Source organism: Duganella sp. BJB1802 (genome assembly GCF_013369445.1).
Lineage (GTDB): Bacteria > Pseudomonadota > Gammaproteobacteria > Burkholderiales > Burkholderiaceae_D > Rugamonas > Rugamonas vulcania_A.
Genome location: NZ_JABWEF010000028.1, coordinates 1 through 54,881 on the forward strand (window position 1 = coordinate 1; position 54,881 = coordinate 54,881).

At 65.8% G+C, this 54,881-nt stretch carries 55 protein-coding genes and 1 tRNA gene (1 of these 56 running past the window's edge); 34 read left to right on the top strand and 22 right to left on the bottom strand.

Features of this window, described 5'->3' with window-relative positions:
• The coding region (locus HUX88_RS29705) for a methyl-accepting chemotaxis protein (RefSeq protein ID WP_176364083.1) at positions 1-1,342 on the top strand (1,342 nt) is incomplete at its 5' end.
• Positions 1,343-1,348: 6 nt separating this feature from the next.
• On the opposite strand, the gene HUX88_RS29710 is transcribed toward HUX88_RS29705, so the two are convergent.
• From HUX88_RS29710 to HUX88_RS29720, 3 genes are all read right to left on the bottom strand, one after another.
• Positions 1,349-2,038, bottom strand: coding sequence for a ribonuclease HI family protein (locus tag HUX88_RS29710; RefSeq protein WP_176364084.1), 690 nt, complete (start codon positions 2,036-2,038; stop codon positions 1,349-1,351).
• Positions 2,038-2,781: a YXWGXW repeat-containing protein gene (locus HUX88_RS33215; protein ID WP_117010554.1), complete on the bottom strand. Its 744-nt coding sequence runs from the start codon at positions 2,779-2,781 to the stop codon at positions 2,038-2,040. The genes HUX88_RS29710 and HUX88_RS33215 overlap by 1 nt, the downstream gene beginning before the upstream one ends.
• A 240-nt stretch (positions 2,782-3,021) precedes the next feature.
• Positions 3,022-3,276, bottom strand: coding sequence for a hypothetical protein (locus tag HUX88_RS29720; protein ID WP_176364085.1), 255 nt, complete (start codon positions 3,274-3,276; stop codon positions 3,022-3,024).
• Between the two features lie 212 nt (positions 3,277-3,488).
• On the opposite strand from HUX88_RS29720, the gene HUX88_RS29725 reads away from it, so the two are divergent.
• The 8 genes from HUX88_RS29725 (at position 3,489) to HUX88_RS29760 (ending at position 16,146) form a co-directional block, all read left to right on the top strand.
• Positions 3,489-6,857: a penicillin-binding transpeptidase domain-containing protein gene (locus HUX88_RS29725; RefSeq protein WP_176364086.1), complete on the top strand. Its 3,369-nt coding sequence runs from the start codon at positions 3,489-3,491 to the stop codon at positions 6,855-6,857.
• A gap of 100 nt (positions 6,858-6,957) precedes the next feature.
• Positions 6,958-8,286, top strand: coding sequence for a hypothetical protein (locus tag HUX88_RS29730; protein WP_176364087.1), 1,329 nt, complete (start codon positions 6,958-6,960; stop codon positions 8,284-8,286).
• Between the two features lie 11 nt (positions 8,287-8,297).
• A complete protein-coding gene (locus HUX88_RS29735) occupies positions 8,298-8,879 on the top strand; it encodes a hypothetical protein (protein ID WP_307720803.1) in 582 nt (193 codons plus the stop codon).
• Between the two features lie 3 nt (positions 8,880-8,882).
• Entirely contained in the window at positions 8,883-10,025 is a 1,143-nt protein-coding gene (locus tag HUX88_RS29740; RefSeq protein ID WP_117010141.1) for a hypothetical protein, read from the top strand.
• Positions 10,022-11,044: a hypothetical protein gene (locus HUX88_RS29745; RefSeq protein ID WP_176364088.1), complete on the top strand. Its 1,023-nt coding sequence runs from the start codon at positions 10,022-10,024 to the stop codon at positions 11,042-11,044. Before HUX88_RS29740 ends, HUX88_RS29745 begins: the two co-directional genes overlap by 4 nt.
• Before the next feature lie 100 nt (positions 11,045-11,144).
• Positions 11,145-13,406, top strand: a complete 2,262-nt coding sequence (locus HUX88_RS29750) for a hypothetical protein (protein ID WP_176364089.1) — start codon at positions 11,145-11,147, stop codon at positions 13,404-13,406.
• 34 nt (positions 13,407-13,440) lie between these two features.
• Positions 13,441-15,747 (top strand): SUMF1/EgtB/PvdO family nonheme iron enzyme, encoded by a 2,307-nt coding sequence (locus HUX88_RS29755; RefSeq protein WP_176364090.1) that lies wholly within the window; start codon positions 13,441-13,443, stop codon positions 15,745-15,747.
• A 54-nt stretch (positions 15,748-15,801) separates the two neighbouring features.
• On the top strand, positions 15,802-16,146 hold the full coding sequence (locus tag HUX88_RS29760; RefSeq protein ID WP_117010145.1) for a zinc ribbon domain-containing protein YjdM: 345 nt from the start codon (positions 15,802-15,804) through the stop codon (positions 16,144-16,146).
• Here HUX88_RS29760 and HUX88_RS29765 read toward each other — a convergent pair whose 3' ends face one another.
• Positions 16,147-17,031: a LysR substrate-binding domain-containing protein gene (locus HUX88_RS29765; protein WP_176364091.1), complete on the bottom strand. Its 885-nt coding sequence runs from the start codon at positions 17,029-17,031 to the stop codon at positions 16,147-16,149.
• A gap of 104 nt (positions 17,032-17,135) precedes the next feature.
• Between HUX88_RS29765 and HUX88_RS29770 the strand changes: the two genes are divergently transcribed.
• The 3 genes from HUX88_RS29770 (at position 17,136) to HUX88_RS29780 (ending at position 18,782) form a co-directional block, all read left to right on the top strand.
• Positions 17,136-17,423, top strand: coding sequence for a DUF1330 domain-containing protein (locus HUX88_RS29770; protein WP_176364092.1), 288 nt, complete (start codon positions 17,136-17,138; stop codon positions 17,421-17,423).
• 77 nt (positions 17,424-17,500) lie between these two features.
• Positions 17,501-17,899 carry an OsmC family protein gene (locus tag HUX88_RS29775; RefSeq protein WP_117010147.1) on the top strand — a complete coding sequence of 133 codons (399 nt, stop codon included), beginning with the start codon at positions 17,501-17,503 and terminating at the stop codon, positions 17,897-17,899.
• Positions 17,900-17,903: 4 nt separating this feature from the next.
• Entirely contained in the window at positions 17,904-18,782 is an 879-nt protein-coding gene (locus HUX88_RS29780) for a pirin family protein (RefSeq protein WP_176364093.1), read from the top strand.
• A 10-nt stretch (positions 18,783-18,792) separates the two neighbouring features.
• Here the strand turns inward: HUX88_RS29780 and HUX88_RS29785 are convergent, their stop codons facing one another.
• The 8 genes from HUX88_RS29785 to HUX88_RS29820 form a co-directional block, all read right to left on the bottom strand.
• On the bottom strand, positions 18,793-20,328 hold the full coding sequence (locus tag HUX88_RS29785) for an FHA domain-containing protein (protein ID WP_229219613.1): 1,536 nt from the start codon (positions 20,326-20,328) through the stop codon (positions 18,793-18,795).
• Positions 20,329-20,465: 137 nt separating this feature from the next.
• The gene (locus HUX88_RS29790; protein ID WP_176364094.1) at positions 20,466-21,476 is read right to left on the bottom strand and encodes a PP2C family serine/threonine-protein phosphatase; all 1,011 of its coding nucleotides are present in this window, start codon (positions 21,474-21,476) and stop codon (positions 20,466-20,468) included.
• An 83-nt stretch (positions 21,477-21,559) separates the two neighbouring features.
• On the bottom strand, positions 21,560-22,075 hold the full coding sequence (locus tag HUX88_RS29795) for an SH3 domain-containing protein (RefSeq protein WP_176364095.1): 516 nt from the start codon (positions 22,073-22,075) through the stop codon (positions 21,560-21,562).
• A 17-nt stretch (positions 22,076-22,092) separates the two neighbouring features.
• Positions 22,093-23,652 (bottom strand): hypothetical protein, encoded by a 1,560-nt coding sequence (locus HUX88_RS29800; RefSeq protein ID WP_176364096.1) that lies wholly within the window; start codon positions 23,650-23,652, stop codon positions 22,093-22,095.
• A 3-nt stretch (positions 23,653-23,655) separates the two neighbouring features.
• Complete coding sequence (locus HUX88_RS29805; protein ID WP_229219615.1) at positions 23,656-26,019, bottom strand: FtsW/RodA/SpoVE family cell cycle protein; 2,364 nt, start codon at positions 26,017-26,019, stop codon at positions 23,656-23,658.
• A 143-nt stretch (positions 26,020-26,162) separates the two neighbouring features.
• Entirely contained in the window at positions 26,163-27,200 is a 1,038-nt protein-coding gene (locus HUX88_RS29810) for a serine/threonine-protein kinase (RefSeq protein ID WP_176364098.1), read from the bottom strand.
• 116 nt (positions 27,201-27,316) lie between these two features.
• Positions 27,317-27,724, bottom strand: coding sequence for a glycine zipper 2TM domain-containing protein (locus HUX88_RS29815; RefSeq protein ID WP_229213167.1), 408 nt, complete (start codon positions 27,722-27,724; stop codon positions 27,317-27,319).
• 169 nt (positions 27,725-27,893) lie between these two features.
• Positions 27,894-28,424, bottom strand: a complete 531-nt coding sequence (locus tag HUX88_RS29820) for a GNAT family N-acetyltransferase (protein WP_117010156.1) — start codon at positions 28,422-28,424, stop codon at positions 27,894-27,896.
• 137 nt (positions 28,425-28,561) lie between these two features.
• On the opposite strand from HUX88_RS29820, the gene HUX88_RS29825 reads away from it, so the two are divergent.
• Complete coding sequence (locus tag HUX88_RS29825) at positions 28,562-30,004, top strand: M20/M25/M40 family metallo-hydrolase (RefSeq protein ID WP_117010157.1); 1,443 nt, start codon at positions 28,562-28,564, stop codon at positions 30,002-30,004.
• A gap of 79 nt (positions 30,005-30,083) precedes the next feature.
• Positions 30,084-30,323 carry a hypothetical protein gene (locus tag HUX88_RS29830; protein ID WP_117010158.1) on the top strand — a complete coding sequence of 80 codons (240 nt, stop codon included), beginning with the start codon at positions 30,084-30,086 and terminating at the stop codon, positions 30,321-30,323.
• Positions 30,324-30,331: 8 nt separating this feature from the next.
• Here HUX88_RS29830 and HUX88_RS29835 read toward each other — a convergent pair whose 3' ends face one another.
• The gene (locus HUX88_RS29835; protein WP_176364099.1) at positions 30,332-30,619 is read right to left on the bottom strand and encodes a hypothetical protein; all 288 of its coding nucleotides are present in this window, start codon (positions 30,617-30,619) and stop codon (positions 30,332-30,334) included.
• Between the two features lie 107 nt (positions 30,620-30,726).
• Between HUX88_RS29835 and HUX88_RS29840 the strand changes: the two genes are divergently transcribed.
• Entirely contained in the window at positions 30,727-31,986 is a 1,260-nt protein-coding gene (locus tag HUX88_RS29840; RefSeq protein WP_176364100.1) for a voltage-gated chloride channel family protein, read from the top strand.
• A gap of 3 nt (positions 31,987-31,989) precedes the next feature.
• Here the strand turns inward: HUX88_RS29840 and HUX88_RS29845 are convergent, their stop codons facing one another.
• Positions 31,990-33,609: a mechanosensitive ion channel family protein gene (locus HUX88_RS29845; RefSeq protein WP_117010161.1), complete on the bottom strand. Its 1,620-nt coding sequence runs from the start codon at positions 33,607-33,609 to the stop codon at positions 31,990-31,992.
• Between the two features lie 106 nt (positions 33,610-33,715).
• Between HUX88_RS29845 and HUX88_RS29850 the strand changes: the two genes are divergently transcribed.
• The 11 genes from HUX88_RS29850 to HUX88_RS29900 all read left to right on the top strand — a co-directional run bounded on the left by HUX88_RS29850 (position 33,716) and on the right by HUX88_RS29900 (position 39,935).
• Positions 33,716-33,800 (top strand) — tRNA-Leu (locus HUX88_RS29850).
• Between the two features lie 312 nt (positions 33,801-34,112).
• Complete coding sequence (locus HUX88_RS29855; RefSeq protein WP_176364101.1) at positions 34,113-34,757, top strand: YdeI family protein; 645 nt, start codon at positions 34,113-34,115, stop codon at positions 34,755-34,757.
• 453 nt (positions 34,758-35,210) lie between these two features.
• Positions 35,211-35,585 (top strand): YajD family HNH nuclease, encoded by a 375-nt coding sequence (locus HUX88_RS29860; RefSeq protein WP_176364102.1) that lies wholly within the window; start codon positions 35,211-35,213, stop codon positions 35,583-35,585.
• Positions 35,586-35,667: 82 nt separating this feature from the next.
• Positions 35,668-36,144 (top strand): GNAT family N-acetyltransferase, encoded by a 477-nt coding sequence (locus tag HUX88_RS29865; protein ID WP_176364103.1) that lies wholly within the window; start codon positions 35,668-35,670, stop codon positions 36,142-36,144.
• Positions 36,145-36,190: 46 nt separating this feature from the next.
• Positions 36,191-36,511, top strand: coding sequence for a hypothetical protein (locus HUX88_RS29870; protein WP_176364104.1), 321 nt, complete (start codon positions 36,191-36,193; stop codon positions 36,509-36,511).
• A 38-nt stretch (positions 36,512-36,549) separates the two neighbouring features.
• Positions 36,550-37,203, top strand: a complete 654-nt coding sequence (locus HUX88_RS29875; RefSeq protein WP_176364105.1) for a lysozyme inhibitor LprI family protein — start codon at positions 36,550-36,552, stop codon at positions 37,201-37,203.
• A gap of 59 nt (positions 37,204-37,262) precedes the next feature.
• Positions 37,263-37,685, top strand: coding sequence for a hypothetical protein (locus HUX88_RS29880; RefSeq protein WP_176364106.1), 423 nt, complete (start codon positions 37,263-37,265; stop codon positions 37,683-37,685).
• Between the two features lie 59 nt (positions 37,686-37,744).
• Positions 37,745-38,128 (top strand): Imm10 family immunity protein, encoded by a 384-nt coding sequence (locus HUX88_RS29885; RefSeq protein ID WP_176364107.1) that lies wholly within the window; start codon positions 37,745-37,747, stop codon positions 38,126-38,128.
• 42 nt (positions 38,129-38,170) lie between these two features.
• Complete coding sequence (locus HUX88_RS29890) at positions 38,171-38,821, top strand: hypothetical protein (protein ID WP_176364108.1); 651 nt, start codon at positions 38,171-38,173, stop codon at positions 38,819-38,821.
• Between the two features lie 509 nt (positions 38,822-39,330).
• The gene (locus HUX88_RS29895) at positions 39,331-39,750 is read left to right on the top strand and encodes a hypothetical protein (protein WP_176364109.1); all 420 of its coding nucleotides are present in this window, start codon (positions 39,331-39,333) and stop codon (positions 39,748-39,750) included.
• Positions 39,747-39,935, top strand: coding sequence for a helix-turn-helix transcriptional regulator (locus HUX88_RS29900; protein ID WP_117010167.1), 189 nt, complete (start codon positions 39,747-39,749; stop codon positions 39,933-39,935). The genes HUX88_RS29895 and HUX88_RS29900 overlap by 4 nt, the downstream gene beginning before the upstream one ends.
• Positions 39,936-39,956: 21 nt before the next feature.
• Here the strand turns inward: HUX88_RS29900 and HUX88_RS29905 are convergent, their stop codons facing one another.
• Positions 39,957-40,394: a universal stress protein gene (locus HUX88_RS29905; RefSeq protein ID WP_117010168.1), complete on the bottom strand. Its 438-nt coding sequence runs from the start codon at positions 40,392-40,394 to the stop codon at positions 39,957-39,959.
• Between the two features lie 226 nt (positions 40,395-40,620).
• On the opposite strand from HUX88_RS29905, the gene HUX88_RS29910 reads away from it, so the two are divergent.
• Together HUX88_RS29910 and HUX88_RS29915 are read left to right on the top strand one after the other, a co-directional pair.
• Positions 40,621-41,028 carry a carboxypeptidase regulatory-like domain-containing protein gene (locus tag HUX88_RS29910; RefSeq protein ID WP_147330395.1) on the top strand — a complete coding sequence of 136 codons (408 nt, stop codon included), beginning with the start codon at positions 40,621-40,623 and terminating at the stop codon, positions 41,026-41,028.
• A gap of 43 nt (positions 41,029-41,071) precedes the next feature.
• Positions 41,072-41,701, top strand: a complete 630-nt coding sequence (locus HUX88_RS29915) for a SagB/ThcOx family dehydrogenase (protein ID WP_176364110.1) — start codon at positions 41,072-41,074, stop codon at positions 41,699-41,701.
• A 10-nt stretch (positions 41,702-41,711) separates the two neighbouring features.
• Here the strand turns inward: HUX88_RS29915 and HUX88_RS29920 are convergent, their stop codons facing one another.
• Positions 41,712-42,944 (bottom strand): putative glycoside hydrolase, encoded by a 1,233-nt coding sequence (locus tag HUX88_RS29920; RefSeq protein ID WP_117010171.1) that lies wholly within the window; start codon positions 42,942-42,944, stop codon positions 41,712-41,714.
• Positions 42,945-42,965: 21 nt separating this feature from the next.
• Positions 42,966-43,766 carry a polysaccharide deacetylase family protein gene (locus tag HUX88_RS29925; RefSeq protein WP_176364111.1) on the bottom strand — a complete coding sequence of 267 codons (801 nt, stop codon included), beginning with the start codon at positions 43,764-43,766 and terminating at the stop codon, positions 42,966-42,968.
• Positions 43,767-44,052: 286 nt separating this feature from the next.
• On the opposite strand from HUX88_RS29925, the gene HUX88_RS29930 reads away from it, so the two are divergent.
• Positions 44,053-44,502, top strand: coding sequence for an Hsp20/alpha crystallin family protein (locus tag HUX88_RS29930; protein WP_175001376.1), 450 nt, complete (start codon positions 44,053-44,055; stop codon positions 44,500-44,502).
• 38 nt (positions 44,503-44,540) lie between these two features.
• Here the strand turns inward: HUX88_RS29930 and HUX88_RS29935 are convergent, their stop codons facing one another.
• The 3 genes from HUX88_RS29935 to HUX88_RS29945 are packed head-to-tail and all read right to left on the bottom strand — an operon-like array spanning position 44,541 to position 48,799.
• Positions 44,541-45,779: a DUF4010 domain-containing protein gene (locus HUX88_RS29935; protein ID WP_176364112.1), complete on the bottom strand. Its 1,239-nt coding sequence runs from the start codon at positions 45,777-45,779 to the stop codon at positions 44,541-44,543.
• Positions 45,780-45,788: 9 nt separating this feature from the next.
• Positions 45,789-48,383, bottom strand: coding sequence for a magnesium-translocating P-type ATPase (gene mgtA, locus HUX88_RS29940; RefSeq protein WP_176364113.1), 2,595 nt, complete (start codon positions 48,381-48,383; stop codon positions 45,789-45,791).
• Positions 48,384-48,415: 32 nt separating this feature from the next.
• A complete protein-coding gene (locus HUX88_RS29945) occupies positions 48,416-48,799 on the bottom strand; it encodes a TraR/DksA family transcriptional regulator (protein WP_176364114.1) in 384 nt (127 codons plus the stop codon).
• Between the two features lie 183 nt (positions 48,800-48,982).
• Between HUX88_RS29945 and HUX88_RS29950 the strand changes: the two genes are divergently transcribed.
• The 5 genes from HUX88_RS29950 to fnr all read left to right on the top strand — a co-directional run bounded on the left by HUX88_RS29950 (position 48,983) and on the right by fnr (position 53,965).
• The gene (locus HUX88_RS29950) at positions 48,983-50,491 is read left to right on the top strand and encodes a PAS domain S-box protein (RefSeq protein ID WP_229213540.1); all 1,509 of its coding nucleotides are present in this window, start codon (positions 48,983-48,985) and stop codon (positions 50,489-50,491) included.
• On the top strand, positions 50,488-50,901 hold the full coding sequence (locus tag HUX88_RS29955; protein ID WP_117010178.1) for a response regulator: 414 nt from the start codon (positions 50,488-50,490) through the stop codon (positions 50,899-50,901). The genes HUX88_RS29950 and HUX88_RS29955 overlap by 4 nt, the downstream gene beginning before the upstream one ends.
• Entirely contained in the window at positions 50,898-52,364 is a 1,467-nt protein-coding gene (locus HUX88_RS29960; protein WP_117010179.1) for a response regulator, read from the top strand. The genes HUX88_RS29955 and HUX88_RS29960 overlap by 4 nt, the downstream gene beginning before the upstream one ends.
• 11 nt (positions 52,365-52,375) lie before the next feature.
• A complete protein-coding gene (locus tag HUX88_RS29965) occupies positions 52,376-53,014 on the top strand; it encodes a response regulator transcription factor (RefSeq protein ID WP_117010180.1) in 639 nt (212 codons plus the stop codon).
• Positions 53,015-53,167: 153 nt separating this feature from the next.
• Positions 53,168-53,965 (top strand): fumarate/nitrate reduction transcriptional regulator Fnr, encoded by a 798-nt coding sequence (gene fnr / locus HUX88_RS29970; RefSeq protein WP_301547064.1) that lies wholly within the window; start codon positions 53,168-53,170, stop codon positions 53,963-53,965.
• An 8-nt stretch (positions 53,966-53,973) separates the two neighbouring features.
• Here the strand turns inward: fnr and HUX88_RS29975 are convergent, their stop codons facing one another.
• Entirely contained in the window at positions 53,974-54,366 is a 393-nt protein-coding gene (locus HUX88_RS29975; RefSeq protein WP_158568778.1) for a TraR/DksA family transcriptional regulator, read from the bottom strand.
• 39 nt (positions 54,367-54,405) lie between these two features.
• Positions 54,406-54,881, bottom strand: the 3' portion of a protein-coding gene (locus HUX88_RS29980; protein ID WP_176364115.1) for a universal stress protein. The gene runs 364 nt beyond the window's last position; the window shows 476 of its 840 coding nt (coding positions 365-840); its start codon lies off the right edge, out of view; the stop codon is at positions 54,406-54,408.

The window sequence follows — 54,881 nt, forward strand, 5'->3', positions numbered from 1 at the left end:
CTCGGCGGAGTACCAGAAGAAGGTGGAGGCCCTGATCGTCGATGCCGACGAGATGGAGCTGTTCAAGCGCATCGGCGAGCAGCGCAAGATCTATCTGTCGTCGCGCGACCAGTTGAACAAGCTGAAAAGCGCCGGCGATCCAGAAGGGGCCGAGAAAATCTTCACCACCGTGTTCGTTCCGGGCTCCACCAGCTATCTGGCTCTGATGCAGGAACTGCTGAAGATGCAGCGCGCGAAAATCGACGCCACCGCCGTCCGCATCGACGAAGTGGCCGACAGCAGCCGCAATCTGCTGTATGCGCTGGCCGTGCTGGTACTGGCCTTCGGCGTTGTCAGTTCGTGGTTGCTGACCACCGGTATCACCGTGCCGCTGCGGCAGGCGGTGACGGCGGCGCGCCGCGTCGCCGGCGGCGACCTGACCGGCCATATCGACGACAGCGCACGCGACGAAACCGGCCAGCTGCTGACCGCGTTGAAGGAGATGAACGCCAGCCTGCTGGGCATCGTCACCGAAGTGCGCAACGGTACCGACCATATCACCACCTCGTCGAGCGAGATCGCGGCGGGCAACCAGGACCTGTCGCGCCGCACCGAGCAGCAGGCGGGCGCGCTGGAGGAAACCGCGTCCTCGATGGAGGAGTTGACGTCGACCGTGAAGCACAACGCCGACAACGCGCGCCAAGCCAACCAGCTGGCGGCATCGGCCGCGCAGGTGGCGGTGAAGGGCGGGCAGGTGGTGTCGCAGGTGGTCGATACGATGGATTCGATCAACCAGTCGTCGCGCAAGATCGTGGACATCATCGCGGTCATCGACGGCATCGCGTTCCAGACCAATATCCTGGCGCTGAACGCGGCGGTGGAAGCCGCGCGAGCCGGCGAGCAGGGGCGCGGTTTCGCGGTCGTGGCGACCGAGGTGCGCAACCTGGCGCAGCGCAGCGCCTCGGCGGCCAAGGAGATCAAGGAATTGATCGGCGACTCGGTGGAGAAGGTCAACCAGGGCAGCAAGCTGGTGGCCGATGCCGGTTCGACGATGGACGAAATCGTCAGCAGCGTGCATCGCGTCAGCGACATCATCACCGAGATCACCGCAGCCAGCAACGAACAGAGTGCCGGCATCAACGAGGTGTATCAGGCCATCGGTGCGATGGATGGCGTGACGCAGCAGAATGCGGCGTTGGTGGAGCAGGCCGCCGCGGCGGCCGAATCGATGCAGCAGCAAGCGGCGGCGCTGGCGCAGGCCGTCAGTGTGTTCAAGGTCGAGGGATCGGCCTCGCGTTCGCGCGCCACGCCGGCGCGTGCAACGGCTGGCCGTTCGGCGCTGCGCCTGACCAGCACCGCCTGAAGCACGTCATTCCTGCGCAGGCGATCCCTCGATCGCCTGCTGCGACAGACGATCCGCGTCGCCGTTGCGGTGGCGCGGAACCCAGCGCAGGCTCACATCGCCCAGCGGCTCCAGCAACGCCATCACGCGCAGCCGATGCGCCTCCAGCCCTTTCGCACCACGGCCTGCGGCCACCGCCTGCGCACTCAGGTTCACATCGTTGACCACCACCTGGCTATCGCCATGCACCACCAAGCCGATGGCGCCGAGCCGCCCGGCAGCCTCCAGCAAAGCCGTCAACGCCAGGTATTCCGCCTCGCCGCTATTGCCGTGGCCCGCGCGGCGGCTGATCTCCACCCGCTCGCCACCCGGCCCGCATAACAGCGCGCCGATGCCGATCTGCCCCGGATTCGGATGCGCCGAACCGTCGAACCATCCACGCCAGCCGTCGGCGGCCGGCCGCATGCGCGCGGTACGCTGCTCCAGCAGCCGCGCCTTCTCCGCGATCCTTGCCGAACGCCGTTCTTGCTCGCGCTGACGCAATGCCTCGCGCCCGGCCAGCAGCACCGGCAGGCCTTGCGCGCCGGCCGCTTGCGTCAACACCTCATGCAGCGCCTGCGCCTCGCTCACGTTGGAACGCGCCGCCAGACGACGAGCGGCCACGCGCTCGCCCTTGTAGGCGGCCGTGGCCAATATTTCGAATTCAGTTTCGTTCATCAATCGCGCCGTGGATTGTCCGGATGGCGGTCGTAGCGGTTAGGCACGCCGTCGCCGTCGCGATCATGGTCATAGCGGTTAGGGATGCCGTCGTGGTCCTTGTCGCCACGGCCGTGGCCCCGGTTGTCGTGGCGGTCGTAGCGATTGGGGATGCCATCGTGATCGCGGTCGCCGTAAGGGCCGCGCTCCCAGCGCGCTTCCTCGCGCCACCAGTGGCCTTCGCGTTGAACCCAATGCGGCTGGGCGTACACGTAACCCGGCCGTTCAGCCACCCAGCTACCGCCTATCCATTCATGGCGATTGCCGCGCCAGTCCCAATATCCCGGCGCCCAGATGTAGCCGACGCGCGGGGCCGGCACGCGCTCATAACGTGGCGGCGGCGGGGCGACGGTCACATAGTCCACGCGGCCAGGGCCGGCGTCGACCGTCACCCAGCCGCCGGGACTCAGGCGCCAGTTGCCGCCGTCGCGTATCCATTCGGCGGGGCGATATTGCGCGCCGATGCGCTCCTGCTCCCAGCGGCCTGCCAGCCACACATGGCGATAGCCGTCCCAGTTCCAGTAGCCCGGCGCCCAGACGTAGCCACGGCGCGGAGCGGGAATGCTTTCGAAACGCGGCGGAGGCGGCGCATTGCCGATCACGATGCTGACGCCGACCTGCGCGGACGCGATGGCGGGAGCGAATGCTGCGGCGCTCATGGCGAGCATGGCGGCGGCGTAAATGGTGTGCGAGCGCTTGATCATGATGTTCTCCGTTTGCGCGTGTTGGTACAACGCTTGAAACGAACTATAGCAAGCGGCGTCTGGGATGACTCCCGAAGATGCAACTTTTTACATCTGACACAAACGCGGATGGTGTTATGTGCGATGGCGCACAGAGGACAGCGAGGCGGGGGCGGTGCGTGAAACGGAGCGAGGCGGGAAAAGGCTTCGCCTGTTACGCGGCATGTCGGAAGCGCGTACAGGCGAAGGGCTTACGGGCCTTCAAATTTTGCTCGCTGCGGTGGTGTCGGCGGCCAGCACGGATTTACCTTCGTCGATCAGCGATTGTTTTTTCTGTTCGGCGCTCAGGCGTTTTGCGCTGACGACGATCACTTGCATGTCCTTCGCGGCAGGCGCGGTGTAGCTGGCTTGCATCGGCGCTGGGGTAGCGGTGTTTTCGTCGAGGACGTAGTTGGCGGCGCAGGCCAGGCCCAGGGTCACGACAAACAGGGCTTCGAAGTTTTTCAGGACGTTCATTTTGCTTCCTTTCGGTGGTTAAAAGTGTGTTTCGATGTGCTCACTTTATGCAAAGGCCCGTCAAGCCGCCACGGGATTGCGACGAGCCGCGCTTTTGGAGGCCCAAAATGCAGATTGGCGCGATAAGGCGGCTGCGCGGCAGTGTTTTCCAGGTCCCTCCGCTAAGGCTGGGCAGATACCGTCCACCAGCCGTCCACTAGCGCGAGGGGCTTATGCCGCGATTCATCACCACCATCCTGCAAGCCTGGGCCGAGCGCCGCCGCGCACGCCGCCGGCAGGCCAATCTGCGTGCAGGCGCGCGCGGCGGCCGGTCGATGCGCCTGGTGCCATCGACGCGCGCCGGGAACCGGCCGGGGGCAGGCGGCACGCCAGCCAGTGCGGTTGGCGGTGCGGCTATCGCGGCGCAGACGCTCGGCCGGCAGCGAGCCATGTGGATCGCCATTGGGGGCGTTTGCGTGCTGGCGGGCGGCGGCATGCTGATCGCCGGCCACGCGCGCCACCTGGCCGCCGCCACGGTCAGCACACCGCAAGCGGTCAACAGCGTGCGTGCGGCCTACGCCTATCAATCCGTGTTGCCGGGCGCCGCCTTCACCGTACCGTCGCAGGCGGGGCTGAGCACCAGCATCCATGCCGGCGGCGCCTTGCTGGTGGCGTCGGGGATGCAAGCCGCGCCGGCGGTGCGCGTGGACTTGTGCAGCCAGATGCGCAGCCCCACCGACGCGCGGCTGCTGCCGCTGCGGCTCGGCTACCGTTTCGATGACGTCAAGCGCTGGGTCCAGCGCAACGAGGAGTCGGACGCCCGGATCTCGCTGCGCAACGTACTGCTGGTGGCCGATGGCGGTGCCGACGCCGTCCCCGAAATACAAATCGAAGGCACCGCCCGCGCGGACTTCGCCGATCCGCTGAGCGAGCCGCTGCAACTGAGCTGGCGCAGCGCGCAAGCCGGCGCGCGCTGGATCAGCGACGCCAGCTTCGGCCAGGTCGAGCAGGGCGCCAGCGGCCAGGTCGCGCTGCGCCAGCAGGGATGGCTGTTGTGGGGCGCCGCGTCGGCGCTGCGCATCGAACGACGCGCCAACGCAATGTGCCCGCAAGCCGGTGAACTGGTGGTGCAGATGTATCGCCTGGCGCCACCTGCCGCAGCCGGCATGCCAGCCGGCGCGCTGGTGGTCGCCTTCCCCGCGCGCGGCAGGGCGGTCGGCACCAATCTCGCGGCGGGATCGTATCAAGTGCCGGCCGCCGCGCCGGCCGCGCTGGAAGACCAGTCGCTGTTCAACGAGCTGCAGGAGCAGGGCCTGGTGCGCCTGACCGCCGCCGGCGCCATCGAACTGGCGCCGCGCGACCTGCCGCAGTGGCAGGCCGCGGGCGCCGCCGAACGCGCCGCCGAGTTGGACAACTGGAAGCAGGTCAAGCCCGGCGCCGCCACGCACAAACTCTTCAAACGCCTTTACTACCAGGCCGACGGCGCCTACGTCCGCCAGCAGATCGACATCTACAACAGCGAACGCCGCCTGCTGGCCTGGCGCGTGAAGGCGCCCGCGGGCCTTGCGCTGGACTGGAGCGCCAGCGCCGGGAGCGACGCCTCGTCCGGCAGCGTGCCGTCGATGGTCGCCACCACCAGCCAGATGCCGGTCGCCGCCTCGCGGCTGTTCGCCTCCCTGCCGCAAGGGTGGCAGCCATGGACCCGCGTGGCCCGCTGGCCGCAAGCGGCCGAAGGGCAGGGGAGCCGCCCCGTGGTGCGCCTCAGCCTCGCGCTGCCACGCGCCGCAGCCGGCGGGGAGATGATGCAGGTGCTGGTGGCCGGCCGTGTCACCGGCACCGTCGGCGCCAGCGCGCAATCGGCGCCGGCCTGCACCGGCCGCGCCTGCGCCAATGCTTCGGACGTCCAGCAACTCACGCTGACCCTGCAAGCGGGGGCGCACAGCGTGCAGCTCATCGCCCAGCCGCTGGACTTCAGCGCGCCGGAGGACCAGAAGTACCGCCACCTGCGCGTCGCCGGCGGCCGCCTGGTGTGGCAGGCGTTGTCGCCCGCCGCAGGCGAAGCCGCACCCGGCGCCCCCCGGCCTGCCGCGCCGTCGCCGGTGCAGCTGGAGGACCGCACCGGCACGCCGCTGTGGGCTGATGGCGCGCCGACGCAGCCCGCCATCGAAGCCGGCCTCGCGCCGTTGCTGGGTGTGAGCGGCGACCATGCGAACAGCGTGGCCGGCATGCTGGCACGCCTGCCGGTATCCGACGCCACCGTCTCGCGCGCATCCGGCGCGGCGGTCGGCGCGCGCTTGACGCTGGACCTGCCGCTGCAAGCCTTGAGCCAGCGCGTGCTGGACTGCATCGGCATGCATCGCGGCCGCTGGGATGGCAAGGCCTGCACCGGCGGCCAGCCCGCGCCGGAAGGCCGCCACGCCGGCTTGGTCATCCTCGACACCGAAACCGGCGACGTGCTGGCCGCCGCCGGCGCCGGCGCGGGCAACGTCGGCGCCGCCAACTGGGCCGAGGTGCGCGACTTCGACCGCACCAGCCCCGCACGCAGCCCACTGCGCCTGCCGGCCCTGCAGCACGACGGCGGAGCGCACCAGAGTCCAGGCTCCACGTTCAAGGTGGTCAGCGCGCTGGGACTGGAGTTGGCCGCACAGCGCGATCCGCAGATCGATGCCCTGTTGGGCGGCATGCCGCTGCCGGCCATCAACCGCCTGGCGCAGCAGCGCGGCTTCGGCTTCCAGACCGACGCCGCCAGCTATCCGCTCAATCCGCGCCTGGCCCACATCACCAACTACCACGAGCAAAGCCTGGACCGCCGTGCGCAGGAGGGCCGCCTGGGACTGGCGCAGGCGCTGACCTACAGCCTCAATACCTGGTTCGCCTGGTCCGGCGAATTGAGCGATCAAAGCCTGTTCGGCCGCGCCGACGGCGGCGCCCCGGACCTGCAGGCGCTGGACGCCGACGCGCTCGACGCGGTGCGCCCCATCGTCGCCGCCGCGCACCGGCTGGGCTTCGAGCAAACGCTGCGCCTGGACGGCGGCCTGCTGCCGGCCGATTTCAACTGGCGCAGCTGGGACGCGCTGCAGGCGACGCCGGCGCACATCGATCCTATCCACACGCGGCACGAGCTGCGGCAGATGTCGATCGGCCTGCGCATGCAGGTCACGCCGCTGCAAATGGCGCTGGCCGCGGCGGCGGTCGGGCAGGGCAAGGTGGTGGCGCCGCGCATGCTGCTCACGCTGGGCCGCACAGACAGCGTGGTGCCGGAGATGAAACCGGTCGGCATTCGCCTCGATCGCATCAGGGCCGGCATGAAGGGCGTGGTCGATGTGGGCACCGGCGCCGGCGCGTTCGGCGGCACGGCGCTGGCCGCAGTGCGGCGTGGCCTGTACGGCAAGACCGGCACCGCGCCCAGCGGCGACGACACGGCCACCGTCTGGTTCACCGGTTGGCTGGAGCCGGGCACCTTGCCCGGCCAGACGCACCGGCTGGCGATGGCGGCCTTTGCCAGCCACTCCGACGCCACCGGCGGCGAACACGCGGCGCCGGTGCTGGCGGCGGTGCTGTCCACGCTGGCGGCGCAGAACCGCGAACAGAAGGGGAAATAGGCTTGTAAACGGGATAATGAAATCGCCGCTTTTATGGCATGATTTTGAGGCGTCCGCCATAGCGCGCCCATTTTCGTTTTTCTATTATTGACAGGACTGTATGCGCTTGCCAGGAACCCGGTATCAGGAGCACGGCTGGGAACAAGTGCGCAAGTTGTTGGGACACTGTTCGTTGCAGGCGTTCCGGCGGCTTGAGATGCACCAGATAGTCGACGCGGGACAGCACGCCGCGCTGCTCGACTGCTACACCGACGCGGTGGCTGCGGCGCTGCGCGCGGGCGCGCGCTCGGCCCGCGCCGAGGCCGAAGGCAACAGCTACGGCGACAGCGTCTACGAACTGTCGCTTAGCCTGTTGTTCGAGTTGCAGGCGCAGCCCGCGTTCTGGCTGGCGTTCGCCGCCGCCGTCGCCGCCGAGCATGCGCGCAGCGGCGCCTTCTGGCTCGACGCCGCCGCCGAAGGCGTGATGCGCAAGAAGGTCAACGACATGTATGCCGGCCTGCGCGACAAGGTCGACGCCGACAACTATATCGTGACCACGGGCCGCGATTGCTCGCCCAACAAAATCTATACATACCGTATGCTCGATACCGCCTATCGCGAGATCGCCAGCCTGTTCGCGGACTGGTGCCAGCACGCGGAGCAGGTGGGCGCCATCCTCGGACGTGCGATCGAAGGCTGCCCGATCGAGACGCGGCAGATGAAGTCCATCGGCGGCTGCAAGGCGGAATGGATTATCCGCTGGAGCGAGTCGCAGGAGCGTTATGCCGGCTCGCCCGGGCCGCTGCACACCAAGTCCAAGCGTTTCGCCAGCCTGAAAAACAGTCCTGAAAAGATCGCGGCGATGCTGGCGGAAATCGGCGACTATGAGGAACTGTCCGCCAATATGGACCGTGCCGACGACTGGTCGGGCGACGCCGGCGAGGCGGCCCTGTGGCTGGAAGACTACTGGCGCGTGATCGGCGAGTCCGAACAGGGCGAGACGCAGGACGATGACCGCATCCTGCCCGAGCCGGCGGAGGACCGCGAAGCCGATCCTTCGGATGATGTGCCGGACGATTCGGCGAACGGCGCCGCTGGGCCGGAACCCGAGTTCAAGGCGCACGACCTGGCAGTGGAACAGTCGCTGGCCGGCGCGCTTTCCCTGCCCCCCCGCTATCTGGAATTGGCGCGGGCCGCGCAGGAAGCCGGCAGTTGGGCGTTGCGCATCCTGGGCAGCGAATCGCTGCCGATCCGGCTGGCCGTGTACCAAAAACTGCTGGGCGCAGCCGACGACACCTACCCGGAAGCTTGGCTGGACCCGGCCACCGGAGAGCTGCCAACCCTGCAACAGCTGGCGGCGCTGGACCAGATTTCGATGCCGACGCTGCGCAAGCGCCGCAACGAAGCGATCGACAAGCTGTACGCGGCCAACCCCGCGCCGGAGAAATGAAGGAGAACGAATTGAAATCCGCACAAGATGAGCAGGACGCACGGCTGCGCGAGCGCGCGCTGTTGGCCCGCGCCGTGCCGGGCGACCGCCTGATGCTGGCCGACGCCACGCTGTTGGCGGCGCTGGACGGCAGCCGCGTGCTGACGCCGAACGAGCGGCAAGCGCTGTCCGCATCGCCGTTGACGCTGCGGCGCTTTCGCCAACTGTCGCTGGAGCGGCAGGCGTCGGGGCGCTCGCCGCAGGCCGCCAACGATCCGGTGTGGAGCGGCAGCGGCGGCATGCTGCGCGCGGCCGCCAGCGCCGCCGCGTTGGAATCGCTGGTCACCGACGATGGTTGCTGGACGCTGCACTTCCTGCCGCAGGGCGAGGGCTGGCAGGTGATTCTCAGCCTGTCGGCCGAGGCGCCGTTCGCCGCCCGCCTGCTGCGCGAGCATGTGATGGTGCGCGTGATCGACGGTGGCGGGGCGATCGTCCTGCAGGGCCGGTTGGACTTGGACGGCGAATGCGAATGCGGCTGGCCCTTCGCCACCGCACCGGCGCGGCACTTCCAGATGTACGGCGCGGGCTTTGCCGTCGAACCGGTGACGCCTTAGACCATGGGCATATTTTCCCGGCGCCGCAAGCCAGCCATCGACATCGATGGACTGGGAGTCACGCTCGTCGCGCTTCGGCTCGATGCGGGCGACTCCGCGCCGGTTGGCAGCACGGTGGTGGTCTTCAACGCCGGCGGCCATGCGCGCCGCGCGCCCGCAGGGAAGGTGGCCTGCGAGCAGGGCGAGACGGTGCTGTGCTTTCATCCGGGTCCGTACACGGTGCATCTGGCGCCATTCGCCTCGGCGCCGGAGTGGGGGCTGCGGCTGCGGTTCGTGGTCGACGCGGCCAATCCGCGCGTGACGCAGCAGCGTTTCGACCTGTATTTGTACAGCGAGATGGCGGGGCGACTGGAATTGGAGACGCTGCGCGCGGCTGCGCAAGCGGCGCTGCAAACGGAGTTGGCGCAAGGCGCATTGGATCTGCCGCCATGCACGACGATGGACGAGTGGCACGCATTCCGCGCCGGCCTGAATCAACTGATGTACACGCGTTTCGGCTTGACCGTGGACGACTGCGTGCCGGTGGATCTCGGCGACCAGGTCGACTACGCCGAAGTGCTGAAAGCCCGCGCCGCAGTCGAAGCGGCTGTCGCGCCGCCGCCCGTGGAGAATTCCGGCGCCTCGTCCGCGCAAACGCCGCGTACCGCCGCGCCAGTGGCGCAGGCCTCGCAACAGGATGTCGCGTCCACGCTGTCCGCGCATGTGCAGCGCAACGCCACGGCTGCGACGCCAACCGCCCGGCAGGACGCCTTCGCCCTGCGGCGCCTCTTCATCGAACTCCCCAGCCTTGCCAGCGAACTGCGCGTGCTAGTCCTGCCGGACGGTCTGCAAAACTTCCAACAGCACCAAGCCTTGCTGCTGCGCCTCGGCATGGCCGCGCTGAACGTCAACACCATGCCGGCACTGGCCTGGGCCGCGCCCGACCAGCCGCTTGCGCCCGAAGAACAAGCCCGCCGCACCGTCCAAACCCTGCTGGCGGTCCAGGCGCTGGACGAAGCCTGGGCGCTGCTGGCCCGCTTCCAGCGCGCCGATCACGCGCAATGGCCTGCATTGCTGGAAGACGCGGACCGCATCTGCGCCAACCTGGAAACCGGCCTGGCCTTCCGCCGCGCCCCGCATGCGCCCCGCGCCGAGCCATCGCTATGAGCACACTGTCCGCCGCCACCGTGCCCACCAACGCCGAATGCCGCAGCATGCTGTCGGACGGCCGCGTGCTGACGATCACCGCCAGCCGCCGCCCGCGCGCCAACCGTGCCGACGTCAAATGCACCGTCGCCGGCGCCCCGGCCATCGCGGAGCGGATGCAGGAAGTGGTGCGCCTGGCCCGCCACACCGAAGTGCGTCTCGACAGCCGCGACCAGGTCGTCCTCAGCATGGACATCGCCCCCGGCGCGGCGGACCGCGACTGGGAATTGGCCGCCGTGCTGGCCGATCGCATGGTGCGCGGCGTGTATCAGCCGATGCACGCCGGTTGCGAACACGCGCAAGGATGGTCCGACGCGTGGCACCTTGGCCGCGTCCACGGCACCATCGGCGACGGCGCGGCAAGCACGTTGCACATCACCCACCTCGGCGCCCTGAGCGGACACGCCGATCCATCGTCGGGTGTGTCCACTGTGCGCGCATGGTTTCCGCTGCACAGCGGCGGCATCAACGACAGCCTCGCATGGGTGGAGGTCAGCGTCTTTGCAATCGAAAGCCCCAAGGACGGCCAGGCCGCGACAAGCGAGGAAGACACCATCGCCGCACCGGGCCTGGACCTGAGCGCCCAACAGGAAGTACGCCAGACCCTGGCCGGCGCCCGCCACTTCGACGCCAAGGGCCTGGGGCGTTGGCGCAGCGTGGTGCGCTTTGGCCAGCCGCGCTTCCAGGGCGGATCATACCAACTGGCGCTGGTGATGGCCGACCGGCTCGCGCGGGGCCGCGAGTTCGTGCCGCGTGGGCGCATCATTGCCACCGGCTGTTCCAGCGCCTGGCATGCCGGCCGCGTCGACACGGTCGAAGGCCGCCAGCCCAAGCTGGAATTAATATTAATGCAAGCATCCGCTGGCGACCGCATCCTACTGCCCAAGGCTTGGGAGCCCGAACTGCCGGCCGGGTTTGCGGCTGAGCTGCGCCAAAGAGGCGCCAGCCTGGCCTGTATCGAGCGGATCGGCATGATTTAGCGCATCGCGGTATCGTGCGCAAGAATGAAATCGGGCCTGCCCTGCTAAAATCGCCGCATGGCAGGGCGGCCCGGAAGATGAATCGAAGAAGGAGTCTGACATGTTCCAAATGTTTGGTTTTGGCGGCGTTAAATGCCCGCGCTGCGAGCACAAAAACGACGACCAGTCGGGCTACTGCAAGCATTGCGGCTTGACCCTGGGCGCCCCGCGCAACGAGCCGGTGCTGCGCGATAACCGCTGGATCCCTGGCGACGATGAACTGGCCGTGTACTTCGGTGTGAGCGCCTTGTCCGGCATCTTTACCAAAACGCTGCGCGTGCCGGCCACCTCGCGCGCCTACATCCTGCAGGCGGACAAAGCCACCGAGGTGCCGCAGGGCGAGTACGAGATCGAAGGCTTCTTCACCCGCCTGAATCACCTGCTGCGCAACCAGAACGCGGAAATCCTGATCACCCGCAGCGCCGCGCTGCCGGTGGAGTTTTCCTTCGCCGACCTGCAAACGGCGGAACATCTGAAGGTGTCGGCCCGCTTCACGGTCGCGATCCGCATCGAGAACGTGCCGGCCTTCGCCCAGCACTTCATGACCGTGCCGGGCACCGTCAGCACGCAGCACCTGCACGACCTGCTTGGCCCCTCGGTGCATCAGGTGGCGGCGGAATTCGTCGGCAGCCGTTCGATGCGCGACATGGCCCACAACGCCGACCTGCGCCTGCAACTGGACGAGCGCCTGCAGGCCGCGCTGAAGCTGCGCCTGGCCGCCTACGGCCTGGCCGTCGACCGCGTGGAGACCGCCGCGCTGCGCCACGACAAATTCGACCACAACCGCGAACGCATCGGCACCCTGTGGCTGGTGGCGGACGAGCGCCATGTGCAGCTGGAGCACACCAAACAGCTGGACCAGATCTACGACGAGGAGGAATGGCAGGCCATCTGGCGCGAAGAGCAGAAGATGCGCTCCGAGCTGCGCCGCGCCGAGTTGCGCCAGGACGCCGCCGTCGACAAGGCGGAGCTCACGTTCAAGGAGTCCGAGCGCATGCAGGCATTGCGCGCGCGCGAAGTGGACCTGTACAGCCGCGTGATGGAAGCGAAGACCCGCAAGGTCGCCGTCGACAAGGGTGCCGGCACCGTGTTGGCCGATCTGGAACATGAGCTTGCGAAGAACAAATCGCACCGCGCCGGCGAGCAGGCCGACTGGGAGCACGTGCGCCATCTGGCCCAGATCAAGATGCGTACCGAGCTCGAAGTGCTGCAGCAGACCGCCGCCGAACAGCGCCAGTTGGCGCAACAGCGCCTGTCGCACCAGCTGCGCCAGCAGGCCATCGAGAACCAGATGGCGCAGGCGCTGCTGATCGAGGACGAAGCGCATCGTCGCAACGAACTGACCGCGCTGCGCCAGCGCGAGAAGGCGGAAAAAGAACGCGAGCTGCAAATCGAGGCCGAGGGCCACAATGAGCGCATCCAGGGCATGACCCTGGCCGCCGCCGCGCGCCGGCGCGAGGCCGAGCGCGTGCAGGAGTGGGAAGACCAGCTGCAACTGGCCCGCCAGCGCGAACTGCTGCGCGGCGATGCCGTCAAGGACGCCGCCAACGCCGTACAAGTGGCGGAGATCAACCAGAAGATCGAGGAGCTGAAGCGCGCCGGCGCGCAGGCCGATTCCGTCGCCCAGTACGAAAAGCTGTTGCGCACCATCGAAGCCGACGGTGTGCACCAGCGCCAGAACCTGGCCGTGAACAAGCAGGCCATGCTCGACCAGCTGGAGGTCGAGGAGCAGCGCCAGATCCTCAAGCAGAAGGAACAGGAGGCCCAGTGGCAGCGGGACCTGAAAAAGCTGGAGCACGAGCGCGACGAGAAGTTCGCGCGGTGGAAGGGGGAGTACGATGTGCTGCTGGCGCAGCAGTCGCACGAACTGGCGCGCATCGAAACCATCGGACGCTTGAGCGATACCGGCAAGGTGGCCACGGCCGCCGCGCCGAACGCCGAGGCGCTGACGCAGATCATGAAGCTGCAGATCCAGGGCGGCATGACGGCCGAGCAGATACAGGCGCTGGCGCATGTGGTGGCGGCCGAACATGGCGTCACGCCGGCGGAAGCCGCTCAACTGGCGCACGCGCGGGTGCTGGAGGAGCGCGCGCACCGCGACGCCGAAATGGACAAGGACCGCCGTCACCAGCTCGACCTGTTGAACGTGCAGAACACCGCCAGTGCCAGCGCGCTGACCACGCAGAGCCAGTTGGGCATCGGCGTGGCGCAAGCTGGTGCTCCCACGCCGGCGCCGGTGCGCTACTGCGCCAATGGCCATCCGACGCGGGCCGGCCACCCGCTGGACAAATTCTGCGCCCAATGCGGCGTGCCTTTAGCTTGAACAGTTTGAAGCAGGAACGGTTACACTTCGCTTAATGATGCAAACAGCAAGAGACAAGATCCGCGAACTGCGGGCCTTACATGATGACGGTCTACTGAGCTTGCAGGAGTTCGACCGCCGCAAGAACGCCATCCTGGACGCGGAGTACGCGCCACCGGGAGGCGGTGTCACGGCCCCACCACCAGTGCGGCAGGGGACGGAGCTGGGGCTGATGTCCGGCCAGGAGATCGGCCCGCAGAACCGCCGCTACCGGCTGGAGCACCTGATCGGCATGGGCGGCATGGGGCAGGTGTGGCAGGCGACCGACCTGGCCACCCACGCGGAACTGGGCCACAGCGACATGGTGGCCTTGAAGATCCTGCCGCCGCAGCTGACACAAAGCGCCACCCACGCCAAGCTGCTGATCGAAGAAGCGACGCAGGCGCGCAAGCTGGCGCACGAAAATATCGTCCGCGTTTATGAATGGGCGCAGGACCCGGCCACCTCCAGCTATTTCATCATCATGGAATACCTGGAAGGCCAGGATCTCGACGCCTACCTGGCGGCGCAAGGCCCGCTGCCGCTGGACACCGTCTACCGCCTGCTGGCCCCGGTGGGCGACGCCTTGCAATACGCATGGGACAAGCACAAGCTGGTCCACCGCGACATCAAGCCCGGCAACGTGTTCCTGACCCAGCGTGGCGAGATCAAGCTGCTGGACTTCGGCATCGCTTCGCGCGCGCGCAGCGCCGGCAGCAGCCTCGGTTTGCAGACGCCCAATGCCGGCACGGTCGGCTATCGCGCGCCGGAGGCGGGCACGCATCAGCGCCAGCCCGCGCCCAAGCTGGATGTCTACGCCGTCGCCGTGATGATCTACCAGCTGCTGGAAGGCCGCATGCCGTTCGACGACATGCGCCCGGCCGACTTCCATCCATCGCCGCCGCAGGGGCTCAATCCCGCCCAGTGGAAGGTGCTGCAAAACGGCTTCGCCTACGCACAAGAGCGCCGCCCGGCATCGGTCAACGAACTGCTGGCGGAGCTGCACCGCGCCGCCGGCCCGAGCGAAGAGGAACTGGCCGCGCAGGCCAGGCTGGCGCAGGAGCGCGAGCAGCAGCGCAAGTCCGAACAAACCGCCCACGCCGATGCCAAGGCCGCGCAGGCGGAGCAGGCGCGCGCCGCCGAGGTGAAGCGCCAGGCGCAAGTGGCCGAGTTGGCGGCCCGCCGCCAGGCCGAGGCACAGGCGGCTGCGGCGGAAAAGGCAAAGCTGGACCAGCAGCGCCGCGCGTTGGAAATCAAACAGCGCGCCGAGGCGGAAGCCGCCGCGCAGGCGCGCAAGCAGGCCTTGCGCGAGCAGTTGCAGGCGCGCCGCGACGCCGACGCGAAGAAGGCCCGCGACGAGCGCGAGGAACAGCAACGCAAGGCCACGCAGCTGAAAGCGGAAGCGGCCTATCGCGCCGAGCAGGAACGCCATCGCAGGCAGCAGGCCGAACGCAACGCCGCCGAACTGGCCGCGCTGATGCCCACGCCGGGCAGCCCGGTCGCCGACGCCAACGGCGTGCTGCGCGACCGCTTCCTCGACGGCACCGGCGTCGGCCCCGACCTGGTGCTGATCCCGACCGGCCGGTTCCAGATGGGATCACACGAACATGAGCAGGCGGCGGCCATCAAGGCCGGCGCGCAGAAAAACTGGCTAGACCGCGAAACCCCGCAGCATTGGGTCGGCATCGAGCATTCGTTTGCGATGGGGCGCTCGCCCGTCACGGTCGGGCAATGGCGGCAGTTCGTGCGCGCCACCGGCTGGGAGTCGCAATCGGACACCGACTGGCGCGCGCCCGGCTTCGCGCAGACCGACGAGCATCCGGTGGTCGGCGTCAGCTGGGTCGATGCGCAGCAGTACCTGCGCTGGCTGTCGGAGAAGACCGGCCAGTTGTACCGCCTACCCAGCGAGGCGGAATGGGAATACGCCTGCCGCGCCGGCACCAAGACCGCCTTCAGCTTCGGCGACACCATCACCACCGAGCAGGCCAACTACGACGGCCACTACACCTACAACGGCAGTCCGCGCGGCGCCTATCTGCAGGGGACCAACAAGGCCGGCACCTTCCAGCCCAATCCCTGGGGCCTGTTCGACATGCACGGCAACGTGTGGGAGTGGACGCAGGATGTGGTGCACGATAACTACGCCGGCGCGCCGGTCGACGGCAGCGCGTGGGAGGAGGGCGGCGATCCGGTGCGGCGCATCCTGCGCGGCGGTTCGTGGCTCTACAACCCGCGCTACCTGCGGTCCGCGGTGCGCAACGGCTTCTCGGCGGTTCTGGCTAACGACATCGTCGGCTTCAGAGTGGCGCGAAAATTGGTCTAACTACGGTCAAGCGCTGGTATAATGCTGCCTTCTTCAAAACACCAGGACCGTACAATGAGCACCTTGCCACCATGCCCGAAATGTAATTCTGAATTCACCTACGAAGACGGCACCCAGCTGGTATGCCCGGAGTGCGCCCACGAGTGGAGCGCCACCGCTGCGGAAGCCGCTGAAGAAGGCGCCAAGGTGTATCGCGACTCCGTCGGTAACATCCTGCAGGACGGCGATACTGTGACCGTGATCAAGGATTTGAAATTGAAGGGCGGCGGCGGCACCGTCAAAGTGGGCACCAAGGTCAAAAATATTCGCCTGGTCGACAGCGACCACGATATCGACTGCAAGATCGACGGCTTCGGCGCCATGAGCCTGAAAACCGAGTTCGTTCGCAAAGTCGTGTAATCATCCCAGCCGCTCCAGCGCAAAGTCCACGAAGCTGCGGACCTTGGCGCTGGGACGCGCTTCCGGCCTGCGCAGGATGTGCATGGGCCGCGACGGCAGTTCCCACTTCGGCAGCAGCCGCACCAGTTTTCCCTCCGCCAGCGCAGGCTCCAGCAGCACGTCCGCCTGCATCGCCACGCCCATGTCCGCGATCGCGGCCGTCACCAGCGACATCCCCGTATTGCTGACGAACGAGCTGCGTACCGGCACCTCGATCTCCTGTTCTCCCTTGCGGAAGCGCCACGTCGCATGCGGACGCCAGTCCGAAAACATCAGACAGTCATGCTTTTCCAGGTCCGACGGATGGCGTGGCGTGCCGCGCCTTTTGAGGTAGTTCGGGCTGGCGCAGACCAGCACGCGGCCCGGCCGCAAAGGCCGCGCGATCAAGCCGCTGTCCGCCAGTGTGCCGGAGCGGATCACGACATCGACGCCTTCCTCGGCCATGTCGACCACACGGTTGGTCAGCATCAGGTCAATTTTCACTTGCGGATGCAGCGCCGCGTAGGCGCCGATGACGGGCATCAGCCGATGCTCGCCGTAGGTGGAGGGCGCGGAGATGCGCAGGCTGCCTTGCGGCTCCGCGCGCAGATGTTCGGCCACATGGTCGGCTGCCTCCACGCTGGCCAGCACATCGCGGCAGCGTTCCAGGTAGACCGCGCCGATTTCCGTCAACGATTGCTTGCGCGTGGTGCGCTCGATCAGGCGCGCGCCCAGTTCCTGCTCAAGCGCCTGCACATGCTTGCCGACCATGACCGGGGACATGTTCAGCGCCTGCGCGGCGGCGGCGAAGCTGCGCGCCGTGGCGGCGGCCACGAATACCTGCATGCTGCGGAGTTTGTCGCTCATTTTTATTCGAAAGTAATAGTTACGAGTCTGTGAAATTCTAGCTCATTTATGCTGCGATCACTTCGAATAATAATGGAGCCTCATTCAACAGCAAGGAGGTCATCATGGCAGCATACGCAATCGGCTATCTCACTTTACGCAACTCGGACTGGGTGGCCGAGTACAGCGCGCACATGCCGGCGCTGGCGAAAAAGCACGGCGGCAAGCCGCTGGCGAAAGAGGCGCCCGTGGTGCTCGAAGGTTCGCCGTTGATGTCGGAAACGCAGATCATCGTCGAATTCCCGTCGATGGAGCATGCGCAGGCCTGGTACGACGATCCGGCGCACGCGCCGCTGAAAAAGCTGCGCCAGGGCGGCGCCGATTTTTCGATGGTGCTGCTGAACGGCCTGTGACCCGTTTAGTAGAGGCGGAACCCTGTCAAACGGTGTAGAGTGACGGTTTTGACAATGCCGTTTTCGAGGACCACCGTATGACTATCAAAGTACTGCGCGACCAGTCGCTGCCGATGCGCCACATCGTCCATGTGCGCAATCACATCCTGTCGACCGACGGCTCGGTGGAGGAGGGCGGCAGCGACGCCGGCCCGTCGCCGCACGACCTGTACGACGCGGCGCTGAGCGCCTGCAAGGCCTTGACGGTCGTCTGGTACGCCAAGCGCAAAAACATCCCGCTCGAACATGTGGAAGTGAGCATGGAGCGCGACGCCAGCGAGGAGCGCCAGGGCACGTACCGCCTGGCCGCCACGCTGCACCTGACCGGCAACCTGACCGAGACCCAGCGCGCCGAGCTGCTGGCCGCCGCGCAGAAATGCCCGATCCATAAACTGATGACTTCCGTGACCACCGAAGTCACCACCGTGCTGGGGTAAGAACATGACGATTTCGAATCTGCTCAAGGGCCACGAGAAAGACCTGGGCGGCGGCTTTGTGGTGCGCCGCTATTTGCCGTCCTCCGTCAAGCAGGCGGTGGGACCGTTCATCTTCTTCGACCATTTCGGTCCGGTCGACGTGCCGCTCGACGCCGACCATGACGTGCGTCCGCATCCGCATATCGGCCTGGCCACCGTGACCTATCTGTTCGAAGGCGCGATCGACCACCGCGACAGCATCGGCAGCGTGCAGCGCATCGAACCCGGTGCGATCAACTGGATGACGGCCGGTCGTGGCATCGTCCATTCCGAGCGCACTCCCAAGGATTTGGTCGGCAAGCCGCACCGCACGCACGGCCTGCAGTTGTGGGCCGCGCTGCCGGTCGCGCACGAAGAGGACGAGCCGGGCTTCTGCCACACGCCTGCCGGGGACATTCCCGAGTTCGACGTGGACGGTGCGCGCGTGCGGGTGCTGGTCGGTTCGGCGTTCGGCCAGGCCTCGCCGGTGAAGACCTACAGCCAGACGCTGTACCTGGACGTGACTCTGAAGGCGGGCCACGAGCTGGCGCTGAGCGGCCTGCCGGCCGAGGCGGCGATCTATCCGATCAGCGGCGAGCTGAGTGTCGATGGCGCGGCGCTGGCGCTGCACAACATGGCGCTGCTGGATACGTCCACCGCGCAGCTGATCAAGGCCGGCGCGGATGCGCAGTTCGTGGTGATCGGTGGCGAACCGCTGGACGGCCATCGCTTCATGTCGTGGAACTTCGTCTCGTCGCGCAAGGAGCGCGTGGTGCAGGCGGGCGAGGATTGGGAGGCGCAGCGTTTCGACAAGGTGCCCGGCGAAACCGAGTTCATTCCGCTGCCGGCTAAAAAACCGGCGTAAGCACCTCAACTCAGGCGGTCGACATGGCGTTGGCCGCCACGGTGCTATACAGGTCGTTGGCGTCGGTGCGGATGATCCAGTGTTCCGGATACGGATCGCTGGCGAAGCGGTTGTGGCGCGGGACGCGGCTCAGTTTATCGAGCGGCACGGTCGGCGCCAGCGCGGTTTCCTTGCCGGTCAACTGGTCCAGGTGCCAGAAGCCGCCGTCGCGGTGCAGCAGCAGCGGCAGCGCGGCCGCATGCGGCGCGGCGGCGAAGGACTTGAGCGGATAGCCGGGATGCGTTTCCGGCATCAGCAGGTAGAAGCACTCGGCGTTGGCGCCCTGGTCGATGCGGTGCAGGATCACGCCATGCGGCATGATGGCCGACACCGACAACACCACGATGCCCTTGATGCTGGCGCTTAGCTCGATGCGCATGCCCAGCCGCAGCGCAGTCGGCTTGTGCTTGCCGGGCCAGACGCCGTCCAGCAGCAGGCCATAGCGCGACACGTCCTCGATTTCAAAGCCTTGGCCGGAACGGCGTATCACCGCGTGGCGGCCGGACAGGCGGCGTGTAAGGCCGTTGGTATCCTGGCCGTCGGCGCTGTAGTGGGTCAGCAGCACGTCCGATTCGGGATCGACCAGTTCAAAGCGCCCCAGCACGCATTCCTCCATCGCGAACAAACGGATCTGGCGCTGGGCGCCTGCCTCCGGCGCCGCGTTGACCAGGCAGGCCGCGCGGCTCGGATGCGGATGCATGGCGGCGGCCACCGGCATGTCGATCTCGATCAGGCCCTCGTCCCAGGCGATGGTGGTGAAGCCCATGTCGACCTTGCCGGCCGGCGCGTTCAGGTCCAGATGCGCGATGCCGGCGTTGCGCGCTGTGACGTCGATATCGAGACTGTCGCCGCCCTGCGCGCTGACGCGGGCGATGGAGGCGTCGTCCGCCATCACGCGCACGTTCTTGTGCGTGCTGAGGAAGATGCGGTGGATTTCGGTCAGCGTCGCGTCCAGGCGCGGCACCAGGATGACGAAGGTGCACACCCATTTGCGCGAGGCCAGCGCCGCGTGTTGGCTCAGCAGCTCGATGCTGATCTGGTACTGGCCGTGCTCCTTGCCGCGCGAGGAGAACTCGACGAACACGGGCCGCCATTCGCCGCTGGTGGCGCGCACGAACTGCTGGCGCGCGGCGCCGTTGGGGATCAGGTCGGACTGTACTTGCAGCGTCAGTTGCGGCGCGCAGGCGTCCGGCATGCCGCGCAATTCCATCTTCAGGGTCTGGCGGCCACCGGCGGCGCGCGGGTCGAAGCCGCTGATGTGCAGCTGCGGGCGCTCCGACTGGGCGCGCTGCAGCGGACGGGCGTAGGTGCTGGGTGCTTGGGCGGTGGTGTCGGCAGGGGCGGTGTCCAGCACCGTGCCGGGGACGCCGGAACGGGTGCGGCGCACGGCACTCAGCAGGTCAAAGCTGGAGGGCTCTGCTTGGGCGTGGCCGCCTTCGCAAGCTTGCGCTCCTGGCATGACCCAGTAGGTGCAATGCGGGTGCTGGGCATTACTGCATTTTTTCATGGTGAACCGACCGATGGGATACCCGTCAGTTTATGCGGTTTTCACCTGGTTTGGCAATTCGCCGGCCAATCAAACGATATATTTTTGAGCCATGCCGCGTCGTGGGGCGGCGGCGCAACACCACCGCCTATCAGTTATCAAAAATGCGACGGCATTGATGCGTGCGGGAGTGCCGTTTCGTCAATGTTTTCACCGGGCGCGGGATCGGGGGGCGGCGCGAAGCGCAGCACGATGGCGCTCAGGTTGTCGATGTGGAGCGCGGGCGGCGGATGGTCGGCGTAGTCGTTGAACAGCGCGTCGAGCGCGGCGCCGGCCGAGTGGCCCGGCTGGACCAGCAGCGCCGGCCAGCGCGCGGTCCATTGCAGCGGCCGGCCGCAGGACCAGAAGCCGTCGGTCGCTAGCAGATAGGTAGCGTCCGCGCGCACGGTCAGCAGGCGGCGGTCGGCCAGGCCGCGCAGGAAGGGCGGCAGGTTGGCGGTGCTCAGCGCGAGCAGGCCGTCGTCCAGCACCTGGGGATTGGCGAAGGCGTTGCCGAGGATGTAGGCCTGCGTGATCTGCGGGCGGTGTTCGCCGTGTACCTGCTGCCACCATTCGCGCTCGCCCAGCAGCCCGTGCATGGCGAACGAGGTGGCCGGCACGTGGTCCACCGTGAGCGGCTGCGCGGCTTGCGAGGTGATTTCGTACAACCGCGAATCGCCCACGTGGTACAGCATCGGCGCGGCGCCGGGCGGGATTTCGAGCAGCGTCAGGGTGGTGCCGGGGCGGCGGAAGCTGTCGGCGTCGCCCTCGCTGCGGAATTGATCCTGCAGGCGGGCGTGCAGCGCGTCGAGGCGGGCGCCCAGTTCTTCCAGCGTGGCGCAGGCGGGGACCAGCAACAGGCCGGTGGCCACCGCTTCGGCGGCCTCGCGGCCGTTGCCGTGGCCGCCCATACCGTCCAACACGGCCAGGCGCACGTGGCCGCGCGGCCAGTCGGGCAGGGTGATGCTGTGCGGCGCCTGGTCGCGCAGGAAGACGGCGTGGCCGTTGGCGTCGATGATGAGCAGGTTGTCCTGGTTCTCCGGCACTTGCAGCTTGCTGATGCTGGCGCTGCTGCGGGCGGCGATGTCGAGGTTGGGGCCGAAGTTCTGCGAGTCGGTGATTCGGGTCATCGGTGCGGGCGCCGTGGCGCGAGACATGAAAGGCCACAGCTTAGCCGAAAATAGGCCGGGGCGGGATGGCATGGCCGCCGGCGTCATTCGCCGCTCCGGCGCAGCCACAGGCTGTTGACCCAGCCGGTGTTTTCGTGCCCGGCCACGCTGGTCCTGATCTGCCACCAGTCGCCATTGCGCGCGCCGGTCGGCGTGACGGTGGCGCCGGCCGGCACGGTGATCAGGCGGGCCGCGTGCACGCCGGCCGCCACGCGCAGGTTCAGGTCGCGGTAGACGGCGAAGGGCTGGCCGGCGATCAGCGGCGCCGATGCGAGCGCCGACGCGCGGGCCGCTGCCTCCCTTGCCGCGGCAGCGGCCGTGATGGCGCGCGCTTCGGCAGCGCGGTCCGGCGCGATGGCGGCTTCGCTTTCGCTTTGCCGGCTGTGTACCGCGTACAGTATCAGGCTGCCGAAGCCCCATGCGCCAGCCACCATGATGAGCAGCGTGCGCGCGTTCGGACGGCGCCACCACTGGCGCGGCGTCAGGTAGGCGGCCAGGAACAGGGTGATCACCAGCCCCGCCGCGAAGGCGCCCGCCGCGTAGAGTTTTGCCGTTTCCATGCAGGCTCCTTGTGCGCTCAGGCGTCGAAGCGCAGCACGTAATGGCCCGCCACCAGGTGATGGCCGGTCGGCAGAAGATAGGGCGCGTCGGTGTCGGCATCGCCGATGCTGGCGACGAATTCCATCTTCTCGTTCAAGTGGTACAGGGCCTGCGAGGCGCTCAGGCGGCCGATCTTGTAGCCCTGAGCCGCCGCCTCGAAACTGAAGGCTTCGCGCGAGAGGCCGATGCGGTCGGCGCTGGCGGTGTTGGCGCCGCCGGCGCGCTTGAGGAAGCGCGGCGAATCGAGCAGGCGAAGTGCCGCCAGCATCGGCGAGTTGCGGCCGAAGCTGAAGCGCGCGCCGCTCGCCACCGAGGCGCCGATCGGCTGCACAAGGCAGATCAGGGCGCGGTAGCGGTCGTCCATCTGCGGCGCCGCAGCCAGCACGCGGATGGCTTGCGTGTCGACCGGCGTGAAGGTGGCCGGCGCGGTGATGCGCTGGCGGCCTTCGGCGGTGCAGGCATACAGCTCGTCGGACGCGTCGACGACGAAGCTGATCGCCGGCTTGCCGTCGCTGGACAAGGCCAGTGCGCGGTTGAACGGCAGCTCCATCGCTTGCGCGCCGGTGTCGCGGTAGCGGCTCAGGCGCGGCATGGCCAGCGCCACCAGGCTGACGCGCTGTTGCGACACCGGCGCGTAGGTGGCGTCGCTTTCGCCGGCGTTGTTGGCCGGCTTGTGGCTGACCGGGATGGCCGTCATGTCGGGCGCGGCGCCGTTGTGGGCGCGGCTTTGCCATACCGCCGGCTTGCCGGTGTTGACCGGGGCGATGCTGATGGTGTCCGCCGGCGCGCTGGCTTGCGGGCGCGCCACCGTTGCGGTGCGCGCGATCTTGAGCATCAGGCGCGGGCTGCCGCCCGGTGTTTCGCGGGTGGACTTGATGGTGTAGTAGCCGCTGCGCGGATCGAAGCGGCAGTCATAGGCGTCCTTGGGGCGCATCTGCACGACGGGTGGCGCGTCCGGTCCGTCGTTGATGACGAGGATGGCGCCGTCGGGGCCGAACGGCCAGCCGCTGGCGATGAAGCTCGCTTCGCCGCCTTCGCCGCCGATCAGCGCCAGGCGCTGGTTCGGGTAGATCGGGCAGACCGGGTGCCAGATCGCGCTGTCGCGCGAGACGCTGACGTTGTAGAGGATTTTTTCGTCCGGCGCCGGCAGGTACACGGCGTGGCCGAACTTGACTTCGATTTCGCCCGGCGCCAGCGACGACGTGCCGATCACGTCGTAGCGCACCTGGTCGCCGCCAAGGAGATCGCCGAAGTCCTTCTGGTGCAGCGCCGTCAGCGTCTGCGCCAGGTCGCGGGCGCGGGCGCCCCGGGTCAGGTGGTAGTCGTCGTCGACTTCTTCCTGCGGCAGCATCAGCGTGACGTGGGAGAAGCAGCGCGTGGCGGCGCGGCCCTTGTGTTCGCGCGGGCTGCGCTCCAGCAGGTCGCGCAGCAGCGGGCGGCGCGAGAACAGCGCCAGGCCGGGCGCCTGCCAGATCGCTTCGGCGTTGAAGACGTCGGGAATGCGGCCCAGGACTTGGTGTTGTACATAGATCGGCATGATTCATTCTCCTTCTGAGGATTGCGCGCTGATGGCACTGAACGCTAGCAGGGGGCAGAGGAAAAACAGCAGGTGGCTGCCGCCGGCCGAGAGAAAGCTCATGGGCTGGCCCATGATGGGGAAGATGGCCAGGTTGGTCCCCCACGACAGCAGGAAGTGGCCCAGCACGAAGGCGCCGCCGCCGCACAAGGCGAAGTAGCGGAAGCGGCCGGACCAGGCATGGCGGAAGTCGCGCGCCGAGGCGCCGGACTGGTAGGCGCGGGCGGCGGTGAGGGCGAGGCCGGCCAGGAAGGCGGCTTGCGCGGCCCACAGCAGCAGGCCGCCAACCAGGCCATGGCGGTTGAGGAAGAACGAGGCGGCGAAATCGTCCTGCACGGCGGGGATCTGCACCGCGCCGCCGGCCGCCAGGCCGAGCGAGCGCAGGCCGAGCCAGTGGTCGGCGCCAAGCCAGCCGCCATCGGCGATGGCGCGGGCGCCCAGCAGCAGTTGTTGGCCGGTGTGCGGATGCTCGGCGGGATTGAGCCAGACCAGGAAGCGGTCGGCGTAGAAGCCCCAGCGTATCAGGTCGTCGGTGCCGACGCAGCGCAGGTAGACGATGGCGCCGGCGGCCGTCAGCGCCATGGCGATCAGCGCGCCGGCCAGCCTGCGGTTGCGCGCGGCGAGGGCGTAGGCGAAGGCTACGACGGTGCTCCAGATGAGCAGCAGGATCAGCGGCGAGAAGTCGTCAACCTGCACCAGCGCGAGGCCCAGCAGGGCAAGGAACAGCAGCGCGGGTGCGATCAGTTGCAACCAGCGGGCGCCGTGTTCCGACAGCGTGTGGGGGCCGGCGTGCCAGTTGAAGCGCAGCGCCAGGCAGTGGGCGGTGAGGGCGGTGAGGGCGAGCTTGGCCAGTTCCACCGGTTGCAGGTCGAAGACGCCTTGTTCATCGCCCCACAGCACTTGCGCGGCCAGCGCGGCCAAGGCCACGGCGGCGAACAGGGCGAGCAGCCATTCGATACTGCGTTGCTGGAGGTGGGCGCCGCGCGCGGCCTGGTGTTGTGCCCACAGGCGCAGCAGACCGCCAAGGCCGGCGCCTGCCGCCAGCATGGCGGCGCTTTTCTGGTAGTAACGCAGCCAGGACGATTCGGGCGCGCCCAGGCCCAGCTCCAGCTGCGACAGCAGGCCGGCGGCCAGCAGCACCACGCCGGCGGCGGTCACCAGCGTGAGGCGGCCTGGCAGCGCGAGCCACAGCACCAGCGCGCAGGCGGCCAACGCCATCGAACATGCGGCGCTTGGCGCGTACCCCGCACGCTGCGACACCAGCGCGACGACGCCGCAAATCAGTACGCCGCCGGCAGCCAGTAGCATGCTCACGCCACCAAAGCCACCGATGCGCGCAGCGCGGCCAGCGCCGCCAAGGCTACCTCCGACGCCACCGGACCGGCCGACGCTGCGCGGCCGGCGAGCCGCCAGCACGAGGGCCGCCGCCATGCAGGCGAGACTGGCCGCGATGCCGGCCCAAATGGCGCCGGAATGTCCACCGTTCCACAGCGTGCGCTGCTGCCATTCCCAGCTTACGTGCTCGGGCAGCTTCAGGTCTGGTGCGCTGAACAGGCTCACGTGGCGGCTGGGATGCAGCGAGAGCTGGCCGCCATCCGTCTCCAGCTGGAAGCGTGTGTGGCCGACCACAATCGCCTTCACACCGGCCAGCGACGCCTCCTGTTTGCGCAAGTCGATCTGCGAACCGGCGCCGTGCACCAACACGGCCGCACGGTCGCCATCCGGATTGCCGGCAGTGAGCTGGAGACCGCCGTTGCCACGGGCGATGAGCGCCGCGCCGGGCGTCACCTGCGCCAGTCCGAGCCGATTGTCGCAATGCAGATTGCCGCCGAAGGACAGCGGACGCGATATCGTCAGCACGCCAGGCACGGCGCGGTTCCACAACGACAGCAGCTTGGACGCCACATGCGACTCGGGGCAGTTGGCTTGCTGATGGCCGTCGCGATACAGCACCGCGCCGTCGTAGCGCCATTCATGGCCGTCGCGCGCGAAGGCGATGCTGCCGGTATCGGCTGCGCGCACATCGAACAACGCGCCGTCGATCTGGAAGCGTTGGCTGGCTGCCAGCGACGTGCTGCCCAACCGTTGATCGTCGCCGTCGCGCAACAGGACCACCTGCCGGGTCGCGCTCAGGTTGCGAACCGTCCAGCCATCTTGCGCATCGCGGCGCAGGGACAGGTGATCGCGGTCGGCCTGCGGCGCCGCCAGTTCGTGTCGCCCCAGCGCGACGGCTTCACCCGGCGCCAGCTTGACGGTGATGGCGGCCGGCAGCCAGGCTGCCGGGGCGCGCAACAGGGCCAGCGCCTGCAAGCCGGACAACGCGGCCAACAAGGCCAATGTGACGGCGAGGGCGCAATTGGCCGCGGCGGCGCGGGTAATAGCTGCGAGGATATCCGCGGGAGCCGGCCGGTCGAACGCGGGCCGGCGCGCAGTCGGCTTCGTGGAAAACGGAAGACGCAAAGAGATCGCCATCATGCCCCCTGGATGGTGCGCCAGCTGTTATTGGCTGTCGGCCGGTTCATGCCGTGGACTGGATCGGCGGCGTCGAAAACACCGCGAGCCGGCTTGACGCCCTCGATCGCGTGCAGCATGCGGCTGATCTGGATCGCATGGCGCGGACGCTGTGCCGGGTCCAGATGCAGCAGCGCGCGCAGCAGCTCAAGCGCCGCATCGCGGGCCGGCGCCGGAATCGCGGCGGCGAAGCGTGCCTCTTCCTCCGCATGCAGCGCTGCCGGAATCGCGCCACCGTGCATGCGTCGCAGCAGGTCGGCGCCTGCCGTGTGATGTTCGCGATAGGCCTGCCCGCAGTCGCTGCAAAAGCGCAGCGGCAGGCCACCGGTGACGAGGAAGTAGAACATGGCGCCGAGCGAAAAATAGTCGCTGCGCTGGCCGGTGGCGTAGCCGCCGCCGTCGGCCGGGAAGAACTGTTCCGGCGCCTGCCAATTGGCGGTGCCGGCATACGAGTGAACTTGAAGGCTGCCCAACTGGCGGTTGGTGCCGAAATCGGCCAGCTTGACGGTGCCCAGGTCCCGGTCCAGCAGCACGTTGGCCGGTTTCAGGTCCAGGTAACGCCAGCCGTATTGATGCACCTTGGCCAGCGCCTGATTGACCTGGGCGATCCAGTGGAGGATGCGCGGCAGCGCCAGCGCCTGGCCGCGCCCCTTCAGCGCGATCATGTGCTTGCCCAGGTCCGTGGCCATCAGCTCCAGCGCCAGCACCGGCAGGCCCTCGTGCCAACCGCTGTCGAGCAGGCGCACGATGTGGCGCTCGTCCCACGGTTCCAGCGATTGCAGGAAGCCGATTTCATTGTTTGCGCTGGCGATCCAGCGCTCGCGCTGGGCGGGCAGGGCGCGCGCCATCTGCTCGCGGTTGATCAGTTTGAGGGCGACGTCGCGTGTGGCCGGCGGCCCGCTGGCGCGCCAGATGATGCCGTAGGCCGATCCTCCGATCTGCTCGCGCAGCCGGTAGTGGCCCAGTTCCAAAGCGATGATTGTGTCTGCTGTCGTCATGATTTCCCCTCGGCCCGCGCCGTTACGCTGGGCTAGCGGGGGGAAGACGAAAAAAAAGCCAGCACTGAACGCGATCTTGAGCGCGTTCAGGCTGGCGTTCTTTAGGCGCGGGACGCTTAACGTTCCCAGCGATCGTAATGGCGGTGGTGGTGTTCCCAGCGCTCTTCGCGATATTCGCGGTAGTAGGGGCGGGCCGGTTCCACATACACCACGCGCGGAGGCGGAGCGTAGTAGCGTGGCGGCGGAGCGTAATACACCGGGGCCGGTTCGTAGTACACCGGAGCGGGCTGGGTGTACACGCGGGTCTCGACATAGCGGTCGCCGCGGCCGTAGTAGCGGTCATTGGTGCTGATGCTGTTGCCGACCGCCGCGCCAACCAGGCCGCCGACGATGGCGCCGTCGCGCCCACCGGCATTGTGGCCGATGGCTGCACCGACCACCGCACCGGCTACCGTGTTGAAATCACGGTCGCCTGCGTAGGCCGACGACGATACTGCTGCTGCGGCCAGTAACGCTACACCCATAAATTTTTTGCTCAACATGGTATTTCCCCTTGCGGTGGCCCGGATCGGAATGATACGTCGGCCAGTGACTTCACTATAAAGCCCGCAGAAAAATACGCCACGTCTTATACACATGCTTACAAACCGGCGGATCCGGTAATGGCTTGTAACAATTGGCGCCGGCCCCCACTTAGCCCCGGAGCGCCTCCCATTCGGGCCGCAGCAGGCTGAAAACCTGCACATCCTGGTAGCGGCCATTGATAAAAAAGCTCTGGCGCAGCGTGCCTTCGGCGCTGAAGCCGCATTTTTGCGCGACCCGGATCGAGGCCACGTTTTCCGGCGCCGACAGCAGTTCCAGCCGGTGGAACTGGTGGACTTTGAACAGGTAATCGACCAGCATGCGGCATGCCTCGGTCACGTAGCCATGCCCGGACAGCTTGCTGTCGAACAGGCGGTAGCCGATTTCGCGCGTGACCGGCGTGCGGCTCTTGAAGTGGGTGATCACGCCGACGATGTGGTGCAGGCCATCCTCGATCACAAACAGCTCGCTGTCGTCTGAAACGAAACCGTTCTGCATGAACTCCTTTCGCATCGTCTCCGGCGACTTGAAATGGCTGGAGAAGTAGTCGCCGCGCGAGGGCAGGTCGTTGACCAGCGCGATGAAGGTGTTCAAATCGGTGGTCAGCAGGTGGCGCACGGTGCAGAGTGAACCCTTGAGCATAGGCGGCGCTTTCGTCGGAGGTGAAGGTTCATGGTAGTGCAAGCGCCATAACAAATCAACATTGATGACAAGAACTCCATGATGGGTTATCGTTTAGATCGTTCTTTGCTATTTACTCCCCCATCGATAGGAAACGCATGAAATCCGTCTTCAAGTCCCCGTTGTCCCTGACCGTCCTTGCCAGCGCCTTGTTGAGCGCCGGCGCCATTGCCGCCCCGGCCAACGATCCGGCCACGCTGGCCCAGATCCGCGACAGCGCGATGAAGAACGACTGGGCCTACGAGCGCCTGGCCGACCTGACCGATCTGGTTGGCCCGCGCCTGTCCGGTTCCCCCGGCGCGGCGGCGGCGGTCGAGCAGGTGGCGGCCGCCATGCGCAAGCTGGGCGCCAAGGTCACGCTGCAGCCGGTCAAGGTGCCGCACTGGGTGCGCGGCGTGGAGACGGCTGAACTGGTCGACTACAACGGCCGTCCGGCCGGCATCACGCAGAAGATCGTGCTGACGGCGCTGGGCGGTTCGGGGGCGACGCCCGCCGCCGGCCTGACCGCGCCGGTGCTGGTGGTGCGCAGCCTGGCGGAACTGAAGGCCAAGGCGGCCCAGGTGAAAGGCAGCATCGTGTTGGTGGACGTGGCCTTCGACCAGGAACTGGCCGATCGCGGCCACGCCGGCGCGGCCTACGGTCCGGGCGCGGGCTTCCGCTATATCGGTCCGAAGATGGCGGCGGAGATGGGCGCGGCGGCGGCGCTGGTGCGCTCGGTCGGCGGCGCCAACTTCCGCATCCCGCACACCGGCGTGACCGGCCTGGTCGACGGCGCGCGCATTCCCGCCGCCGCCATCACCACCGAGGACGTGCTGCTGCTGGACCGCCTGCTGGCGCGCGGCCCGGTCAAGATGCACCTGACCTTGACCCCGCAAATGCTGCCGGACGCCGACAGCTTCAACGTCATCGCCGACTGGCCGGGCACCGACAAGGCCGACGAGGTGGTGGTGGTCTCCGGCCACCTCGACTCGTGGGACCTGGCCACCGGCGCCAACGACGACGGCACCGGTGTGGCCGGCGCCATGGGCGTGATCGAGACGCTCAAGAAGCTGGACCTGCATCCGCGCCGCACCATCCGCATGATCGCGTGGATGAACGAGGAAAATGGCACCCGTGGCGGCAAGGCCTACTTCGACGCGAACAAGGATAAACTGGATAAACAGTTTGCCGCCATCGAGTCGGACAGCGGCGGCGGCCGTCCGTTCGGCTTCATCGGCAGCGTGACGCCGCCGATGGTGAAGTACTTCACACCGCTCAAGGAGGCGCTGGCGCCGATCGGCGCCGGTCAGTTCGAGCGCCGCGATGTCGCCGGCGCCGCCGACACCGGTCCGATGGAGCGCGCGGGCGTGCCGGTGTTCGAGCCGATGGTCGATTCGTCGGCCTACTTCAACTACCACCACACGCCGGCCGACACGCTGGACAAGGTCAATCCGCTGGAATTGAAGCGGCATGTCGCGGTGATGACGTCGCTGAGCTGGTTCCTGGCGAATATGGAGCAGCCGATCGGCCGCACCGCGCACCAGGACGGCGAGGAGGACTGATCAGGCCGGCGCGCGGCGCATCCGTGCGCGGTGCGCCGGGGCCTTCGTGATAGGCTGCTGACTTATCGAGGAGAGCATCATGGACAAGATTCACTACAAGGGCTGGGATATCGTGCCGACCGCGTTGCAGACCACCGACCGCCGCTGGTCCGCCAGCTGCGACATCGAGCGCGCCAGCGTGGGCGGGGTGGAGGTGTTCGAAGGCGCCACCATGCAGTTCGTGCGCGACACCGAGGACGAGGCCATCGCCGCCGCCTGCGACGAGGCGATCCGCCAGATCGACAACATCATCGCCAACCCGCTGGTGCGGCTGGCCTGAGCCTGGGCTCAGGACGGATAGAAAGTCTTCGCCGCCAGCCCCAGCAGGAACAGCGCGATGGCGAACTGGGTGCCGAAAAGCCAGCGGGCCATGTAACGGAGGTCCGAGCGCAGTTCCTTGATCTGCTCGGCTTGCTCGTCCAGGCGGCGTTCGATGTGCTCAAGGCGGCGGTCCATCTGGTCGAAGCGCCGATCCGTGTCTTTAAATCGCCTGTCCATGCCTTGCCGTAGCTCCTCGATCTGGATTGCTTGCGCCTCCAGCCTGCTTAGGATGAGCTCGGTGATGCGCTCTTCCATGGCCCGTCCTTCCAGCTAATAAGGTGTTAGACCGGCGCAGGCTGAATTCGTTCCATCTGAGTCGTCTGATTGCCGCCCCCCGGCGAATTTGCTAGTATGCAAGTCAGATGAAATCACGCCGCTATCCCGAACAAATCGCCTTGTTGCCGTACATCGGCAAATGGACCTTCATCGCAGCCCTGATCGCGCTGCTGAGCGGCACGGCCTCCGCCTTCTTCCTGTTCGCGCTCGACCGCGCCACCGGCTGGCGCGAAGCCCACCGCTGGATCATCTGGCTGCTGCCGCTGGCCGGCTTCGCGGTCGGCTGGGTGTACCTGAAGCTGGGCAGCAGCGTCGAAGCCGGCAACAACCTGCTGATCGACGAGATCCACGACCCCAAGAAAGTGGTCCCGCTGCGCATGGCGCCGCTGGTGTTGATCGGCACCGTGATCTCGCACCTGTTCGGCGCCTCGGTCGGCCGCGAGGGCACGGCGGTGCAGATGGGCGGCACCCTGGCCGACCAGCTCACCCACGTATTCCGCATGCGCCACGCCGAACGCCGCATCCTGCTCATGGCTGGCATCAGCGCCGGTTTCGCCTCCGTGTTCGGCACGCCGCTGGCCGGCGCCATCTTCGGACTGGAAGTGCTGGCCATCGGACGCCTGCGCTACGACGCCATCTTCCCCTGCATGGTGGCGGCCATCGCCGCCGACCAGGTGGGCATGGCCTGGGGCGTGCATCACACCCACTACGCGATCAGCGGCGTGGTGGTGATCGGCTTCTGGAGCATGGCCGCCGTGCTGGCCGCCGGCATCGTGTTCGGACTGACCGGCATGTTGTTCGCCAAATCCACGCACGCCGCATCGGCCTTCATGAAGCGCCATGTGGCGTATGCGCCGCTGCGTCCCCTGATCGGCGGCGCGCTGGTGGCGGTGGCGGTGTGGATGGTCGGCACGCGCTACATCGGCCTTGGCATCCCGGTGATGGTCGAAGCGTTTCAGCAGCCGCTGGCGCCGACGGATTTCATCGGCAAGTTCGTGTTCACGGTTGCCTCGCTGGGCAGCGGCTTCAAAGGCGGGGAGGTCACGCCGCTGTTCTACATCGGCGCGACGCTGGGCAACGCGCTGGCGCCGCTGCTGCACCTGCCATTCGCCATGCTGGCGGGACTGGGCTTCGTCGCCGTGTTCGCGGGCGCGGCCAACACGCCGCTGGCCTCGACCATCATGGCGATCGAATTATTCGGGCCGGAGATCGGGCCGTACGCCGCGCTGGCGTGCGTGGTGGCTTATCTGTTCTCCGGCCACGCCGGCATCTATCGCGCGCAGAAGGTCGGCATGCTCAAGCACCGCTTGCCGCCGGTGGCGCGCGACCGGAAGCCGCCGGCCTAGAGCTTATTGCTGCTGCCGCACCGCCGGCGCAGGAGACCAGTTTTCCTTTGGGATCACGTGCGGCGTGGCCGGCTCCTGCGTGAAATGCGGCGATGTTATCTGCACGCCGAACTCGTTGAACACATCGACGATGTACTGGTGCAGCTGGTTCAACACCTCGGCGCGGCGGCGCGGCGTCTCCACGGTGGCATAGGCCACCAGGCGGTACTCCACGTAGAAGTCCGACAGCCCGATCTGCATTACGTAGGGCTTGGGCGTGGCGGCGATGTCCTCCGTCCTGGCGGCCGCCAGCTCCAGCATCGCATGCACCTGGCGCCACGGCGTGTCGTAGCCGATGGTGACGGTGGTGTCGAGCACAAAGCCGGTGCCCGCATGCGCGCGCGAGTAGTTCTTGGTGGTGTTGGACAGCACCCAGGCGTTGGGCATGGTGATCTCCTCACCGAGGCCGGTGCGCAGCCGCGTTTCGAACATGCCCAGTTCGACCACCGTGCCTTCCGACTCGCCGATGCGTACATACTCGCCTTTGCGCAGCGAACGCGCGTACATCAGGATCAAACCGCTGGCTCCCTGGCCGACGATGCTCGACGCGCCGATCGACACCATCAACCCCACCAGCACCGAGACGCCCTGGAACGCCGCCGTGTGCGCGCCGGGCAGGTAAGGGTAGGCCATCGCCAGCGCGAACAGCCAGATCACGACATTGAAGATGCGGCGCGTGGGCATGGCGGTATCGTGATCGAGCCAGGCGATTTGCAGCTCGCCGCTTTCCACGCGCTGGAACACCGAGCCGGCGGTCAGCATCACCAGCCGCGCGATGGCGGCGATGACGGCCACCAGCACCAGGCCAGGCAGCGCATCGATGACACCTTGCGCGACGCCGGCGATGACGTCGATCAGGTAGTCCTGCAGGCGCTCGCCCCAGCTGCGCGAGTAGGGGATTTTGCCCATCACGAAGGCCAGCCACAGATAGGTGGCCATCAGGCGCAGGCCCCAGATCAGCAGGTTCACCAACTGGCGCATGAAGGCCACGTAGTGTTCGGCGTCGAGGACGCGCACGTTCTTGAGGCGCACCTGGCCGAGGCGGCGGCTGATGGCCTGGGTCGAGCGCTTGCCCACCCAGCGGTGCATCAGCCTGAGGCCATGCAGTATCAGGCCGTATGCCAGCGTGGCCGCCGCGCACAGGGCCGCCGCGATCAGCAGGTAGCGCGGGCTGGCTTGTTCGCGGCGCTCCAGCAGGGCCTTGCCGAGTATCGCCGCGCTGTCGGCGGCGACGCTGTCGGTGGTGTCGCCGGCCAGCGGATTGATGTCGGCGGGCGTGACCAGGAACAGCAGTGCGCCGTCCAGCATCACCTGCGTGCCTTCGGCGATCGGCCGGGTGGCGGGTAGCTGTGGACCGTTGCGGGACAGCGCTACTTCCAGCCGTTTGCGCGCGCCTTCGGCGCGTTCCTCCGGAGGATAGCCGGTCAGCACGGAGCGAAACACGAAGATGGTGCGGTTGGCGAATACCAGCTTGGCTTGCGCGGGCGCGGCGGCTTGTGGGCTGGGCAGGGTGTCGGCGGCGGTCGCGAAGCAGTGGAGCATCATCAACAGCGATGCGAAGAGCAGTCGGCGCAGAACGGTCATGGCTATCCTTGTGACGTAGATGTTGGTAATGATGCCATGTTATTGGATTGGATAGTTGCCGGTATGGCAGTTACGGCGGCTTCGTGGCATAATCACGGGCTCTGTCGCTCCGATGGTGAAATTGGTAGACACTGGAGACTTAAAATCTCCCGCCGCAAGGCGTGCCGGTTCGATTCCGGCTCGGAGCACCATTCCCTTATCCGCAGACGTCCATGCACGTCGCGGTTTTTCTCCGTCCAATAGGAGAAATCACGGCCGGGCGTCATTCCCGCGCAGGCGGGAATCCAATTTCGCGTGCATCACCACCTACCTTTCTAGCCGCTCGTGCCGTCCAACAGCGCGCGCATATCTTTACGCCGCCCCAGTTCGCGACGCGCCGATTTGCTGTGACAATTTGCGTTTTTTTCATATGGACAAACTGTTATGCTGCCCCGTAGACCAAGTCCGGCCAGGAACTGACGGCTAGATCCGTCAGCCTGACTAAAAAATATCGGAGTGATTCAATGGCTGAAGATGTTGAGATGATGCTGTTCCCATCCCAGGGAGCGTTTGCGCATTGGCTTGCCGCCCATTATGCCGACTCCGACGGTGTGTGGCTGCAGCACTCGAAAAAAGGAGCTCCGGTCCTCAGCGTAAGCTATCAAGAAGCATTGGAAGTTGCGTTGTGCTTTGGCTGGATCGACGGACAGAAGCGTTCGCTCGACGCCCATCACTATTTGCAGCGCTGGACCCCGCGTCGCCCACGCAGCCTATGGTCCAAGGTCAATCGCGAGAAGGTGCTCAGGTATATTGAGGAGGGTAAGATGCAGCCGAGCGGCTTGGCTGAAATCGAGCGGGCGAAAAAAGATGGCCGATGGGATGCGGCATACGAATCGGCTAGCATGGCGAGCGTGCCGCCCGAACTTCAAGCTGCATTCGCTGACCACCCCGGGGCAGCCGAATTTTTCGCCACGCTCAATTCGCAAACCCGCTATGCAGTGTTGTTCCGGGTGCAGACAGCAATAAAGCCTGAGACCAAACTACGCAAGGCGCAAGAGTACGCAGCCATGCTGGCTCGGCATGAGACGCTTCAGCCGGTCATGGCGAAGAAGCGGAGCAAGGCCGACCAGGGCGCGACACAAGCGAAAGAGGGCGACTCATCGAGATGACGAACGCAAGCGACCAAGTGCAGGCATTGTTGAAGTAAGCCGAGCGTTGACGGCCATTTGCCGCAGCGGTATTCTGAGTAACATATATTTCATTAATTAATTAACATGCAGATTGCAACGATTATTGGTTTGGCAGGTACGGTAACATGCGCAGGTCTCTTCATTAAACAAAAGAACTGGTTGCTCGCTACCGCTTTTGTTTTTTCTACGGTGTATCTGATATTGGATAAGGTAATTCACATTCCGCTGGTGCCATATTTTTTGGTTCCATGGTTTGCGTATTTGTTTTTTGCTCTTGTTGCGTATGAGATTTTTCGAACAGTTGTCCTCAAATAGGTTCATATCGACCAGGCACATTCCTATTAATGTGCCGGTCTAGCGCTGTGCGCAGGCCTGCAACGGGCCGACAGGAGCCGAGCCGGTCAACAGGTAACAGCAATGGAAGGAATAAGCATGACAGTTGGGAAAAAACCGGACGCCGCGCGGCTGGACAAAATTGTGGCTGACGCACGGCGCGCTGCCGACCAGCGCGAGCTGGGCTATCGCGAGCGCTCGCTAAAAATGTATCCGTGGGTGTGTGGGCGCTGCATGCGCGAATTCACGCATACCAATGTGTCGCAACTTACAGTGCACCATCGTGACCACAATCACAACAACAATCCGCCCGATGGCAGCAACTGGGAATTGCTGTGCCTTTACTGCCACGATAACGAACACTCGCGTTATCTTGAGGCCGACCGGGGACTTAGTCTGAAATCGGCCGAGGTCGCGCCGGCAACGCATAGTCCATTTGCCTCATTGGCCGGTTTGATAAAAAAGAAAGAATAACGGTAGGGGGGAATCGAGGCGTTGCAATCGGCGAACAGCGGACCTTAAGAAACGAAAGCCATTAGATTAAATTTAAACCTCGATGAATATCCGTAAAGCATTGGCTTCCGATGCCCAAGCTATATTTGATCTACGCAATCGCTCCATCCGACGCTTGTGCAAGGGCTTCTATCAGGATGACCTGCTATTCCGATGGACAGAGGGAGTTGTTCCATCGAGTGAATTTGTGGAGTTTGTCAGTCAATTGATGTATGTTGCCGAATCTTCCGGCCGAGTAATCGGATGTGGAGCCGTTAGTCTGCTTGACGGCAAGGTCGACGCTGTTTTCGTGGACCCAGATCACGCTGGCAATGGGATAGGAAGAAAAGTGATGCAACTCCTTGAGGAAATTGCCGTAGAGGGCGGATCAACCGAGACGCTGCACCTTGAGGCGACCCTGAATGCTACGCCATTCTATGCGAAGTTGGGGTTTTCTGTTGATTCCGCATCCCTTTACATCTCACCACGTGGATTTTCACTGGAGTGTATAAAGATGTCAAAGAATCTACATAATCGCTAACGGCCAGGAGCAGTCATCAATGTATCGATGAATTAGCGGAGTTTTCTTGGGACCACATCGCGTCAATATCATTAACTTGCTGAACTTGATTGCTTCGAGTAGTGATCAGATTGAGTACCAGCAGGTAGCTCCGGTCAACGTGGCAAACGAGTTAGTCAACCAATGGTTCGATGACTTTTATCATCCAACCGATGAACAGTTTGTATGCGAGTTCTCAGCCGGTGAAATAGTTCAGCTAGCCAAATTTGATGCTTACTACGATGAGCGAGTAGTTACGTTGCCTGACTCGCTGGAGAAGCTCCTGATTGCTCCGGCGTGGGTCGTAGTGATGGCTTGTGCCGGAGATGTTCTGGACACCGGCCATTAACGGACAGTAGTTATACTCCAAGAAAGTATTGTGAGGCAATGAAGATAATTTTATTTGTGATATCGTTTTTGTTTGTCGCATCTGCTTCGGGCGCTAGCTTCGACTGCAGGATTGCCGGTACTTCTATAGAGAAACTTATTTGCGAAGATATGGCTTTGTCTAGAATGGACGACGAGTTATCATTAAATTATAAGAAAGCGCTAAATTCTTTGGGCGACAATTACAAAGAAAATTTTATCAAAGAGCAACGATCTTGGCTCAAGTTTTCGCGTAACTTATGCGACGACGCGTCTTGCCTGCGGCATGCTTACGAGGTTCGAAATAAACAAATTGCCGCGTGTAATAGCGGCTGCAGCGATACCGTAGAAGACTATGCGTCAAACGGTGAGCGTCACAATCTCGTCATTTTCAGAGACGCAAATGAGCGTAACCACTCGTTCAATCTTGACCTCAAATCCAGAAAACTTGGTCAAGTGTTGGGTTGTGAAGCGCTAGTTGATATAGCCGTCGGTACGGCTCATGGTAATAATAGTTTTGGCGGGCTATGCAAGGTTCGAACTGCGAGCGAAACGAAGTACATGATGGTTTGCAATGACGACTTGATAGGCCACTTTCAAATGGTCAAGGCATCACGTGATACGTCTATTCATGAACTAGCTGATTTCACTATCAAATATTGCTTCGGCGGTTAACGGCCATTTGGCGGACATTGGTTTGATAAACAACAATGTATTGAAAGGTTTTTTTGACGATGAGTTACGATTTAATGGTGTTTTTGCCCGAGTCCGCTCCTGCCGACAGAAACGAATTTCTCGATTGGTATGATAATCAGACCGAGTGGGATGAGGGACATTCTTACGATGATCCAAGCGTAACTGCAGCATCGTTAAGAAATCTATTCAAAGAATTGGTGACTATTTTTCCTGCGCTAAACGGCCCGTATGCTATTGCCGAGCTGCCGGAAGATGAGTCCTCGCTGGCAGATTACTGCATCGGTAAGCAAGTTATTTACATCGGATTTTCTTGGGACAAGGTTGACCAAGCTTATTCTGAGCTTCATCGGCTCGCAGCAAAACACAAGGTGGGATTTTTCGACGTGAGTTCGGATTCTGGCGCAGTATGGTTACCCAGCGCAGATGGTCGGTTGGAACTCGCACACGAACATCAGAAGTAACTCATCTTGCGCCGGCTTCCGGCTAAAAGCAGACATCTTCGTTATGAAGAGAGAGAAGAATGAATTTTGAACTTTCCGCGAAATCTATTTCGCTTTGTGAGGACGAGGAAAATCTAGTTTTCGCGTTTGGGGATGATGATCCTGGCGTAGCCCGTTACCTTATGCTACAACATGCGCTATCTCATCAAGAGCCAGACACTCAGCTCGCTCTAGATGGCTTATACATAGAGCGCGACGACCAAAAGTACGGCTGCTATGTCGGAGTGCAAGCTATAAGACGTATTGATAATCGTATCGAAATCGAGTTGACGCAACGCGGTATTCAAAAATTGTGTGTAGATAAGATCATTATTACGCCGATACCTTGGATACCTATAATTGATCAAGGATTATCACGCCTTGAAGCTTTGTCACAAGGTAAGTACGCCGTCCACTTGCAGTAAACGGCCAAGAGCCGGCATTCCCGATGTACTTTCATTCCTTATATGATCAAGAAAATTCTTCTAATTGTCTTCGCTCTATCCTCATTCTGTCTTGTTCCCTGTGCCATTGCTGAACATAAGGATGAGCAAGCATCCATCTATGTTGACAACGCAACAGGTTTAAAATTTCCTCAAAAGCTTGGGCCTCTGGATTTTGTGGATGTTGTCGAGTACCAGGAGAAGCGCCTCGGTTATTGCGTTCGTTACAACTCGCCACGAGATTACGGCCAGCTTTGTGTCTATGACCAAGGAAGACTGAATCTACAAACAGGCATTGGCAGCGACGATTTCAAGACCGAATTTGACCAGGTGGTGGGAGCGACTCTCGCCTTTCTCGCTGTCCATCCTCACCATGACGCGAAGGTCTTGGCGGACGGCACGCCTTCGATCAGCACGGATGAAAAGGTAGCTGAAGCAAAGATGAAAATCCTCGCGTCAAAGCTGACGCTTCCAGATGGCAGCGATCAGGACGACGCCCACATGATCTTAATGTCGGCTGGGCTTGGAAAGTTTGCCAAATTCAATTACACGGCGAAGAACATGGCCTCCGACGATTTCGCAAACCGTTCGCGCGAAATTGTTGAAGCCTTTGTACGCTTTAACGGTGCAACAATGAAAGCCTTCCTTATTGACCGAAAAGGTAAAGCTGGGTAAGCCGAAAATGACAAACGAGCCCAACCATTTCGTTAACTCGGACGCGCTAGCGCGCCGACCATGCGACACGCTGAATTATGGCTTAGAAAAGGGTGTTAATGGAGACAGCTTTTAACACTATTCGAGCGCTTAAATTCTGGTAGTTGCTTAAAGTTCGAGCTGGAATGAACAGGTCAGTGCGATACATATCTGCATATTCGAGGGGGCAGTTGAGGGGCCATCTTTTTCTGCACCCGAGCCAAAGCGTGAATCCATCAGGCCTGCAAGCCGATTTGCGATTCCGGTGCGGAGCGCCGGCAAAAACACGGGCCTTCTCCCGTTAGCGGCAACTCACGTTGCTGACCTGCCAGTTCCGCAACCTGCCCGCGCCTCGAACGACTCCACTGTGTTCGCCTGACCGGTCAAAAGCGCGAACGAGTACCTTCGACGTCCTGGAGGGTGTAAAGTTTGCTTGACATCCGGTTTTCTCCGTCCTACCATGTAAAGCATACTTTACAGGAGATAAATCGATGCACGTTCAACAAAACCAGAAATATTCCCAGACGGAACGTAGGGCCGGTGGAAAGTATCTGCGTGAGCTGTCGGGCAGTATCGCGGTCTATGTCCTGCTGCTCACGGCCTCCCTGACGTACGGTCCGGCGATGGATTCAGGCTCTCTTAAGACCGCCGCGCTGGCATGTCCAGTGATAGGCTTTTTTCTGATGATATGGGCGGTCGCGCGGCAAGTCGGCCGAATGGACGAATACCAACGTGTCGTCATGCTTGAAACCGTCACCCTCGCGGCCGCCGTCACGGTGGGCGTCACCTTCACCTACGGTTTTCTCGAGGCCGCTGGTTATCCACGCCTGAGCATGTTCACAGTCTGGGGGATCATGGGGGCGTCGTGGCTGCTTATCGGCCTGTTCCGCCGCTGGAGGATGGATCGATGAACAATACCATCCGTGAGCTGCGCGCGGAACGTGGGTGGAGTCAAGCCCACCTGGCCGACCGGCTCGACGTGTCCAGACAGACCGTAAATGCCATAGAAACCGGACGCTACGATCCAAGCTTGCCCCTGGCTTTCGCCATTGCCAGGCTGTTTGGAACGACCATAGAAGAGATTTTCACATTCTAAATCTCGTTCGCTGACGCAATGTCAGCGATACACCAGCACCGGCACCGTCGCATGGGCCAACACCCGCTGGGTCTGGCTGCCCAGCAGCAGGCGCTGCAGGCCGCCGTGGCCATGCGTGGCCATGAAAATCAAATCGCAGTTGTAGTCCTGCGCCGTGCGTACGATCTCGTCGGACGGGCTGAGCGAGGTGGCGATGTGGGTGGTGCAGGGCACGCCCGCGCGGGCCGCCTCGGCGCCGATTTCCTGCACGCACGCGTGGGCCGCCGCCTGCATGGCGTCGGCAAACACCTGGACGTCCATCACGGCGCCGAATTCAACATACGGGGAGTAGGGATACGGTTCGGCGACCGACATGGCAACCAGGCTCGCGCCAAGCTTGCGCGCCAGTTCGATGGCGGCCGTGGCCGCTGCCTTCGACAAGGCGGAGCCGTCGCTGGGAAGTAGGATGGTCTGGTACATAAATGCTTTCTGCCGCTAAGGCTGCTGGTTCGGGCCGCCGTCGGCGGGATACCGTGATCATCGCGCCGCTCGCCAGTACAAGTCCTTGACGTGGATCAAAATGTCCCGGTCTGGGCCGCGACGCCGCGTCTGAACAATTCACGGTTTTTTTGATTTGGGTCAGGCGGCCCTGGTGCATTTATGCGCGGCTCCTATTACTGTGAGGATTCTTCACGGAGGAATTGCCATGTACGCATTGAGAAGCGGAGTGTTGATCCTGGCGCTGGTCGCGCAAGGCGGTGCGCTGGCGGCCGAGCTGGCGCCGCGGACGCAGAACGGCATCGTCTATCTGAGCGGCGGCGTCGGCGAGGACGAGCGGCAGGCCATGCAGGCCGCCCGCGCCGACTATCCGGTGCGGCTGACCTTTGCCACCAAGGGCAGCGGCGAATACCGGGCGGACGTCGCGGTCACCATCGTCGACCGCGCCGGCGCGGTGGCGGCGGCTTTCGTGTCGCCCGGCCCTTGGTGCTACCTCAAGCTGGCGCCGGGCAGTTATCGCATCGTCGCCAGCCTGCGCGGCAAGGAATTGACGCAGGCGCTCACCGTGCAGCCCCTGGCCGCGCGTGAACTGTATTTTTACTGGGACCCGGAATGAGCCAAGCCGGACCGGGCGCAATGAATCACCTGAATGGAATGCCATGACCACACCCCACACCCCCCTGACCCCATTGCAATTGATCGCACCCGAGGCCCTGGCGCTCGACGCCGAATTCGCGCCGCTGAGCATGGCCTTGTTCAAGGTGCTGCTGCGGCGCCAGTCCAGCCGCGAGTTCAGCCCCGGCGAGCTGCCGCTGTACGCGTTGTCGCGCCTGCTGTGGGCCGCGTTCGGCATCAACCGGCCGCAGCTGGGCCTGCGCACGGCGCCGTCGGCCAGCAACGGGCAGGAGATCGACATCTACGTCGCAATGAGCGCCGGGCTGTATCGCTTCGATGCGCTGCAGCTGGCCTTGCTGCCGGTGCTGGCCGAGGACATCCGCGCCGCCACCGGCTGCCAGGATTTCGTCGCCACGGCCCCGATCAACCTGATCTACGTCGCCAGCCTGAAGGACGACAGCACGCGGCCGGAGACCGAGCAGAAATTCTACGCCGCGCTGGACACCGGCTTCATCAGCCAGAACGTCTATCTGTTCTGCGCCGCCGAGGGACTGGCCACGGTGGTGCGCGGCTGGGTCGACCGGCCGGCGCTGGCCGAGGTCATGGGGCTGGCGCCGCACCAGCATGTGATCGCGGCGCAATCGGTGGGCTATCCGGCGTCGCCGCAGGGCTGACGCGCGCGGCTCATTCGTGCAGGCCGCCGTCCGAGTAGCGGTTGCGCGGATTCCACAGCATCCAGCCGTTGGACTGGGCCGCTTCGGCGGCGTCGATCTGCGCCTGCACCTCGGCCGCGCCGAACGGGCGGTGGTCGAAGGCGTAGTCGGTGAAGTCCTGCAGCCACGGCCGGAAGCGGGCGCCGCCCAGGCCGGTGCGCTGCCTGGCGCGCTGCAGGGACTGGTACACGATCTCGTACGGATGGGCCACCGCGTTGCGGTAATTCGGGATGCCCCATTTGAAGCCGGACGGATACAGCATCGGACAGATGTAGTCGAGCGGCTGGACCAGGCGTTCGAGTTGCTGGCCGATCGCCGTGTCGTCGGTATTCCACAGTACGTAGCCGAAGATGTCGGCGGCCACGAAGACGTTGTAGGGCGCCAGCCGCTGCCGCGCCGCGCCCAGGAAGCCGCTGATGGCGTCGACCCGGCTGGCCTGCGTGCTGGGCTGCGCGTACTGCACGCCGGGCGCGTCCGGGAAGCGCACATAGTCGAACTGGATCTCGTCGAAGCCCTGCCGCGCCGCCTCCTCGGCGATGTCGAGGTTGTACTGCCACACCTCGTGCCGCATCGGATCGACCCACGGCAGGTTTTCGCCGTCGCGCCAGACCTGGCCCTGGCTGTTTTTCAGCGCCAGATCGGGCTGGGCCGTGGCCAACGGCTCGTCCTTGAACACCACGATCCGGGCGATCAGGTAGATGTTTTTCTGGTGCAGCTGCGCGATCAGCGCCGGCATGTCGCGGACGGTGCGCACCTTCTGCGCGCCGATGCGCTCGGCGAGGGCGATGGTGCTGGCGTAGGGGATCATGCCGCGGTCGCTCTTGACGTCGATCACCAGCGCGTTCAGCTCGGTCTGATCGACCAGCCGCAGCGCGGCCTCGCGCAGCGCGTCGCTGCCGATGCCGTAGGCCGACAGGTACACGGCCTTGGGCTGGAACGGCGTGACCGCCAGCCGCAGCGGCGCCTCGCCGTCGGCGTGCACGGCCTGGCGGCGGGTGTAGCCTGGCGCGCGGACGGCCACGTCCGGCCCGGCTCCGGGCAGGTGAAATTTTCCGGCCGCGTCCGTCAGCGTGCTGGCGCCGTTGGATGTGACGATGGCGCCGGCGATCGGGCTCTGGTCGGCCTGGCTGTGGACCGTGCCGTCGATCGCCAGCGCGGGCGGGAGCGCGAGCGTCAGGGCGGCCGCGAGTACGAGTTGGTGCATGGAATAGTCCTTGGTGAATGTTCAGTGCGCCGATGCGGCGGATGGTTGTGCCTGCTGCAGCAGGCGTGCGTAGGCGCGCTCGCCGTAGGCGTCGCTGATCAGGTAGCGGGGCAGGGCCAGCGGCGCGTCGGCCCGGCTGGCCGCGTGCGCGGCCAGGGTGAAGGCGGCGCTGTAGCCGGCGTCCGCCGCCGCTTGCATCAGCTCGTCGTCGACGATGCCGTACGGCCAGGCCAGCAGCGCGACCTCGCCGCCCAGCATCTGTTGCAGGCGTTGCCGCGATCCGAGCAGTTGTTGGCGCAGCAGCTGGCGATAGGCGGCCGGCGTCAAACGCCGCCGCTCCTGCTTGAAGTTGGGATGCCACAAGGTATGCGACTGGATGTCGAACCAGCCGCTGGCCTGCAGCGCCTGCAGTTGCTGCCAGGTGAGCGCGTACGGGGCGTTCGAGATCGCCGACGGATAGATGAACAGCGTCACCGGCACCCGATAGTGCAGCACCAGCGGCCGCATCTCGTCCCACACCGAGCGGTGGCCGTCGTCGACCGTGATGACCACCGCGCGCGGCGGCAGCGCGGCCTGCTTGCCGGCTAGGTAGTCGACCAGCTGGCGCAAGGGGATGACCGTGTAGCCGTGCGTCGACAGGTAGCGCAGCTGGCTCTCAAAGGTGCTGGTGCGGATGGTCATGCTGTCGGCCACGGTGGCGCCGAAGCGATGGTAGGCCAGCACGGGCACCGCGGTTTGCGGCGCGGGTTGGGCCGGCGCCGCGCCGCTGGCGAGCACGCCCGCCAACATGGCGGCCAGGCAAAGGCGACGGCTAATGCGCATGACGTGGGTGCTGCATGATGGCTCCAGTGCGGATCGGTTGATGCCGGGCCATTGCCCGGCCCTGCAGCATCGACTGTAGCGGCGGACATTGCGGCGGCACAGGCTGGCGCTTGATCTAAGTCAAAATACCGGACAATTTTGCTGACCTTTGATTTGGGTCAAAATGCGGCGCTGACAATGTCCAGCCCGATTGCTACAGTGGTTCGGTAGCTTGACGAAGATGGCGTGTCCGCCGGCGCGCCATCGACCGTTCTCCACCGGCGTGTACTGACAGAAGGAGCATGACATGGCTAACAATCTGATGCAGTTCGACCCCTTTGGCGACCTGGCACGGCTGGAACCGTTGCGCGGCGTCGAAGATTTCTTCCGTGACTTCCGCCTCAAAAACATGCTGCGCGATTTCGACGCCAAGCCGTTGATCAAGCTCGACGTGGCCGAGACCGAGCAAGCCTACAGCGTCAAGGCCGAGCTGCCCGGCATGAAGAAGGAAGACATCAAGGTCGATGTCGAAGGCAACCGCGTCACGATCTCTGCCGAAACCAAGCGCGAGAGCGAGCAGAAGGAAGGCAAGACGGTGGTGCGCAGCGAGCGCTACGTCGGCCAGCTGTACCGCAGCTTCACGCTGGAGAAGGAAGTCGACGACGGCAAGGCCGAAGCCAAATACCAGGATGGCGTGCTGGAGCTGACATTGCCGAAGAAACCCAACAACGGCGCCAAGAAGCTGGTCATCAGCTAACACGCGACGAGCGCGGCCCGGCGCAGGCCGGGCGTGCCTCACCAGCTGGCCAGCAGCGACGGCAGGCTGGCCGCCAGCAGTATCGCCACCAATCCCCATCCTACCCGGCGCAGGAACAAGCGGCCACCGCCGGCGGCGGCCGCCGCCAGTTTGCTCGACGTGTTGGCCGCCAACGCGCACAGCAGAATATGCCGCGCCGCCGCCGGCGTCAGCACGCCGCTGTCGGCCAGCGACAGAATGGAGCTGGCGGCCGCGTGCACGTCCACCAGCCCGACCAGCAACGCCCCCAGCGTGGCCGCCGCCGTGCCCAGATAGGCGTTGGCGTAGGCCATCAGCGCGGTGGCGCCGCTCAGGATCAGCGCGAACACCACCGACTGCCGGATGCTGAACACGCGGCCGCCGCGCGCGGGCGGACGCACCGGCGTGGACGCGGCGCGCAACAGCGCGGCCGACACCAGCGCCGTCGCCAGCAGCGCGCAGGCCAGCGTGGGCGCCAGCGACAGCAACTGTCCCGGCGCGATGGTCAGCACCACCACGAACAGCAGCAGATACGTGGCCACGTTCGACAGCAACGCGGCCGCCGCGCACGCGCCCAGCAGCGACGGCTCGCGGCGGTAGCGCCGCCCCATGTCGGCGGTGGCGGCGACGCTGGAGACAAAGCCCGAGGCCAGCCCCGTCAGCGCCAGGCCCATGCGCGGACCGGCCATACGCATGGCGACATGGGCGACCGCCTGCAGCGCCATCAGCACCACCACCAGCCCCCACATGCGGCGCGGATTGACGCCCAGCAGCCAGCTGTTGGCCGCGTCCGGCAGCAGCGGCCAGATCACCAGCGCGGCGCCGGCCAGGATCAGGCCGTCGCGCAGCTCGCCGCTCTTGAGCGTGACGCGGATGAAGTGATGCAGCGGCGCGCGCAGGTTGAGCATCGACGCCACCAGCACCGCCAGGCCGGTCGACAGCTGCGGATGGCCGACCGCGTTCACGCCCAGCAGGAAGCTGGCGAACAAGGCCAGCTGCGTCACCATGCCGGACTCCTGCGCGCTGGCGCGGTAGTAGCCGACCACGTTGAGCGCCACCACCATCAGCGCCGCCATCAGCGTCAGCGCGGGATCGATGGTCTGGGCCAGCGCGCCGCACAGCGCCACCAGCGCGAAGCTGCGCACGCCGGCCAGCGCGTGCGCGGAGGCCTCGCCCTTGCGCCGCTCGCGCTCGATGCCGATCAGCATGCCGCTGCCGAGGGCGGCGCCCAGTCCGATCAAATTGGCGCTGATGCTCATGGGCGCTCCCTACAGTTGGCCGTAACGGTGCGCCAGCCAGCTCTTGAGCAGCTGGGCCGACACCAGGTAGGCGCCGACGATGGCCGACAGCGCCAGCCAGTAGCCGCCGGGCGGCGTGACGAAGCCGAGCGCGTCGCCGAAGGACGACAGCGGCAGCCACAGGCCCAGCGCGCAGACCGCCAGCGTGGTCGCCAGCAGCGCCGTGCTGGACTTGCTTTGCACGAAGGGCACCTTGCCGGTGCGCAGGACGTGCACCACCAGCGTCTGCGTCAGCAGCGATTCGAGGAACCAGCCGGACTGGAACAGCGCCGGCTGATGGGCCGCGTCGAACAGATACCACAGCACGCCGAAGGTCAGGTAGTCGAACAGCGAGCTAAGCGGGCCGAGGTACAGCATGTTGCGCCAGATGTTGCCGATGTCCCAGCGGCGCGGCCGGCGCAGGTAGCCGGGGTCGACGTGGTCGCTGGCCAGCGCGGTCTGCGACACGTCGTACAGCAGGTTGTTGAGCAGGATCTGCACCGGCGCCATCGGCAGGAAGGGCAGCAGCACGCTGGCGCCCAGCACGCTGAGCATGTTGCCGAAGTTGGAGCTGGCGCTCATGCGCAGGTATTTGCTGATGTTGCCGAACACCTTGCGGCCCTCGACCACGCCATCTTTCAAGGCCATCAGGCTCTTCTGCAGCAGGATGATGTCGGCCGATTCCTTGGCGATGTCGACCGCGCTGTCGACCGAGATGCCGACGTCGGCCGCCTTCAGCGCGGCGCCGTCGTTGATGCCGTCGCCCAGGTAGCCGACCACGTGGCCGCGGCTTTGCAGCGCGCGGATCACGCGCGCCTTTTGCTGCGGCGCCAGCTTGGCGAACACCGACACTTCTTCGGCGCGCAGCGCCAGCGCGGCGTCGTCGAGGGCGTCGATGTCGCTGCCCAGCATGACCTGCTGCACCGGCAGCCCGACATGGCGGCACACGCTGCGCGTGACGGTGGCGTTGTCGCCGGTCAGCACCTTGACCGCCACGCCGTAGTGGCTCAGCGCGCGCAGGGCCTCGGCCGCGCTGTCCTTGGGCGGGTCGAGGAAGGCGATGTAGCCCACCAGCAGCAGGTCCGTTTCGGCGCGGTTGTCGATCACCGTCTCGCCGGCGGCCAGCTCGCGGCAGGCCACGGCGATCACGCGGAAGCCGTCCTCGTTGAGCTCGTTCACCACGCGGTCCAGCGCCACGCCGTGGTGGTCCTGCAGCGAGATGACGCCCGCGCCGGTCTCGGCCCGGGTACAGACGCTGAGCACTTCCTCCACCGCGCCCTTGCAGATCAGCACGCGGGTGCCGTCGCTGCGCTCGACCACCACCGACATGCGGCGCCGCTGGAAGTCGAACGGCAGCTCGTCGATCTTGCGGAAGGCGTGGTCGGCGTCCAGGTGCTCGTGCACGTCCACGTAGTTGAGCACGGCCACGTCCAGCAGGTTCTTCAGGCCGGTCTGGTAGTAGCTGTTCAGGTAGGCGTATTCGGTCACGCGGGCCGAGTCCTTGCCCTCGATGTCGACATGGCGCTCCATGATCACGCGGTCCTGCGTCAGCGTGCCGGTCTTGTCGGTGCACAGCACGTCCATCGCGCCGAAGTTCTGGATCGCGTTGAGCCGCTTGACGATCACCTGCTTGCCCGACATGGCCAGCGCGCCCTTGGCCAGGTTGATGGTCACGATCATCGGCAGCATCTCCGGCGCCAGGCCGACCGCCACCGCCACCCCGAACAGCAGCGCCTGCAGCCAGTCGCCCTTGCTCAAGCCGTTGAGCAGGAACACCAGCGGCATCATCACGATCATCACCCGTATCATCAGCCAGACGAACTGGTTGACGCCGCGGTCGAAGCTGGTCAGGGCGCGGGCGCCGGCCAGGTCGCTGGCGATCTGGCCGAAGCAGGTGCGCGCGCCGGTGGCCACCACCAGCGCGCTGGCGGTGCCGCTGACCACGGTGCTGCCCATGAAGGCGATGTTGCCCAGCTCCAGCGCGGGCAGGCCGGCGGCGGCCAGCGCCTGGCCGTGCTTCTCGACCGGCAGCGCCTCGCCGGTCAGCGCGGACTGGCTGACGAACAGGTCGCGGCTGGACAGGATGCGCAGGTCGGCCGGCACCAGCGCGCCGGCCGACAGCCGCACGATGTCGCCTGGCACCAGCGCGGCCAGCGGCAGGTCGCCGGCCTGGCCGTCGCGCAGCACGCTGGCGGTGGTGGCCACCATCGAGCGCAGGCGTTCGGCCGCCAGGTCGGAGCGGTGCTCCTGCACGAACGCCAGCAGCGACGACAGCACCACCATGACGGCGATCACGATGGCGCCCCAGGCCTGGCCGGTCAGGTAGTTGACCAGCGCCAGGGCCAGCAGCAACAGCGACAGCGGGCTGGCCAGCAAGGTCAGGAAGCGCAGCCAGGCGTTGCCGTGGGCCTGGTGGACCACCGCGTTGGGCCCGGTCCGCTGCAAGCGGTTGCGCGCCTCCTGGTCGGTCAGCCCGCCGGCGCGGCTGTCCAGCAGGCGCAGCGCGGCGTCGGGATCGGCTGCCGCGTAATTCTGCAGCAGGGCTTGTTGCTGGGCGTTGGCGGCGCTGGGCGGGTTGGCGGACATGTCGTTGGTCGGGCTCCGGTGGGGTGAAGGGGTCAGTTGCGCTTGCCGCGATGCGGGCGCCGCTCGTGCGCCTGCTGGCAGGGCAGGCACATGTGCGCGGTCGGCTGCACCCGCAGGCGCTCATGCGGGATGGCGACGCCGCAGCCCTGGCAGCGGCCATAGCTGCCGTCCGCCAGGCGCGCGCACGCGCTGTCGAGGCCGCGCAGGGTCGCCAGATCCTCGGCCAGCCGCACCGGGTCGCAGCCCGGCAGCTGCCTGGCGATGGCCGGATCGTCCGGCGAAGCCGTGCCGTCGAGCAACTGCGCGGTCAGCGGCAACGGCCCCAGGCGCAGGCGCAGCTGGCTGGCCAGTTCGGCGCGGTGGCGGTGCAGGCGGGCGGCGAGCGCTTCCAGTTCGGTGGGCGAGGGCGGGTTCATGGCACCACTGTAGGGCCGCGCCCGCGCGCCGTCAGTAGCGCCCGTTGATCCAGATCAAAATGCCCGGGAATACTATCGGTCCCGGTTCCTTGCCGATAAGGCACTTTTTTTTGTGTTTCGGGCGATTCAAACGTATCATCGAGGTTTGGGTGCCGGATTGGCATCGTTATTCGGGATGCGCCTTTGAAAAATCTGGGAATTGAGGGCTTGAGTCTGGAGTGGCTGGTGGCCTCGGCCACCGACGCCATGCTGATCGTTGACCAGGACGGCAAGATCGTGCTGGCCAATCCGGCGCTGGAGAAGCTGTTCGGCTACGGGCCGGACGCGATGCTGGGGCTGACGCTGGAATCGCTGGTGCCGTCCCGCTTCCACGCCGCCCACGTCGGCCAGCGCGACGACTTCTTCGAACAGCCGCGTTCGCGCGCCATGGGCGCCGGCGCCGAGCTGTACGGATTGCACCACGACGGCTACGAGTTCGGCGTCGAGGTCAGCCTGTCGCCGCTGCGCACCTCGCAGGGGCGGCAGATGGTGCTGGCCACGGTGCGCGACGTCACCGAGCGCAAGCTGGCCGAGCAGGCGCTGCAGGAAAGCGAGGCGCGCATGCGCGCCATCTTCGAGACCGCCGTGGACGCCATCCTCACCATCGACGAGCGCGGCGTGCTGGAGCGCCTGAACCCGGCCGCCGAACGCATGTTCGGCTACACCGAGGCCGAGGTGGCCGGCCGCAACGTCTCGATGCTGATGCCGCAGCCGCACCGCGCCCAGCACGACGGCTACCTGGCGCACTACCGCGAGACCGGCGAGAAGCGCATCATCGGCAAGGGCCGCGAGGTCGAGGGCCTGCGCAAGGACGGCGGCGTGTTCCCGATCGAGCTGTCGGTGGTCGAGATGCAGCTGGGCGCGCGCCGCATGTTCACCGGCATGGTGCGCGACATTTCCGAGCGCAAGGCGGCCGAGGACCGCAACCGCCGCCTGATGCAGGAAATCAGCAGCGCCAACGAGGAGCTGACCAACTTCGCCTACGTGGTGTCGCACGACCTGAAGGCGCCGCTGCGCGGCATCGGCTCGCTGGCCGACTGGCTGGCCACCGACTACGCCGAGCAGTTCAACGACGAGGGCAAGGAGCACATGCGCCTGCTGATCAACCGGGTGCACCGGATGAGCAGCCTGATCGACGGCATCCTGCAGTACTCGCGCGTGGGCCGGGTGCGCGAGGCGCAATTGCCGGTCGACCTGAACCGCCTGCTGGTGGACGTGGTCGACCTGCTGGCGCCGCCGCCGGCCTTCCGCGTGACGGTGGCGCCGGCGCTGCCGACCGTGCTGATCGAGCCGACCCGCATCCAGCAGGTGTTCCACAACCTGATCTCCAACGCCATCAAGTACATGGACAAGCCGGACGGCCAGATCGAGATCGGCTGCGCCGACGACGGCAGCCACTGGCGCTTCAGCGTGCGCGACAACGGCCCCGGCATCGAGACGCGCCATTTCGAGCGCATCTTCCAGCTGTTCCAGACGCTGGCCTCGCGCGACCGCGTCGAGAGCACCGGCGTGGGCCTGGCGCTGGCCAAGAAAATCGTCGAAATGTACCACGGCCGCATCTGGCTCGAATCGCAGATGGGGCAGGGCAGCACCTTCTGGTTCACGCTGCCCAAGTCCGGCGCCCCCCTACCCAGAACAGGATCCATCCAATGAAAGTACTGAACAAACCCATCCTGCTGGTTGAAGACGACCACGTCGACATCATGACCATCAAGCGCGCGCTGAAGGAAATCCATGTCGGCAACGAGGTGGTCAGCATGGAACACGGCGAGGCCGGCCTGGCCTACCTGCGCGACCCGGCCAACGAGCGGCCATGCATCATCCTGCTCGACCTGAACATGCCGATCATGAACGGCATCGAATTCCTGCAGCAGATCAAGCTCGACGCCTCGCTGCGCCGCATCCCGGTGGTGGTGCTGACCACCTCCGAGGAACAACAGGACAAGGTGCACAGCTTCGACCTGGGCGTGGCCGGCTACATGGCCAAGCCGGTCGACTACCGCCGCTTCGTCGAGATGATGCGCTCGATCGACCTGTACTGGACCATCAGCGAGATGCCGTGAACGCCCCCCTGCGCGTGCTGATCGTGGAGGACGACGCGGTCGACCGCATGGCGTGCCGGCGCGCCTTCGCCGCCGCGGCCGACGCGCCGTTCGAGCTGCTGGAGGCCGACAGCGGCGAGCAGGGCCTGGCGCTGGCGCGCAGCCAGCGGCCCGACTGCATCCTGCTCGACTACCACCTGCCCGACCTGACCGGGCTGGAGTTCCTGGCCCACCTGAATGGCGACGGCGCGGCGCTGGCCATCCCGGTGATGATGCTGACCGGCGCCGACAGCGCGGCCGTGGCGGCCGAGGCCATGCGGCGCGGCGCGCGCGACTACCTGGTCAAGGACGTCGACGGCTACTACCTGGAGTTCCTGCCGGGCGCGATCCACCGCATGCTGCGCGAGCAGAGCCTGCTGGACGACAAGCGCCAGGCCGAGGCCCGCTTCCGCACGCTGATCGAGCAGATGCAGGCGATCAGCTACATCGCCGAGCTGGGCGAGGCCGGCGCACTGCGCTACATCAGTCCGCAGATCGGCCTGCTGGGTTTCAGCCCGGCCGAGTGGCTGGCCGACCCGGCGCTGCACGGCCAGCGCATGGACCCGGACCGGCGCGAGGCCATCCTGGAGGCGATGCGGCGCAGCCGCCGCGACGCCAGCCCGCTGCACCTGGAGTACCTGCTGCACGCGCGCGACGGCCGCACGCTGTGGTTCCGCGACCAGGCCGAACTGGTGCGCGACGAGCAGGACCAGCCGCTGTTCATGCAGGGCATCATGATCGACATCACCCAGACCAAGCTGGCCGAGCAGGCGCTGCTGGCGTCGCAGCAGGCGCTGCGCAGCCTGTCGGCGCACCAGGAGCAGATCAAGGAGCACGAGCGCAAGCGCATCGCCCAGGAGATCCACGACGAGCTGGGCGGGCTGCTGACCGGCATCAAGGCCTACGTCGCGGTCAGCATCGAGCGCGCGGCGGCGGCCGGGTCGCCGGCCGAGCCGCTGCTGGCCGAGGTGGCCGGGCTGGCGCAGGACGCGATCGACACCGTGCGGCGCGTGATCACCGACCTGCGCCCCAGCGTGCTGGACCAGCTGGGCGTGTGGGCCGCGCTGGAGTGGTACGCCGAGCAGGTCGAGCGCCGCTCGGGCCTGCACTGCCAGTGCGCGGTGGCGCCGGCCGCGGCCGCGCTGGAGCTCGACGCCGGGCGCAGCACGATGCTGTTCCGCATCGCCCAGGAGGCGCTGACCAATGTGGTGCGGCACGCCGAGGCCAGCAACGCCACGCTGCAGGTCGACTACGCCGACGGCGTGCTGGAGCTGCGCATCGGCGACGACGGCCAGGGCATCGAGGCCGAGCGCTTGCTCAACCGCGAATCCTGGGGCATCCTCGGCATGCACGAACGCTGCCGTCACTTCGACGGCGAACTGAAAATCACCGGCAAGCCCGGCGAGGGCACGACCCTGCTGCTGCGCCTGCCATTGGACGAATGACGTGAGTAAAAATGAGTAACAAACCCATCCGCGTGCTGCTGGTCGACGACCACGCGATCGCGCGCAACGGCGTGCGCCTGATGCTGAGCACGGCCGACGACATCCGCGTCGACGGCGAGGCCTGCAACGCGCAGGAGGCGCTGCAGCTGGTGCTGGCCCAGGAGTTCGACGTGGCGCTGCTCGACATCACCATGCCCGGCAAGAACGGCCTGGAACTGCTCAAGCAGCTGCGCGGCGAGCGGCCCAAGCTGGCCGTGCTGATGCTGAGCACGTATTCGGAGGACATCTACGCGGTGCGCGCGCTCAAGCTGGGCGCGGCAGGTTACCTGATCAAGGACGCGCCGACCACCACGCTGGTGGCGGCCGTGCGCAAGGCCGCCTCGGGCGGCAAGCACGTCAGCCCGGCGCTGCTGGAGAAGCTGGCCAGCCTGATCGGCGGCGGCGGCGACGCCGGCCACGAGGCGCTGTCCAACCGCGAGCTGGAGGTGTTCAAGCTGATCGCGGCCGGCGAATCGCTGGTGCGCATCGGCGAAACCCTGCACCTGAGCCCCAACACCGTGACCACCTACCGGTCGCGCATCCTGGAGAAGATGGGCCTGGAAAGTAATGCCGAATTGACAAGATATGCGCTGGAACACGGCATTATCTGACGCTGTAGGGGAATCCCTACAGGTTTTTGTCGGGCGATCCTTACACGCCGTGGCAGCGAAGCCCGATTAGCAGGGCGCCGCCCATCGCCGATACTGTGTCCATGCCCAAGCCATCATCGCGATGCGCCGGCCAGCAGACTAAGGAGCATGGACATGATGACCAATATACAACTCGCAGCATCCGGCGGCACCGTGGGTGCGGCGCAATCGAAATGCGGCATGTGCGGCTTCAAAAATCTCTGCCTGCCGCAGGGACTCAACGAGAGCGAGATGGGCCGCCTGGACAAGATCATCGGCCGCCGCCGCCGCGTCGAGCGCGACGAGAACCTGTGCCGCATGGAGCAGCCTTTCCACAGCCTGTACGCGGTGCGCTTCGGCCACTTCAAGACCTCGCGCGTCAACCACAGCGGCCAGCAGCAGATCACCGGCTTCCAGATGGCCGGCGAACTGCTGGGCATGGACGCCATCGGCAGCGGCCAGCACGCTTGCGGCGTGGTGGCGCTGGAGGACAGCGAAGTGTGCGAGATCCCGTTCGCCCGCCTGCAGGAACTGTTCGCCGAAGTGCCGCAGCTGCTGCGCCACTTCCACCGCATCATGAGCCAGGAAATCATGCGTGAACAAAATGCCATGCTCTTCCTCGGCAATATGCGCGCCGAGCAGCGCTTCGCCACCTTCCTGCTGAACCTGTCGACCCGCTACGCCGCGCGCGGCTACTCGCCCAACAGCTTCCAGCTGCGCATGTCGCGCGAGGACATCGGCGACTACCTGGGCCTGACCATCGAGAGCATCAGCCGCCTGCTGTCGCGCTTCCGCGCCAGCGGCTGGATCGCGGTCGACAAGCGCGAACTGACCCTGCTCGACCACCCCAGCCTGGAGGCGCTGGCCACCGGCATGCCCGCACCGGCCGCCGGCGCCCGTCCGGCCATCATGATGCAGGCCGCCATGGCCTGATGCCGCCGTCAGCGCGGCGGCATTTTCGACCCACCCCGCAGTTCCAGTTCCGTCTGGCAGTCCCGGCACATCTCGGCCTCGGGCTGCGCCAGCAGGCGCGCTTCCAGGATGGCCTCGCCGCAGCGCGAGCACTGGCCGTAGCCGCCGTGGTGCAGCCGCGCCAGCGCGTCGTCCACGCTGCGCAACTCCAATAGTTCATGATTGAGCAGCGCGATATCGGTATCGCTGAGCTGGCTGGCCTCGGCCAGGTCGGCGTCGATGGCGTAGTTGTTGAACAGGGCCATCTCCTGTTGTTCGTCAGCCTGGTGCAGACGTTGCCGCAACTGGGCGGCCAGTTGCTCGCGCCGTTGCTGGAGCCGGTTGCTCAATACTTGCATGACGTTGGCGCTGACGGTACTCATGGTGTTCTCCATTGTTATCGGTGTTGCGGGGGTGTTGGTTCAGTGCGCCATCAGGACCGGCAGCGTCATCTCGCGCAGCACGGTGCGGGTGGCGCCGCCGAGCAGCCATTCGTGCAGGCGCTGGTGGCCGTAGCCGCCCATCACCAGCAGGTCGGCGCCGCCGGCGGCGGCCATGTCCAGCAGCGCTTCGCCGGCCCGGCGGTCCTGGTCCTGCGCGACCAGCGTGACGTCCACGCCGTGCCGGAACAGGTAGCGGGCCAGTTCGGCGCCCGGCACGTCGGCCTGGCGTCCATGGCCGTCGGTGCGCGGCGCGGCGGCGACCGTGACGGCGGCGGCGCGCTTGAGCATCGGCAGCGCGGCCGTGACGGCGCGCGCGGCCGAGGCGCTGCCGTTCCAGCCCACCAGCACATGCTTGCCGAGCTGCTCGAACCGGCCGGCGTGCGGCGCCAGCAGCACCGCGCGCGGGCTGTGGAACATCACGGTTTGCGGCAGGCGGGCCTGCAGGCTGTTGCTGT

What these genes read in the sequence shown, in the direction of transcription:
- HUX88_RS29855 (WP_176364101.1), top strand. Translation starts at nt 34,113, where the DNA reads ATGGCTGAAGATGTTGAGATGATGCTGTTCCCATCCCAGGGAGCGTTT.
- HUX88_RS29885 (WP_176364107.1), top strand. Translation starts at nt 37,745, where the DNA reads ATGAATTTTGAACTTTCCGCGAAATCTATTTCGCTTTGTGAGGACGAG.
- HUX88_RS29740 (WP_117010141.1), top strand. Translation starts at nt 8,883, where the DNA reads ATGGGCATATTTTCCCGGCGCCGCAAGCCAGCCATCGACATCGATGGA.
- HUX88_RS29780 (WP_176364093.1), top strand. Translation starts at nt 17,904, where the DNA reads ATGACGATTTCGAATCTGCTCAAGGGCCACGAGAAAGACCTGGGCGGC.
- HUX88_RS29920 (WP_117010171.1), bottom strand. Translation starts at nt 42,944, where the DNA reads ATGCACCAACTCGTACTCGCGGCCGCCCTGACGCTCGCGCTCCCGCCC.
- HUX88_RS29840 (WP_176364100.1), top strand. Translation starts at nt 30,727, where the DNA reads ATGAAATCACGCCGCTATCCCGAACAAATCGCCTTGTTGCCGTACATC.
- HUX88_RS29915 (WP_176364110.1), top strand. Translation starts at nt 41,072, where the DNA reads ATGACCACACCCCACACCCCCCTGACCCCATTGCAATTGATCGCACCC.
- HUX88_RS29800 (WP_176364096.1), bottom strand. Translation starts at nt 23,652, where the DNA reads ATGCCGATCTATGTACAACACCAAGTCCTGGGCCGCATTCCCGACGTC.
- HUX88_RS29880 (WP_176364106.1), top strand. Translation starts at nt 37,263, where the DNA reads ATGAGTTACGATTTAATGGTGTTTTTGCCCGAGTCCGCTCCTGCCGAC.
- HUX88_RS29765 (WP_176364091.1), bottom strand. Translation starts at nt 17,031, where the DNA reads ATGAGCGACAAACTCCGCAGCATGCAGGTATTCGTGGCCGCCGCCACG.
- HUX88_RS29895 (WP_176364109.1), top strand. Translation starts at nt 39,331, where the DNA reads ATGCACGTTCAACAAAACCAGAAATATTCCCAGACGGAACGTAGGGCC.
- HUX88_RS29790 (WP_176364094.1), bottom strand. Translation starts at nt 21,476, where the DNA reads ATGACCCGAATCACCGACTCGCAGAACTTCGGCCCCAACCTCGACATC.
- HUX88_RS29795 (WP_176364095.1), bottom strand. Translation starts at nt 22,075, where the DNA reads ATGGAAACGGCAAAACTCTACGCGGCGGGCGCCTTCGCGGCGGGGCTG.
- HUX88_RS29945 (WP_176364114.1), bottom strand. Translation starts at nt 48,799, where the DNA reads ATGAACCCGCCCTCGCCCACCGAACTGGAAGCGCTCGCCGCCCGCCTG.
- HUX88_RS29770 (WP_176364092.1), top strand. Translation starts at nt 17,136, where the DNA reads ATGGCAGCATACGCAATCGGCTATCTCACTTTACGCAACTCGGACTGG.
- HUX88_RS29975 (WP_158568778.1), bottom strand. Translation starts at nt 54,366, where the DNA reads ATGAGTACCGTCAGCGCCAACGTCATGCAAGTATTGAGCAACCGGCTC.
- HUX88_RS29955 (WP_117010178.1), top strand. Translation starts at nt 50,488, where the DNA reads ATGAAAGTACTGAACAAACCCATCCTGCTGGTTGAAGACGACCACGTC.
- HUX88_RS29710 (WP_176364084.1), bottom strand. Translation starts at nt 2,038, where the DNA reads ATGAACGAAACTGAATTCGAAATATTGGCCACGGCCGCCTACAAGGGC.
- HUX88_RS29725 (WP_176364086.1), top strand. Translation starts at nt 3,489, where the DNA reads ATGCCGCGATTCATCACCACCATCCTGCAAGCCTGGGCCGAGCGCCGC.
- HUX88_RS29905 (WP_117010168.1), bottom strand. Translation starts at nt 40,394, where the DNA reads ATGTACCAGACCATCCTACTTCCCAGCGACGGCTCCGCCTTGTCGAAG.
- HUX88_RS29775 (WP_117010147.1), top strand. Translation starts at nt 17,501, where the DNA reads ATGACTATCAAAGTACTGCGCGACCAGTCGCTGCCGATGCGCCACATC.
- mgtA (WP_176364113.1), bottom strand. Translation starts at nt 48,383, where the DNA reads ATGTCCGCCAACCCGCCCAGCGCCGCCAACGCCCAGCAACAAGCCCTG.
- HUX88_RS29745 (WP_176364088.1), top strand. Translation starts at nt 10,022, where the DNA reads ATGAGCACACTGTCCGCCGCCACCGTGCCCACCAACGCCGAATGCCGC.
- HUX88_RS29860 (WP_176364102.1), top strand. Translation starts at nt 35,211, where the DNA reads ATGACAGTTGGGAAAAAACCGGACGCCGCGCGGCTGGACAAAATTGTG.
- HUX88_RS29865 (WP_176364103.1), top strand. Translation starts at nt 35,668, where the DNA reads ATGAATATCCGTAAAGCATTGGCTTCCGATGCCCAAGCTATATTTGAT.
- HUX88_RS29785 (WP_229219613.1), bottom strand. Translation starts at nt 20,328, where the DNA reads ATGAAAAAATGCAGTAATGCCCAGCACCCGCATTGCACCTACTGGGTC.
- HUX88_RS29910 (WP_147330395.1), top strand. Translation starts at nt 40,621, where the DNA reads ATGTACGCATTGAGAAGCGGAGTGTTGATCCTGGCGCTGGTCGCGCAA.
- HUX88_RS29810 (WP_176364098.1), bottom strand. Translation starts at nt 27,200, where the DNA reads ATGACGACAGCAGACACAATCATCGCTTTGGAACTGGGCCACTACCGG.
- HUX88_RS29965 (WP_117010180.1), top strand. Translation starts at nt 52,376, where the DNA reads ATGAGTAACAAACCCATCCGCGTGCTGCTGGTCGACGACCACGCGATC.
- HUX88_RS29935 (WP_176364112.1), bottom strand. Translation starts at nt 45,779, where the DNA reads ATGAGCATCAGCGCCAATTTGATCGGACTGGGCGCCGCCCTCGGCAGC.
- HUX88_RS29760 (WP_117010145.1), top strand. Translation starts at nt 15,802, where the DNA reads ATGAGCACCTTGCCACCATGCCCGAAATGTAATTCTGAATTCACCTAC.
- HUX88_RS29845 (WP_117010161.1), bottom strand. Translation starts at nt 33,609, where the DNA reads ATGACCGTTCTGCGCCGACTGCTCTTCGCATCGCTGTTGATGATGCTC.
- HUX88_RS29890 (WP_176364108.1), top strand. Translation starts at nt 38,171, where the DNA reads ATGATCAAGAAAATTCTTCTAATTGTCTTCGCTCTATCCTCATTCTGT.
- HUX88_RS33215 (WP_117010554.1), bottom strand. Translation starts at nt 2,781, where the DNA reads ATGATCAAGCGCTCGCACACCATTTACGCCGCCGCCATGCTCGCCATG.
- HUX88_RS29925 (WP_176364111.1), bottom strand. Translation starts at nt 43,766, where the DNA reads ATGCGCATTAGCCGTCGCCTTTGCCTGGCCGCCATGTTGGCGGGCGTG.
- HUX88_RS29750 (WP_176364089.1), top strand. Translation starts at nt 11,145, where the DNA reads ATGTTCCAAATGTTTGGTTTTGGCGGCGTTAAATGCCCGCGCTGCGAG.
- HUX88_RS29830 (WP_117010158.1), top strand. Translation starts at nt 30,084, where the DNA reads ATGGACAAGATTCACTACAAGGGCTGGGATATCGTGCCGACCGCGTTG.
- HUX88_RS29820 (WP_117010156.1), bottom strand. Translation starts at nt 28,424, where the DNA reads ATGCTCAAGGGTTCACTCTGCACCGTGCGCCACCTGCTGACCACCGAT.
- HUX88_RS29755 (WP_176364090.1), top strand. Translation starts at nt 13,441, where the DNA reads ATGATGCAAACAGCAAGAGACAAGATCCGCGAACTGCGGGCCTTACAT.
- fnr (WP_301547064.1), top strand. Translation starts at nt 53,168, where the DNA reads ATGATGACCAATATACAACTCGCAGCATCCGGCGGCACCGTGGGTGCG.
- HUX88_RS29730 (WP_176364087.1), top strand. Translation starts at nt 6,958, where the DNA reads ATGCGCTTGCCAGGAACCCGGTATCAGGAGCACGGCTGGGAACAAGTG.
- HUX88_RS29835 (WP_176364099.1), bottom strand. Translation starts at nt 30,619, where the DNA reads ATGGAAGAGCGCATCACCGAGCTCATCCTAAGCAGGCTGGAGGCGCAA.
- HUX88_RS29930 (WP_175001376.1), top strand. Translation starts at nt 44,053, where the DNA reads ATGGCTAACAATCTGATGCAGTTCGACCCCTTTGGCGACCTGGCACGG.
- HUX88_RS29825 (WP_117010157.1), top strand. Translation starts at nt 28,562, where the DNA reads ATGAAATCCGTCTTCAAGTCCCCGTTGTCCCTGACCGTCCTTGCCAGC.
- HUX88_RS29815 (WP_229213167.1), bottom strand. Translation starts at nt 27,724, where the DNA reads ATGGGTGTAGCGTTACTGGCCGCAGCAGCAGTATCGTCGTCGGCCTAC.
- HUX88_RS29875 (WP_176364105.1), top strand. Translation starts at nt 36,550, where the DNA reads ATGAAGATAATTTTATTTGTGATATCGTTTTTGTTTGTCGCATCTGCT.
- HUX88_RS29900 (WP_117010167.1), top strand. Translation starts at nt 39,747, where the DNA reads ATGAACAATACCATCCGTGAGCTGCGCGCGGAACGTGGGTGGAGTCAA.
- HUX88_RS29720 (WP_176364085.1), bottom strand. Translation starts at nt 3,276, where the DNA reads ATGAACGTCCTGAAAAACTTCGAAGCCCTGTTTGTCGTGACCCTGGGC.